This window comes from Streptomyces sp. NPDC020299 (genome assembly GCF_044387825.1).
In the GTDB taxonomy this organism is placed as follows: Bacteria; Actinomycetota; Actinomycetes; order Streptomycetales; family Streptomycetaceae; genus Streptomyces.
In genome coordinates this window covers 282,293-337,750 of record NZ_JBIRWL010000005.1, presented here as the reverse complement: position 1 = coordinate 337,750, position 55,458 = coordinate 282,293, and the positions used below count along the sequence as shown (strand labels likewise).

Sequence of the window (55,458 nt, the reverse complement as noted above, 5' to 3'; positions counted from 1 at the left end):
GCCCTCGAACCTGTCGGCCGAGGCAGCCGCCGCGGCCGCCTCCCTGACGGTGCTACTGGATGGCCTCAACGAGGCACATGACCTGCTCGGTTCCGGTCACACCGCATGGTGGCGACGGAGTCTCGACTGGGTCCACCGGACGGGCGTGACGCTGGTGTGCTCCACACGGCGCGATTCCTGGGACACGGTCAGCGATCTGCTGGGCAACGGCCCGATGCCTCCGAACGCTTCGACGACGGTCATCGACGTCGGTGACTTCGACCAGGAGGAGTTCGAGACGGCCTGCCGCGTCTACCAGCTTCCGCTGGACCGTCCCGCCACAGTGGCCGACGGCCTGGGGCCGTTGTCACGGCATCCGCTGATGCTGCGCCTCATGGCCTCTTCCGGGACCGGGCATGAGGCACGGCCGGCCCTGCCCTCTCTCCTCGACCGGTACGTAGGCGAGAGGTGCGCGGAAGCAGCCAGGGCGGTGGGCAGGTCGGTCGGCTTCGTCAGGAGCCAGTTGGAGACGGTGGTCGAAGCTGCCGCACGGGAACGGGAGGGAAACCTCACGTTCTCCTCCGCGGACTTCTACCGGGCCTTCGGCTCCCAGCCCGAGACGGCCGAACAGCTCGTGGCGGCCAACCTGTTCACCCCGACGTCCAACGGCTACGCCATGACCTTCGACCGGGTCGGCGAATACCTTCTCAGCAGGGCTGTCTCCCTGGCCGACACAGCGGAGCAACTTCTGGGTGCCTCCCAGCCACTGCTCAACGCCCAGCGGCTCCTCTTTCTCTCCGCGGAAGAAGCCGACGCCGGCCGAGCAGAGCAGGCGGAGTCCAGCGAACACACCGAACGCTGGCTGGACGCGGTGGAGTCAGCTGCCCTCTCCGGCGACGCCGGAAGCACCCGTCTCCTCTTCGCCGCCCTTGCCGAGGCACGGCGCCCAGGCGTCCTCCTGGAGCGCGTGTTGCGTGTGCTGCGGCACGGCTTCAACACCCGCACGACCATCGGGGAACTCTACGCCTTCGAGACGGAGATCTTCTTCGCGGGCCTGACCGACCCCGCAGTCACCCCGGAAGCCAGGCTGGAGGTGTTCCACGAATTTCTCCGGGGAGGAACGGATTACGGATGGCGGAGGAAGGATTGGGACGACCGCCGCGAAGGTCTTCCGCCGAAACACTGGATCGAGCCGCTCACTGCGACACTGCGGACCCAGCCCGAGTTGCTGATCCGACTGACGCGGTGGCTGGATGACGACCGAACTCTGCGGAGGCAGGACATCACGGGGCGACTCGAGCCCGGGGAGGCCACCGTCGCGGACGCCACGGGGGCGCTCCTCCTGGCTCATCTGGATCTGTCTCCCCAGCCCCTGGCCACAGAGCTGTTCGGGCGAGCCGATGACTCAGGGATCCCCCTGCTGCGGGTGTTCACCGAGCACCGGGCTGACCTCATGCTTCCGATCCTCCGGGCCTGGGCGGTTGAAGACACGACACACCAACGCGTGGTGTTGCAGTGCGTCCTCGCCGTGGCAGGCCGCCTCTCAGGAGAAGCGGGACTGGGGATGCTCCCTGTCCTCCGGTCACTGGAGCGGTCCCCGGACGACCAGGTGCGCGACATGGCGACCGTACTGCTGGCCGTGGCTGCCCCGGATTCCGCCCGGTGCGCCACCATGCTGCGGCGCCGGTCGGCGGAGCGTGGCCGGGATTTCGACCCCCGCGCGATCGCGTATTTCGACTCGCTGCCGGCATCCCTCGCGGTCGAGTGCCTCGACCGGGACTTTCCTCCTCGTTCCCTGTCCGCAGCCGTCTACGTATTGTTGAAGCACGTCCATGATCCCGCCTGGGCGCCACGCGTTCTGCGGTGTGTGGACCGATGCAGCAAGCAAGAAATCGCTGATCCGGCCGAGCGGCAATGGCGTCTCATCAGCCCCTTGCACGATGCGGTCGTTCGGACGTGGGACGCGGCGTCCGGCGACGACCGGCTTCCCCTGCCCCGGCTGGAATGGATCGACCTCTTGATGCGGGAAAGCAACACGTATTCCCGCAGCGAACCCATCGGGTACGTTCTCCGGACGGTTCCGGGCCATCCCGCGGCGCGCGAATTCCAGACGCGGCTACTGCGGCGTGTTGTGGCCGCAGATGACGCCGAACTGACGTTGGCTGTACTGAGCGGACTCATCGACTCGGGGCAGAGCGCATCACGGATGAGCGATGTGCTCGTACTGATCGACCTCCTGCCCCCTCGGGATCAGGAGCGTTGCACGCTGGCGCTGGCGTGGTACGACAGGCAGATCGCCCGGTTGCTGTGCCACGGGGCGGAGGAGGTGCGGACCTTGGCGAACCCGGAGGCCGGCCGTCTGCTACGCGGCGCCTACCCCCAGACGCACGACGTCGAGCTCGCCGTGGAGCTCGCCGTCCGAAGGTTCGTAGAGCAGTGCGTCGGCGCCCTCCCGGACCGCGCACCCGGCTCGGTGGATCACAGGTCTCGCCTCATCTCCTTGACGATGGACCAACTCCACCAGCACCGCACCGATTCCTTCCACAGGGTGCTCCAGCTACTCGATCTGGTCCCGTGACAAGCGGTTGCGCTTCCCGTCAGGCTTCACTCTTCAGGCAGCTCAGCGCCTGCATGGCGTCACGCTCCATGCGTGAAAGATCGCGGAGGATGCTGCCTGCCTGTACGAGGCACTGAGCATTGCCTGTTTCACCCGCCTTTGCGATCAGGGCTGCGACTTCCGTCCAGAGGGCGGCCGCCTCGGTGTACAGCCTGTGGCCGGTGTGCAGGTGGCCACTGTCGAGGTGTTGGGTGCATTCGGCGAGGAAGTCGCGGTAGAGGTTGCGGAACAGGGCGCCGCCGGTGCCGGCCTTCTCCATCAAGAGGGCGGCCTGTGGCAGGTCCCGTTGCGGATCGTCGGTCCGCTGGAGCCAGGTGCGCACCAGCTTGCCGGCTTTTTCGATGCCCCGATAGCCGAGGTTGGCGATGGGCGGGTCGAGGAAGGCCTCGGCGCAGGCGGTGATGGCGGGAATGATCTGGTCCTGTGGAATGGTCAGGTCGCCCGGCACGGCGAGGGTGAAGGACCGGTGCTTGGCGGTCATCGGGCCGCGCGCGGCTCTGGCCTGGGCGAGGCTGGTCAGGCTGGTGGATACCGCTCCGCCTTGCTGGTCGGTGTCCACCAGGTAGGCGTCGTGGTCGTCGTAGCCGTACATGGCGACGACGTGACCGCCGAAATGCGCCTTCGAGGTGAAGTAGTCCAGGTAGTGGCTGTCGAGCTGCAGTCCGACGGGGCGGCCGGCGCCGATGGAGCCCACCACGTTCTCCCAAGCCCGGCGGGGGGAAGTGGTCTCGTGGACCAGGAGTTCCAGTCCGAGTCCGGTGGCCAGATTCCTGGTGAGGTCGAAAGGCTTGACCCGTCCTCCGAGGAAGGGAAACCCCATGTTCTTGCTGTCCCAGTAGATGAAGGACAGACCTGAGCCGAGACCGAAGAGCATGGGCTCGGACAGATCGATTCCCTGGTGCCCCAGCAACACCCCCAGAACTGTCGTCTCGCAGTGCTGCATACCGCGGGCATCAATGTCTTTCACCGTAGTCATGTCATGCTTTCTGGACGGAGACGATCAGCATGGTCTCGGCGACGGGTCGGCCGGACAATACCTCGAGCGCGCCTTCCTCGGGCCATGTGCCTTGTCTCGGAGGAGTCGCGGCCGCCGCGTGTTCGCGGCAGGCGCGGGCTCCGGCACGCGGAATGCCTGGTCCTTCCGCATGCGCAGACTCCGCGGCGCGCGGCTCCACCAGTCACTCCCGTGCGAATCCGGTGTCGAGGAGCTCACCGAGGAAGGTCTGCATCGTCATGCGCCGGTAGGAGTTGGTGAGGCCGCTTTCCCCGAAGCGGGTTTCGACGCGGTCCTGGCTGGCTCTGCGGGCGGGGCCTTTGCCATGATCGGTCGGTGACGGATTATCAGCGGATACACCCTTCCAAGGTGGCCGACGACCGGATGTCGCTCACCTCGTTCCTCGACTACCAGCGCGCCACTTTGGCCATGAAGTGCCAGGGGCTGAACGCTGACCAGCTGAAGCAGCGAGCCGTGCCCACCTCGGGTCTCACCCTCCTCGGCCTCATCCGGCACGCGGCCGAGGTGGAGACCAGTTGGTTCCGTTCCGTACTGAACCAAGAACAGCTCAAACCCCGATGGCCTGCGGTCGACGGCGTCTGGGGCGATTTCCTGGTGGCCGACGCAGATGCGGACGAAGCATTCACACTCTGGCGAGAGGCATGTGAGGGCTCCCGCGCCGTCACGGACTCCTTCAAGTCCCTTGACGACACGGTGGACTTCCGGGGCGAGACCATCTCGCTGCGCTACGTCCTTACACACATGATCGAGGAGTACGCGCGTCACAACGGCCATGCCGACCTGCTGCGCGAAGCGATCGACGGAACGGTCGGTGAGTAGGGCACCGGGGACCGAATGCACCGCGGCCGTGGGAATGGCGGCAGGTCCGCGTGGTTGACCGTGAACTCGCCGTCCATGACCGGGGCGAACGGTGCCGGCGCCATGCAGGTGCCCACTCGTCCCTCGATGGTCTCGCCCTTTTCATTGGTGTCGGTGTTGACCACGCCCCAGGAGAATCCGAGCCGGTCGCGGCCGTGGCCACCGGGGCCCGTCTTGCTGCCGTCGTAGACGCTGAAGCCCAGCCGCTGCCCGATCTGATCGGCGACCTCCGGGTCGGCCTTGGTGACGATGGCGGTGGACGTCGCGGTCCTGTCTCCCGTCACCAGGCAGTCCGCGTCGGCCTCCGTACCAACGCCGAGATCGCCGCCGAGCTCTCCATCTCGCCGGGCACCGCCAAGACCCATCTCGCCAACATCCAGGCCGAGTCAGGGGTCGGCAACCGGGTCGGCATCGCCGCCTGGGCCTGGGAGAGGGTGCCCGTCCGGGCGGGGAGCCGACGCCCCCCGCACTGCCCGCTCCCCGCCCGGACGGGCACCCTGGCCCGGCTGCGTCCCAGCGATGGCCTGGCCCACATCGCTGTCCTGCGCTCGCCGAAAGGCCTCGCCCGCCGCATGGGAGCCACTGGCGTACGCGCGGCCCCCAGCGTGGCCATCCGCCCGGCTCTTCCCGCAGGCGGTGTCGGAGTGAACTGACGCCATACAGAGGGCAGGACCTTTCCGAACGGCCGCAACCGGGTATGGACCGACCGGAGATGGTGACGAGGGAGAGACGAGGGGCGGGCGTGACCAGGACTCTGCTGAGTGGTGGCCAGGTGTTCGACGGGACGGGAGCCGAGGTCGCGGAGGGCGACATCCTCGTCGAGGAAGGCCGGATCCTCGACGTCGGCACCGGCCTGGACGGCGACGAGCGGATCGATGTCACCGGCCTCACCGTGCTGCCCGGCTTCATCGACTGCCACGTCCACATGATGTTCTCCGGATGGATCGGCGATCGTGCCGCCCACCAACCCTTCTCCTACGGCTACTTCGAAGCGGTACGCAACCTCGCCGCCACCCTGGACTGCGGCATCACGACCGTGCGCGACGCGGGCGGTGCCGACCTCGGCGTCCGCCAGGCCGTGGAGGACGGGCTGATCGAGGGCCCCCGGCTGCGCATCGCGATCACGATCCTCAGTCAGACCGGCGGGCACAACGACGGCTGGCTGCCCTCCGGTACCTGCGTCCCGCTCTTCGCCGCCCACCCGGGCCGACCGCACGGGGTCGTGGACGGCCCGGAGGAGATGCGCAAACGTGCCCGCGAGATCATCCGCGCCGGGGCCGACGTGCTCAAGGTCTGCACCTCCGGAGGGGTTCTCTCGCCCCGCGACAACCCACGCCACGCGCACTTCCGCCCCGATGAACTGGACGTGCTGGTCACCGAGGCGACCGCGGCCGGACTGCCGGTGATGGCCCACGCCCAGGCCACCGACGGCATCAAGAACGCGGTCCGGGCCGGGATGCGCTCCGTCGAGCACGGCGTCTTCCTCGACGACGAGGCGATCGGGATGATGCTCGATGCCGGCACCTGGCTGGTTCCCACTCTGACCGCTCCGGCGGCGGCACTTCAGGCCGCGGAGACGGGCGCCGGACTGCCGGGCAGCGTGGTCGCCAAGGCACGCGAGGTGATCGACGTTCACCGGGAGTCCTTCGCCCGGGCGGTGGAGGCGGGCGTACGGATCGCGATGGGAACGGACTCGGGCGTCGGTCCGCACGGCCGCAACCTGGAAGAGCTGGCGCTGATGGCGGCAGGAGGCATGAAACCCGCCGCCGTGCTCGCGGCCGCCACCTCCTCCGCGGCCGAGCTTCTGGGCCTCGCCGACACCACGGGAACCATCGCCCCCGGCAAGCGGGCCGACCTGGTGGTCGTGGACGGTGACCCGTACGACTTCACCAGCCTGAAGGACCGCGTCCGGGCGGTCTTCCAGAACGGACGGCGCGTGCGCGGCGCCATCTGACGGAGGCGCCACTGAGATCATTTGTGACCGATCCATCGGCTCGAAATCAGCCGCGATTCCGCCGGGACGCCAACGCGGTCCGAGCCAGATCGCGTAGCCGGACATGGCGAGACCGTCGTCGAGGGCGATCGCGTACGGCGTCGGGGGCATCGTGCGCCCTGTGCGCACCAGGATCTGGCCCACCGCCGCCAAGGCCCTGACCACCCTGCGCCTGGAGGGATTTGGCGACGCCGCATTCGGACCAGTGGATGGCCAGACCTCACCGCCTGCTGAGGACACGTTCCGCCCCGATTGGTCAAGATTTACTTTTCCGGAATCGGTCTGCATAGTGACGCCTCGAAATAGTGGCGGGCTGAACGGGGAGGGCCTTTTCTTGTCGCAGATCAACGATGGTGCCGCGCGCGAGGTGGAGCTCGAGCGAATTCAGGTGTCCGTCATAGGCGACCTGTTGGACGAGCGGCTGGCCGGGGCGCGGGCGCAGCTGGCGCGCGTGCTCGCGGCGCCGGCCGGTGGTGCGGGCGAGGCGTACGAGCGGGAGGTGGCGGCCGGGCGGCTGGCGAGGGAGGTTCGCCGGATGGAGGGGGCCGAGGACGGGTTGGTGTTCGGGCGGATCGACCTGGCGGACGGGACCGTCCTGCGTATCGGGAGGCTGGGGCTGCACAGGGACTCGGAGGAGCTGCCGCTGCTGGTGGACTGGCGGGCCGAGGCCGCGCGGCCTTTCTACGAGGCGACGCCGGTTCATCCCATGGGGCTGCGGCGGCGCCGCCATCTGCGCCTGGCGGGCCGCACGGTGGTGGGGGTGAGCGATGAGCTGCTTGACGGCTCCGCGCCCACCGGCCAGGACGTGGTCGGCGACGGCCCGTTGACGGCGGCGCTCGAGGGAAGGCGCACGGGGCGGATGGGTGCGGCGGTTGCCACCCTCCAGGCCGAGCAGGACGCGATCGTCCGGTCGCCGCACCGTGGGGTGACGGTGGTGCAGGGTGGTCCGGGCACCGGGAAGACGGTTGTGGCGCTGCACCGCGCCGCGTATGTGCTGTATGCGTTCCCGAAGGCATCGGAGCGCGGCGTGCTCGTACTGGGTCCGAACGCGCGGTTCCTCGACTACATCTGCCAGGTCCTGCCCTCGCTCGGCGAGAACGACGTCGTCCTGGCGACGTGCGAGGAACTGGCGGGCGCCGCGCCGGGCGCCGTGGACCCCATCGAGGTGGCCCGCCTGAAGGGGAGTGCCGCGCTGGCCGACGGGCTGGCCGCTGTGGTCCGCTCACGGCAGGCGCCGGCCGGCGACTTCGGCGTCCGGGTCGGGCAGGAGTGGATTCGTCTGCAGGACAGGGATGTCGCACAAGCGCGGGAGTCGGCACAGGCCAGTGGTCTCGCGCACAACCGGGCGCGTCAGCTGTTCAAGGAGCTGCTGGTAGACGCCGTCGTCCGTGAACTTGCCCGCAGTGGCGCCGAGACGCTTGAACGTATCGACGCCGAGGTCGCGCAACTGACCGGCCTCGACCTGGACCGGGTTGCCGCAGCGGACCTGCGCCGCCTCGGTGTTGACGACGCGCCCGCCACAGGTGCCGACGAGTTCGACGCCGATGCCATGCGCGCCGAACTCCTGGACGATGCCTTGCTCGACAGGGCCGTCGAGGATCTGTGGCCGCGGCTCGCGCCCGGCGACGTGGTCCGCGCCCTGCTGACGGACGCTGACGCGCCGGCCGCGTACCTGCGGCAGTTCACCGACGACCAGCGGGCCTCGCTGTGGCGAACGCCCGGTGCGCCCTGGACGGAGGCTGATGTGCCACTTCTCGACGAGGCGGCGAGCCTGGTCGACGGGCCGCCTGAGCACGTCTTCGGGCACGTCGTCGTCGACGAGGCACAAGAACTCACCGTCATGCAGTGGCGGATGATCGTGCGCCGTTGCCCGGGCCGGTCGATGACGCTGGTCGGGGATTTCGCCCAGGCAGGTGCGACGACGGTGGCCCGGGACTGGAAGGAGGCACTCGGCCCGGACCTCGGACGGCGCTTCGACCTGCGAACCCTGACCGTCAGCTACCGAACCACGCAGGAGATCCTCGCCGCCACGGGGGACTTGCTCGCCCGGATCGCCCCGGGCCGGCCGGCGATCCGGTCGATCCGGCGCGGCGAGGTGCCTCGAACGCTCGCCGCGGCCCCGGAGTCGCTCGTCACCGCCCTCATGCGGGAGCTGCGGGAGCAGGGCGCCGCGTACCCGGGCGAGTTGGTCGGGGTGATCTGCGCCGATGGCAGGACGGAGCAGCTCACGGCTGCGGGGATCGAGCCGCATGCCCGACTGGTGCCGGTCTCACAGGCACGCGGCTTGGAGTTCGACGCCGCCGTCGTGGTCGATCCGGACGGGATCACCGCCGCCCGCCCCGGGGGCGAGCGCGACCTGTACGTCGCCCTGACCCGGGCCACCAAGCGACTGTGCACCATCACCTTGGACCGTCGGGAGTGAGTCCGGTCCCCGGGAACCCCGCGCGCCCCGCTTGGCGTCTGGGTCGCTGTCGCCATTGAGTCGCAAGGAGGTCGGGCCAGGTCATGGCACACGACGGAAACCAACCGACCAGCCGGGTGGCCGACGGTATCGGTGACGACAACCCCGCCGAGCGGCCGGGCGGCGGCGTCGGCGGGGCACTCGGCGGCCTCAGGCGCCACCGCCGTGCGCTGTACGGCTTCACCCTCCTCGTGTCCGCCCTGACGGCCGTGCTCGGCTGCGTGATCGTGGCCGGGGGGTTCGCGGCGACATGGGACACATTCGAGGGTGTCCGGGACTACGCGGACACCAACATCGCCAACGAGGACTCCTATGTGGCCTATGCCGACGGCGGCATGCCCCCGTTGGTACGGGTCGGTGCCGTGGTGTCGCTGCTGCTGGTCGTCCTGGCCCTCCTCGCCGTCTCCGTCCTGCACACCGCGTACGCCGTCGGCGACTCCCACGCCGGACGCGACGGCGGACCGCTGGCCACCCGCGAGCTGTGGCGGCGCACCCGTCGGCGCTTTCCCGCCGCCCTGGCGGTCAACGCGCTGACCGGGGTGGCTGTGGGGGCTGTGGAGGTGACGGGTCTGGTGTGGTGGGGTCTCGTCCAGAGCAGCGAGGTGCCCGGTGTCGAGCCCCCGTATCTGCATGAGACCGCGACCCCGCAGTACACGCTGGTGGGATGGGTGCTGCCGATCGCCGTCGGGTGTCTCGGCCCGCTGCTGTACTTCCGCCTCTCGGTGGCCACCGCCGAGTCGGTGCTGGAGCGCCGTTCCCCGTTCGTGGCGTTGTACCGCTCCTGGGTGCTGACCCGCCGCGCACGGTGGCGCACGGTCGGCGTGGGCATGCTGGTCACCGCGGGCGCCGTGCTCGTCTTCGGGCCGGCCCGGTACGCGGCGGCTCCCCTGGCGCACTTCGCCGGGCTCGGCATGCTCTGGCTCAGCGATGGCAACGTGTGGATCACCGGCGTGCTGGTGATGATTCTGCCGACCGCCGTGGCCCTGCTTCTGCTGCCCCCGGTGGTCATGCCGCTGGTGTGCGCGGTGTTCGCCCGTCTCCATGGGGACCTGCGGGCACGCGAGGAGGCGGCCGAGCGGGCTGCCGCGTCCACTGTGCCCTGACAGCCACGTCTCTGTTCTCACGGCGTCGGACCGGTCCCTGGTCCGGTGGTGCGGGCGGCGCGGGCGCAGCGGGCGGCGAGGTCTGCGAATGCCGTGGCCAGTCGGGGTGGGCCGATGACTTCGATATCGGTGTCGAAACGGCCGATGGCGGCGGCGAGTCCGGTCCATGTCCAGGAGCCGAGGGTGAGTCGGCAGTGGTGGGGGCCGAGTTCCTCGACGATTCCGTCCTGGGCGAAGGGTGCGACGTCGGCGGCCGGGAGGTGGAGGACGACTTCGCCTTGGCAGGGCCAGTCGGTGGTGGTGCCGTCGTTGCCGCGGAATCGGCTGGTGATGAAGGTGGAGACGTGGCCGCCGGGGAGTTCGCGCGGGGCGAAGCGGGGGCCGGTGGGTGTGCGGGGCCGGATGCGGTCGACGCGGAAGGTGCGCCAGTCCTCGCGGTCGAGGTCCCAGGCCACGAGGTACCAGCGGTTGCGCCAGGTGGCCAGGTGGTGGGGTTGTACGCGGCGGAGGGTATCGGCTGCGTTGCCCGGGCCTGGGGCGTGGTCGAAGCGCAGTTCCTCGTGGGCGTGGATGGCGCGGCTCAGGTCCACCAGGACCTGAGTGTCGACCTGGGGGGTGTCACGGGCCGTGGGCGGTTGGACGGCGGTGATGCGCAGCAGGTCGATGCGGTGGCGTAGGCGGGGTGGCATGACCTGGCGGAGGGTGGCCAGGGCGCGGGCGGCGTCTTCGGCGACGGTGTCGCCGGTGGCCGCGGTCTGCAGCGCGACGGCCAGGGCGACGGCCTGACCGTCGTCGAACAGCATGGGTGGCATGTGAGAGCCGGCCTCCAGGCGGTAGCCGCCGGCCGGTCCTCTGACGGTCGTGATCAGGTAGCCGAGTTCGCGCAGTCTGTCGATGTCACGGCGCACGGTGCGCGAGGTGATGTCCAGACGCTCGGCGAGATCCTCGCCGGACCAGTCACGGTGCGTTTGAAGCAGCGAGAGCAGCGCGAGCAGCCGGGCGGATGTCTTGTGCATGAGATCCATCTTGACCGCAGTACAGGACACAGCCTGTCCTCTACCTCCGCCATGGTGGCGTACGAGCCGTTCGGGAGGTCCCACGGCGTAATCGTCACATCGAAGCAAGGAGCAGGTCATGTCGGTCACGGCCACCACTCACCTGAATTTCCGGGGCGTTGCACGTGAGGCGCTGGACTTCTACCAGTCCGTCTTCGGCGGACGTACTGTCGCGGTCACCTACAAGGACGCCGGCGCCGTGCAGAACGAGAGCGAGGCGGACTGGGTCATGTGGGGTGAGGTGGCCGGCGACGACGGCTTCCACGTCATGGCCTACGACGTGCCCTCGCAGTTGCCCTGGAACCAGGGCGAGAACCCGTTCTTCGTCTCCGTACGCGGTGACGACGCCGAGGAGATCAGCGTCCTGTGGGGCAAGCTCGCCGCGGGCTCGACCATCGTGCGTCCGCTGGAGCCTGCGCAGTGGGCGCCGCTGTACGGCATGCTCACCGACCGCTTCGGCGTCACCTGGGTCCTGGACGTCACCGCCCCGTACAACGGCTGAACCAGCGGACCCGGCATGCCTGCGCCGTCCGGGCCGCCGCGGCCACCGGGCGGCGCGGGCACCGAACACGTCGCGGAATCGGAGCGGCCGTCGTGCGCCAACTCCTGGACGCGGGCGCCGAGGTGCTCGGCGGCACCGAAGAGCTGGGGGCTATCGAACGTTTGAACGGGCCGCTTGGGACTCGAAGGTGCCTGGGCGGGCGGATATGCCTTCGCTGGGGGAAGCTGAAGGAGTGAGCATCAGTAGCGAGCGCCCGGTAAGTGCTGAGCAGATCTACGCAGCGCTGGCCGCTCTGGCGGCTGAGCCGGTGGCAGATCCGGAGAAGCGGCCCGAGGGGCCGCAGGAAGAGGACCGCCTGCACCTGCTGGGCAGTCTGCTGGCGAAGACGGAGCTCGAGATCACCGCCGCGACCCGGCTGACCGAGGAAGAGGAGATCGAGGACGTCCTGGAGACGTTGCTCGGCTGGGGGGAACAGTTGGGAGCGGATCCCGGCCTCGCCGTCAACGTCCTGACGAACAGGCTGCAGCGCACCGCGCTGCAGGTCTCCGAACCGGAGGCGGAAGAACTGCCACCCGGCCGGGAGGCCGCCTTCGCCGCCGCCATGACAGCGGTGTACGCGCTCAGCGCCCAGTTGCACGCGGATCGCGGCGATACGAAGGGGACCCGACGCGCGCTGAGCGGTGCGGAAGAGGCCCTCATCGACATCCTGCAAGGCATGCATGACCTGCGCGTCACCATCGGCGACGCGGCCGGGCCGGAGGACGAGCCGGAGGCCGAAGCCGAGAGCTGACCCGCTCGGCACCTCCCCTGCAAGAGCCTCCAGGGACGGGAGCCGCTGCGCTGTTGCCCGGTCCGCGCGCACGCCTGACGCGGTGACGCACGGCTGCCGCCGCCTGACTCGTACTGCCGCAGCCTCGTCCTCCGTTTGGCCGCAGTCGGCTCGCGCGCGTCACCGAGCCGCGGTGCCGTTGACACGGATGGGTGCCGACGTCCAACGCAGAAGGGCGTCGTGCACTCAGCCGTGGAAGGACAAGCCATGCACATATCTGGACCGACAGCGGGCCGCCGGGGTCGTGCCGCGGTCATCGCCGCGTCGGTGATCTGCTCGACCGTTCTGACCAGGCAGGATTTCGCCGCGGCCGGCGGAGCCGGAGGTATGCCCACGCCCTCGGTGTCGGCCCCGGCGCTGGTCTGGAGACCCTGCGTGCACGGCAGCCCGTTCGACTGTGCGACCGCGAAGGTGCCGCTGGACTACAGCAGCGCAGGGGGGCGCACCATCGAACTGGCAGTCATCAAACGGAAGGCCGCCGACCCCGGTCGGCGCATCGGCACCCTGTTCTTCAACCCCGGCGGACCCGGCGGGCCAGGAACGGTCCAAATGCCGCAGAACTACGAGTTCTTCCCGCGCGAGGTGCGGGAGAGGTTCGACATCGTCAGCTGGGACCCGCGGGGGGTCGGCAGCAGTACTGCCGTGAACTGCTTCGCGAGCCGCAAAGCAGCCGCCGACTGGACTGCGAGCAAAGCGGCGGGCTTCCCGGTGGGCGAAAAGGAGCGAGCGGCCTGGAACGCCGCGTACAAGGACCTGGCCCGGCGCTGTGAGCGGCGGGACCCCGAGCTCCTGCGACATGTGTCGACCGCCGACACCGCTCGCGACCTCGACCTGCTCCGCCAGGCGACGGGAGAGTCACAACTCACCTACGTGGGAATCTCCTACGGCACGTTCCTGGGCGCCACCTACGCCAACCTCTTCCCGGGCAAGGTGCGCGCGATGGTCCTCGACAGCAACTGGGACCCCCAGGCCTGGACGAACCACGCCTCCGACGACGCCCGGCTACCGACATTCCTGCGCTTGGGCTCGGACCGCGGTGCGGCAGCGGTCGTGGACAAGTTCCTCGCCCTGTGCGGGTCCACGACCACCGCCCGCTGCGCCTTCTCCGCCGGCAGCCCGAAAGCGACCCGGGACAAGTTCGACCAGCTGATGCAGCGGCTGCGGAAGCATCCCGTGGGCAGGTCGACCTATGCCGGCACGGTCGCTGACGTAGTGACCGGCCTCTACGTCGTTCGCCCTGGGTGGACGGACCTCGCCGGCAGGCTGCAGGACCTGTGGCAGGGCCGCGTCCCGCCACCCTCCCCGCTCCCGCCCGCACCCCCGGTCCCGAATCCGAATCCCTACGTGGGCGAGGAACAGGCCTCCGCGGTGTTCTGCGGCGACAGCCCCAATCCACGTGACCCCGGTGTCTATCCTGCTCTGGAGGAGGCCGGCGCCGGCCGTGCGGGGGACGCCGGGCGCTTTTGGACGTGGGCCGGCGAGGGATGCGCCACCTGGCCGGCGGTCGCCGCCAACCGCTACCGCGGCCCGTGGAACAAGCCCACGGCGCACCCCGTCCTGGTGGTCGGCACCCTCTACGACCCCGCCACCCCCTACTCGGGCTCGCAGGCCATGGCCAGAGAGCTGGCCGACGCCCGCCTGCTCACCAACGCCGGATACGGGCACACGGCACTGATCAACCCCAGCAGCTGCGTCAAGGCCCACGAAAGCCGCTACCTCATCGACGGCACCCTCCCGCCGGTCGGAACGACGTGCCGACAGGACACGCCTCCCTTCGCCGCGCCCAAGCCGAGCGGTGGCGTCGCCGCCGGCGGCGGGGGGACGGCCGGCACCGTCTCCTGAGTCACCCACAAGCGCCGGCTCCCCGCTCAGGCCCCGGCGGTCACTGGGACGGCGGCCTCCCAGAAAAAGTCGTCCGGGTCGCTGAACGGGCCGGCAGCGCCGGTGAGCACGAGGCAATGCGATCCGGTGCCCTCGGCGGGGACACCCGCGTCCTTGGCGAGAGCGCGGCGCTTGTACAGAGCGAGCTTGACCTGGCCCGAGTCCGTGGCGAACTCGACGTACTTGCCGCCGAAGCTTTTGCCCACCCTCAGGCCCCGGTCGGCGTAGAACTGCTTGCTGGCCTTGACGTCCTCGACGCCGAGCAGGAGCACGAGGTCCTCGAAGTCCCGGGTGACAGGGCCGGTGTCCTTCTTCGCCGAAGTCGCGATCTTCACGATCGTGCCGTCGGGGGCCTGGACCACCCCGCCGTAGCCCCACAGCGACTTCGAGGCGGTCTTGAGGCTGGTGGCGCCGGCTTGGAGGGCGGCCTCGATGAGGGCATCGACGTTGCCCGGCTGGGACACCACCAGCGACAGCGTGAACCCGCGGAAGCCGGTCGTGGGGTTCCCGGATGCACGCAGACGCACGCGGGAGGAGTCCGGCCCGAGGACGGTGGAGTAGAAACGGGTGGCAGCCGTGAGGTCGGCCACCTCCAGGATGACGGCATCGATGGAGTTCATGTCTTCGACGATAGGGACGGCCGGGTGATCGGCGCTTCTCGAAAACTGACCGGCTTCAGCAGTTGGCTGGGCAGGGGCAGTTGCTGCTCGACGCGTGCGCACCGCATCGCATCCCATCGCATGTGACAGTGCTGTACGGAACATGTCACAGGGCTCGTACCGCCAGGTGCCGCCGCTTCCCCAAAAGCCCCGTGGGGTGGGATGTTTGCCGACCGGAGCGGCCCGCAGCCGGCCGCAGGGGGACAGGGGTGGACATCGTGACGTGGCAGCAAGAGCGAACCGGCAGCGACCGAACCGCCGGAGGGGCTCGGAGATCCGGCGGGACCGGCGCAGACGGCATGCCGCAGCGCCGCTGGGCGGCGGTGACCGCCGTGGCGCTCGCCGTGGCCGTACCACTGGCTCTCGGCACTGCGGGTGACGCGGGGGCGGCGGGGGACCATCCGATCGTCTTCGCCCGCTACACCGCGGCGGCGCCCGTAGAAGACCTTTACGCGATCTCTTCCACTGGTGGCACGCCCGTCAAGCTCACCCACACCTCCACCGTCAGCGACGTGATGCCCAGTTGGTCGCCGGACGGCAAGCGGGTGGCCTTCGTACGCTATGGGTCCGCTGGCGCCATCGACGGCATCTGGACGATGAAGACCACGGGCGGCGACCTGAAGTCCGTCCCCGGCACCAAGGGCGCCTCGGACCCGGCGTGGTCTCCGGACGGCAAGCGGATCGCCTACGCCAAGCCGGTCGGCAGCCGGCGCGAGATCTATGTGGCCGACATCGACGGCACCCCTGCCACCCGGCTCACCCACACCGCGGCGGACGACCTCCATCCGACGTGGTCGCCGGACGGCAAGTACCTGGCGTTCAACCGCGCGGACGCGGGTGGACACAGCAGAGTGATGCGGATCCGGCTGTCCACCCTGGCCCAGACCGCGGTCACCGGGTCCGGCTCCCGGGACTGGACGCCCGACTGGTCGCACGGCGACCGGATCGCCTTCAGCCGCGTGGACTCCTCTGGCTTCGCCCGGCTCTACCTCGTCCGCCCCGACGGCACCGGACTGCACCGCATCACCGCGGCCCGTCTCAACGACAAGTACCCCTCGTGGTCCCCGGACGGCAACCGCCTGGTCTTCACCAGAGGTGGTGCCGACGACGCGGACCCCGAACACCTCTACCTGGTACGGGCCGACGGCACCGGCCTGACCCAGCTCACCAAGACCGACTCCCATGACCTGGAGGCTGACTGGCGGCCGTGACGCAGACGTCCCGCACCGTTTCCTACACTCACCGCATGAACAACCACACGTGCACCCACTGCGGCACCGTCGGTCTGGTGGAGGGTTTCATCGAGGACGCCGGCGAGCACTCGCGCGGCTACGCGCGCTGGATCGAGGGCGCGTTGGAGCGGGGGATCTTCGGGGGTGCCAAGCGGATGGGCCGCCCCCGGCGACAGATAGAGGCGTACCGCTGCCCCAAGTGCGGCCACCTCGAACTGTTCGCCACCGGCGAGGCGTAGTCACCGCGAAACTCTGCGAAGATCGTCTTGAAGGCGGCCACCGAGCAACGGGGCCGACCGACGAGAGGACATCGCATGACGCTCACGACGGGCAGACCCACCGTGGCCATCCTGGGTGCCGGGGGCACCGGGGGTCTGCTGGCCGCCCTGCTGTCACGATCCGGTCACCGTGTCATCTGCCTGGCCCGCGAAGCCACGGCAGGCCCCCTGCGCGGCAGTGGGATCGAGGTCCGCAGCCGCCAGTTCGGCGACTTCACGGCCACCGTGGAGGCGGACACCGAGCTCCGCGAGCAAGTTGACGCCTGCCTGATCACCGTCAAGCACACCACTTTGGACGCCGCACTCACCCGCGTTCCGCCCGCGGTCCTCGGCGACGCCCTCGTGATACCGCTCCTGAACGGCGTCGAACACCCCGCGACCCTGCGCGCCCGCTACCGGCCCGACCGCGTGGCCGCGGGAGTGATCCGAGTGGAGTCCACCCGCCTCGGACCCGGTGGCACAGGGCCCGTCGTGATCGAGCAGGGCAGCCCGTTCGTCGAGGTCGACCTGGCCGCCGACATGGTCCCCCGCCCCCGCCTGGAAGCCTTGGCCACGGTCCTGTCCGACGCGGGGGTGGCGGCACGTGTGGCGGAGCACGAGACCGGGATCCTGTGGGCGAAGATGGCCTTCCTCGCCCCCTTTGCCCTGCTCACCACCCGGTACGGGCTCCCTCTCGGCGAGGCCCGCACCCGGCACCGCGAGGAGTTGGAAAGCCTGGTCGCCGAGACCGCCGCGGTGAGCCGCGCCTGCGGTGGCCCCGCCGACCCCGCCCGGGCCCTGGCGCGGTACGACGCCTTCCCGCCCGAAGCGAAGTCCTCCATGCAGCGCGACGCGGAGGCGGGCAGGCCACTGGAACTCGACGCCATCGGAGGGGCGTTGCTGCGGGCGGCCGGACGCCACGGCGTGCCGGTGCCGGTGACGGCCCGCTTGGTACGGGAGATACGCGCCGCCGGCGACTAGGGGGTGTTTCGAAAGTCCTGTGCGGTGCCCGCGGTGTCCGGTGCGTGCTCTGGGGGTCCCCCCGGCCGAAGGCTGGGGGAGTGCCGGACGAAAGCCCTCGTACTGGACGTACTTGGGTTTTTGGCCGGTGCGGCGAGTGGGGGTGCCCCCTCTGGGGGAGCGTGCCGGGCGCCGTGGGTGCTGTGCGGGACTTTCGAAACACCCCCTAGGTCGCGTGGGCCCGGCGGGTGACTGCCCGCCGGGCCCTCGTGGGCCAGGGCGGCCCGCGCTCCGGTGGAGCGAGGTCTTCTGGACCACGACGGCGAGGCGTGCCATGTTGCTCTCATGACGGCAGGGGGGACTGATCACGAGGCGCTGGCATTGGCTCTTGACCACGCCTGGCGCTGGTTCGAAAACCGCCGAGGCCGGGCGTACCAGGTACTCAACGCTCTCTTGGTTCTGGTCGCGGTCGCGGCCACGGCGTATGCGGCAGCCCTGAACGCGCACATGCACGGCGTAGCGGGAACGATCAGCCTGCTGACGGGCGTGATCATCGCCGCGGCGTATTCGGAGAGCACGAGGCTGCAGGCGCAGTCGCTGCTGGCCGAAGACGCGATCAAAGAGCTTCAAGAGCGTCTGGCAACGACCCTCGACATCGATGCACTGCGCATGGTGGAGCGCGAACGAGCTCTTCATCAGCCGCCGAGGCCGTCTTGGATACACCCTGCGTCCAGGCCACTGGTGCTGGTCGGCATCCTCGCGTCACTCGGCGGAGCCGTCTACACCTGGCTGGCGAGACCCTGACGGTGCCGCCCTCCACCTGAGCCGAGAGCTCCGACGAGTGCGTCACTGCTCGCGCATTCCCCAGGGCGAGCCGTATGCGGTCAAAAGGTCGAGGAACGGGCGTGCCGGGAACGCTTCCGGGCCGAGGACGCCCGAGCCTGTCCAGGCACCGGTGGCCAGGAGCTCCAGGGCGACGACCGGATTGACCGCCGTCTGCCACACCACCGCCTGGCAGCCGTACTCGTCCATGGACCACCGGTTGTCCACCACGTGGTACAGGTACACCTCGCGTCGCGCGCCGTCCCTGGTGCCGCGCACCCAGGTTCCCGCGCAGGTCTTGCCGTGCATGCGCTCGCCCAGCGTCGCCGGATCGGGCAGGCACGCGCCGACGACATCACGCGGCGACACCGCGACGGGGCCCTCGGGGCCGGGCACGGTCACCGGGGCGGTGCCGTCCAGACCCAGCTTGTGCAGTGTCTTGAGCGTCTCGATGAACTCCGTTCCCAGCCCGTACTTGAAGGTGACGCGCCGCGCGTCGACCCAGCGGGGGATCAGGAGCACCTCCTCGTGCTCCACGTTCACGCACTCGACCGGTCCGATGCCGTCGGGGAAGTCGAACACCTCCGGTTCGCTGAACGGTGCGGTGGTGAACCAGCCGCGGCCGGCCTCGTACACGACCGGCGGGTTCAGGCACTCCTCGATGGTGGTCCAGATACTGAAGGACGGAGCGAAGTCGTAGCCGTCGACAGTGAGGTTCGCGCCGTCGCGGACGCCGATCTCCGTGATCTCGTCGAAGAGTTCGTCGGCGGCGTACCGGGCGAAGACGTCGGACAGACCGGGCTCCACACCCATGCCGACGAGGGCCAGCGTGCCCGTCTTCTCCCAGTCGGCCGCCAGTGCGAACTGCTCGTCGCCCAGCTTGATCCCGCACTCGTCGTAAGGGCGCTCGGGATGCGGCCGCGACAGCGACATCGCCATGTCGAGGTACCCGGCGCCGGCCGTGTGCGCGGCTCGGAACAGAGGCATGACGAAGCGCGGGTCGGTGGCGTTGAGCAGGACGTCGCAGCGGTGGCGCGTCAGCAGGGCGGCCACCGCCGCCTCGTCGCCCGCGTCCACCCGCTCGGCACGGAAACGGGCGCCGGCGGCACCGAGGGACGCGACCGCCGCCTCGGCACGGCCGGGGTCGTAGTCGGCGACCACCATCAGGTCGAAGAACGGCCGTCTGGCCGCGATCCGGGTGATGGCGGTGCCCACACCACCGGCTCCCACGAGCAGTACACGCATGGCGGAATCTCCTTCTCGGTCGAAGTCGAACTGGGACGAGGTCGAGGACGGGCGCGCCTTGACCGCCGATACAACGGTGCGGGCCCGTGTAAGGTCAATCGCGTTGGCATAAGGTCGGTGCCGAGGGAGGAGGCGGCCGTGCCCAAGCAGGTGGTGCCGGAGGAGAAGCGGCGGCGGCGCCGCCCGACCAGGAGCGGTACCGTGCTCTCCGAGCGACTGATCGTCGAAGCCGCCCTGCGCATGCTGCACGAGCACGGCGGTGCCGGGCTCACCGCGCGCCGCCTCGGGCTGGCCCTGGACTGCGACGCGAGCACGCTGTACCGGTACTTCCGCGGTATGGACGACCTGACGCTGGCCATCGGCGACGCGCTCATCGGGCAGGCCCTGCGGGGCTGGGAGCCGACGGGGAACTGGCGGGCCGACCTGCGGGCCATCGGTCTGCGCATCCATGCCGCGTACGTGGCTCACCCGCAGGCGGCCCTGCTGACCGCCAACCGCGTCACCGGTCGCCCGCACGAGCTGGCCGCCGACGAGGCCGTCCTGGACGTGCTGCGCGGCGCCGGCTTCCCGCTGCCGGAGACCGTGCGCGTCTACCACGCCTTCATCGACCAGACGCTGGCCTTCGCCGCCCTCGACTCCGCGTCCCTCGCCCTTCCGAGCGCCTCCCAGCGCGCCGACGACGACAAATGGAGCTCGACCTACGGCCGCCTGCCCCGCACGACCCACCCCCGCATCGCCGAGGCGGCTCCCCTGCTGACCACCCGCATGCTCACCAGCGCCTACCCGACGGCCCTGGAGATGCTCCTGGACGGTGCGGCCGGGAGGCTGGAGGCGGTCATGAGGGCAGAGACCGCCGTCGGCTGAAGGAGCACCGCCCGGGGTGGCCCCTGCGGTGCCCGAACGCCCGGAGCGGGTTGACTGGCCTAAACCCTTGACTGGTACAGACCAAAGCGATTGAGTGTGCCTCCACACCCCCCACCACGGCCGTGCCCACGCCGTGGCCGGTCCGACCGGCACGTGCGCACAAGGCCCGGTTTCGCGTTGCCCTTGTCCGGGTGCGGCCGTGCTCCGCAAAGGAGTTGAACCTGTGTCGAGGCGCCGCGTCTCCGCCGTGGTCACCGCACTCGCCCTCGGAACCACCGTGCCGGTCCTGCTGCCGGCCGCGAACGCGTCCGCCGCCGCGTGTTCGAGCTACCCGAGCTGGGTCGTCGGAAGGCCGTACGCCACCGGCGACATCGTGCGTTACACCGACGGCAAGACCTACATCGCCGAACACGACAACCCGGGCTACGACCCGACCATCAGCACCTGGTACTGGGATCCCTATGCCTGCGACGGCGGCTCCGGGACCCCCGTCGGCACCTTCGTGGTGAGCGAGACCCAGTTCAACCAGATGTTCCCGAACCGGAATTCCTTCTACACGTACAGCGGTCTCACCGCCGCTCTCAGCGCCTACCCCGCCTTCGCGAACACCGGCAGCGACACGGTCAGGAAGCAGGAGGCCGCGGCCTTCCTCGCCAACGTCAGCCACGAGACCGGCGGTCTGGTGTACGTGGTCGAGCAGAACACGGCCAACTACCCGCACTACTGCGACGGGAACCAGCCGTACGGCTGCCCGGCCGGCCAGGCGGCCTACTACGGGCGCGGCCCGATCCAGCTCAGCTGGAACTTCAACTACAAGGCCGCGGGCGACGCGCTCGGCATCGACCTCCTCAACAACCCCTGGCTGGTGCAGAACGACGCCGCCGTGGCCTGGAAGACGGCCCTTTGGTACTGGAACACCCAGACCGGGCCCGGCACCATGACGCCCCACAACGCCATGGTCAACAGCGCCGGCTTCGGCCAGACGATCCGCAGCATCAACGGCTCCCTCGAGTGCGACGGCAGGAACCCGGCACAGGTGCAGAGCCGCGTGGACGCCTACCAGCGGTTCACGCAGGTCCTCGGGACGGCGCCGGGCGGCAGTCTCTACTGCTGACGGCGACGCGGTGCCGGGCGGGTGTCCGCCGTCCCGGCGGGCTGAGCTGTCACGCCCCGGCCAGAGAGTCGACGAGGGCCAGGGCGTCGTCGACGGAACCCGCTGGGTCGTCGAGCGGGTACAGCACTCCGCGCACCGTGCGGGAGGAGTCGAGGACGAGGGTGAGTCGTTTGAGCCGGTCCACGCCCGCCGCGCGGAAGGTGGGCAGTCGTAGTGCCGCGGCCAGCCGCAGGTCGGCGTCGGACAGGAGCGGGAACGCGATCCGCTCGTGCTCGGCGAAGGCGGCGAGCTGGTCGGGGCGCTGCGTGCTGACTCCGTGCACCCTCGCGCCGCGCTCCGCGAAGGCCGCCATCCGGTCGCGATAGGTGCACGACTCGAGCGTGCAGCCGCGAGCGCCCGGAATCCGGCCCCAGCCCGGCGGGTAGTCGTGCCCACCGGGTGCGTAGGCCCCGGGGAAGCAGTACAGGACCGTCCACGCCCGGTCCGTGCAGACCGGGTCGACCGGCACGCCCTCCGGTCCGGCGAGTTCGAGCTCGGGGAGCCGACGACCCAGCAGGGCGTGCACGCGTCGGGTCTCGGCGGAGCCGGTCGCGCTGGTGGCCGACAGGACGCCGTCGCCCATGACATGGCGGGCGCCCCAGTCCTGGAGGGCGACGAGGACCGGCAGCAGGCCGCGGCCGGCCGGCGTCAGGTGGTACTCGTACCGGGGAGGGTTCGGGGTGTAGAGACGCTTCTCCAGCACCCCGTCCGCGACAAGGGTCTTGAGACGCTCCGTCAGCACCTTGCGGCTGATGCCGAGTCCGTCCCGGAGCGCGTCGAACTGGTGCGTCCCGCCCGCGACGTCGCGGATGAGCAGCAGCGTCCATGGATCACCGACCACCGCCAGCGCCTGCGCGATCGCGCAGTCCGGGTCGCCGAGCTCTGTGTACCGCATGATCCATGAGTATAGTCAGTTCCCTAAGGGAACTCACTCGACGGTCGCGCAGGGGGCAGGCATGACGACGGCGGTGCAGGGGCGGGGAGAGAAGGGGAAGCAGCCGGACGGCGCGTCGCGCGCGGCGGCGTTCTGGCGGTACTGGGGTGCGTCCACGGTGAGCGGGCTCGGCGACGCCGTGACGGCGGTGGCCCTGCCGTTGCTCGCGGTACTGGTGCTGCACGCCTCGGCGTTCGAGGTCAGCCTGATCACGGCCGCCTCCTACGCTTCGTGGCTGCTGGTCGGCCTCCCGGCCGGCGTTCTCGTGCACCGTCTGCCGTTGCGCGGGGCGCAGGTGGCCATGGACCTGGTCCGGGCCGCCGCGGTGGCCTCGGTTCCGGTGGCTGCCGCGCTCGGCGTCCTGCGCCTGCCGCAGCTGATCGTCGTGGCGCTGGTGGTCGGGCTGGCGTCCGTCGTCTTCGATGTCGGCAACTCGACCTTCCTGCCCTCCATCGTCAGCAAGGAGGAGCTCACCGCCCGGAACAGCCTCACCTCGGGGACCCGTGCGGCGACCCAACTCGGTGGCCCGTCCGTCGGCGGCGTGCTGGTCCAACTGCTCGGCGCGGCGACGTCGATCGTGGTCGACGCGGTGAGCTACGTCGTCTCGGCCGCGCTCATGGGCAGCCTGCCGCGGGTTGCGCACCCAGCGCAGGAGGGCCCGCGCCGTGGCATGGGCGAGATGATCCGCGAGGGCTGGCGGTACGTCACCCGCCACCCTGTCATCGGCCCCTGCACGGCGGACGCGACCGCCGTCAACTTCGTCTGCGGCGGTCTCATGGCGCTCACCCCGGTCTTCCTGGTCCGCACCCTCGACGTACCGCCCGCCCTGGCCGGGATACTCATCGCGACCGATGGCCTCGGCACCCTGGTCGGCGCGGCGCTGACGCCCCGGATCGTCGCACGCCTGGGCAGCGGCCGGGCGCTGCGCTGGGCCGCGGTGGTCTCCCCGTGCTTCGCGGCACTGATGCCGCTGGCCGGCCACTCCCTGACGCTCGGCCTGTTCGCCCTGGGGAACGGTGGTTTCGCCGGGGCCGTGGTGGTGACGAGCATCGTGACCCGCACCTACCGGCAGACCGCCACACCCCCGGAACTGCTGCCGCGCGTGATGGCGACGGTCCGCTTCATCTCCTGGGGCGCGGTCCCCTTCGGCGCGCTGGCCGCGGGAGGCGCCGCCGCCCTGTGGGGTACCCGCGCCTCCTTCGCGCTCATGGCCGTGTTCTCCACGGTCAGCCCGGCGATCCTCCTCGCGAGCCCGATCCGCCGGATGCGCGAGCTAGCGTGAACGGGGTACCGCGGGACTGCTCGCCTCACTGTCCTGACGCCGGGGCCGAGCGATCGCCCCCTCCAAGAGGGTCTCAAGGGCGTGGGCTGGTGGGCACGAGTCCGGGCGGCGTCCTCTTCTGGGGGTGGTGCCGGGGCACCACGTCCTGGGGGAAGGTCAGCTGCTGGCCCATCCACTTCAGGGTGGCGGGCATCTCCCGTACCCAGGTGGGGAAGTTGTGACTCCCCTGGTCGGGCTGGATCGACGTGACGCGCATGCGTGACTTGGCGGCATTGATGAAGGCCAGTGTCTGCGGGTAGCCCCGCTCGCCGTGTTTGCTCTCGGCGACCAGGACCGAGACCTGTGGTGCCGGCAGGTGCTTCAGCCGCCACATCAGATCGTGCTCGTTGGCCCGGTCGATGCGACCCGGCCCGCTGCCGAAGAGGTTGCCGGTCGTGGGGTCGTCCTTGACCTTGTAGTCGGGGGACAGGGCGCCGGCGGTGGTGTACGCACCAGGGTTGCGCATCGTCAGCTGCAGGGCGCAACTGCCGCCGGAGGAGTAGCCCATGACGCCCCAGGCACTGGCGTCGTGGCCCACCCGGTACGCGGACTTCAGGGCGTCCGGGAGGTCCTTGGCCAGGAAGGTCTCGGCCTGCGGTCCGCCCGGCACGTCCACGCACTCGGTGTCGCGCGGCGGTGCGATCGTGGGCCGGATCATCACCATGATCGTCGGCTGCATCTGACCGCTCTTCTGCAGCTGTCCCGCGGTCTGCGACACCCGCAGGTGCTCGGCGAGATTGAAGATGCTGCCGGGATATCCGCTGAGCGTCACGATCACCGGGAAGCGCTGCCTGGCGTACGCCTTCTGGAAGTACTGCGGCGGCAGGTAGACGAACGCGGGGTCGACCACGCCCGTGCGACGGCCGATGACCTTCACGGACTCCACCCGGCCGTTCACCGCGGCAGGACCGGTGGGCAGTCCGCTGACCCGGTTCAACTGCTCGTCGGTGCCGGGCTGAACCAACGCCCCCTTCACCGAGAAACCGCCCGCGCCGTTGCCGATGGACGCCTGCGTCACACCGACGGGAGTGGTTTCGGTGTCGCCGAAGAGCTCGCCCCAGGATCCGAAGAACTGGTACGACGAGTTCAGCCAGCACGCGAAGGCCGCGATGATCGCCACCTGAGTCACTCCGATGGCCGCCAGCCGTCCGAGCACCTGCCACAACCCCTGCCTGGCAAGCCGTGGCCACAGCCAGACCAGCAGAGCCACACAGACGGCGGACAAGGCCGCCATGACGTACACGGTCGCTTCGCTGGTCAAACCCATGCCACTCGATCCCCGGTTTTCTTGCCTGTGCTGATTCCTTCATACAGAAAGAGGGCTGCAGACACGTCCACGTTCCTCAACGAGGGCAAAGCCCTGCGGTTCCACGCGGAAGGCCCGATCGCCGGTCATCGGCCTGCCGGAGTGGATACGACGCGACCGCGTCCCGAACCGCGGGACAGGCTGGTGTCGCATCGGTCGATGAGATGGTTCTCCCGTCACCCACCGAGCATTGTCCGCCGGCCAAAGGACCTGCGCCGTGCCTGAACTGCCGGACGTCGAGGGTTTCCGCGAGGTGCTCGTCTCCTGCGCGGAGGGCAGGCGCATCCGGAGCGTCGACGTACGGGACGAGGGTGTACTGCACGGGGTGAGCGTACGGCGGCTGCGCGAGACCCTGGTGGGCCGGCGATTCACCGGGCCGGAGCGGCACGGCAAGTGGCTGCTCGCCCACACCGACGGACCCACGCTCCTGCTGCACTTCGGCATGACCGGCCGACTGCTGTGCGCCCGTCCCGACGACGCGGTCGAGACCCATGACCGCGTCCTGTTCACCTTGAGCGGCGACCGCCAGCTCCGCTACCGCGACCAGCGCAAACTCAAGGGCCTCTGGCTGGCCGACGACGACCACGCCGTTGCCCGGCTGCTGGACCGTCAGGGTCCCGACGCGCTGGCAGTGGACCGCGAGGGCTTCGAGGACGCACTCTCCTCGCGCCGCGGCCGCGTCAAAACCGCGCTGACCGACCAGTCCGTCCTGGCCGGTCTCGGCAACCTGCTCGCCGACGAGATCCTGTGGCGCGCCGGGCTGCGCCCCAGCACCCCGGCCAACGCTCTGACGGAGGCCGAACGCCGACGCCTGTACACCCACATGCGACGCACGCTGCGCTCCGCGGTCACCGCCGGCTGCGTCCCACCGCGCGACTCATGGCTCACCGGCCACCGCGACGGCCCCGACCCGGTCTGCCCCCGCTGCGGAACCCACCTGCGCCGCTCGCGTCTGGCGGGCCGCGGCACGGTGTGGTGCCCGCGATGCCAGCGGGACGAGACCTGAGGCGAGGTCGTGGCTTTCCGCTACATCGCCACGCGGTAGAGAGCCGCGAGCGCGTCGTCGATGGGATGGGGCTGCGGCCTGCCCGAGGAGTCGAGCCTGTGCCACCTCTGCAGATTCACCCCGACGGCCAGCCGCCGCTTGCCGTCGGCACGGGTCATGGCCAGCGCTCCAGCACCCCAGACCGTGCCGCCGTGGCCCCAGAAGCTGCCCTGACCGGGAGCCTCCATCGGGTGCAGGCCGAGACCGTAGTCGATCGTCTTTCCCTCCTGGGAGACGACCGGGACGGTGCGTTGCATCTGCGCCAGCGACGACGGGCTGACGATCTCGCCGGTCAGCAGCATGCCGTAGAAGCGGTTGAGGTCCGTGACGGTCGATATCAGCGAGCCCGCCGGCCCCACCCATGACATGTCGAAGACGCTGTAGTCCCGCGGCGGGTCGATCATGCCGAACCACGCCTCGTACATCTGCGAGTGCGGCCCGCTGACGTACGGTCCGGCGGGGAGTTCGGTGTGCCGGAGCCCGGCGCGCTCGATGACGTTCCGGGTGATGTACCGCTCGGCCGTGGTGCCGGTCACCTGGGCCAGGAGTTCACCGAGGAGCAGGTAGTTGGTGTTGGAGTACACCCCCGGGGTGCCGCCCGGAGCGCCGACGGCGGGTGCGGTGACCCCCATCTCGATCAGTTCGGTGGGGTGGAACCGCGTGAACCGGTTGTCCTCCAGGCTCTGGGGCCCGGTGTCCGCGAGGGCTGGGAGCGCCTTGAGGGAGGGGTAGGCGTAAGGGAGGTACTCGGCGAGGCCGCTGGTGTGGTTGATCAGCATCCGGACGGTGATCGCGTCACCCCGTTCTCCGGGAACCAGCCTCGGAAGGTACCGGCCGATCGGCAGGTCGAGACCGATCTGACCGCTCTCGACCTGCTGCAGAACCGCGGCGGCGGTGAAGGTCTTGGTGATGCTGCCGACGCGGTGCCGCATGTCGGCGGTGGCAGGGCGGCCGGTGGCGACATCGGCGACCCCGGCGGCGCCGCGCCAGACCTGGTCGCCGTCACGCACCTCGGCGAACAGGCCCGGCATCCCGGCGCGGTGGACGTTCTCGACGGCGGCGTCGAGCTTCGCGGGATCCAGTGGGTTCCTCACCACATGCGTCCTTTCGCATTCCCCGGGGTGAGCTCCACGGCACACCCATGTCCTCATTATGCACGCAGTGCGTGCAACACCAAGTGCATAAGTTAGGCTGAGACCGGCGAGAGGAGCGGGATGGCAGACCGAAGGCGCTGGGCGACCGAGGAGATCCTGGATGCGGCGGCGGAGCTGCTGCGCACGAGCGACGCCGAGTCGTTCAGCGTGCGCAAGCTCGCCGCGACCCTCGGGACCGATTCCTCCAGCCTCTACCGGCATTTCCGCAGCAAGACAGAGCTGCTGCGGGCGGTCGCCGACCGGATCCTCGTGGCCGCCATGGACGGCTACCGGCCCGAGGGCGACTGGAAGCAGCGCATCACCGCCCTGGCCCTGCGCGTGAGAGAGGCCTTCGGTCAGCAGCCCCAGCTCGCCGCGGTCTGGGGACGCTATGCGTCAAGCGGCACCGGCTCCCGGCTCATCATGGAAGAGACGCTGCAGGCCCTGCGGGCGTCGGGACTGCCCGACGAGGAGATCCCGGTGCGCTACCACCGGATCGCGGTCCTCATCGCCGCATTGGTCGCCTCCGAGGCCGGCGTCAGCACCATCACCCCCAAGGAGTACGAACAGGGCATGGAGCTGTTCCGCGTCGCGGTACTGGGCGCCGACCCCGAACACTTCCCCGCCCTGGCCCACTTCGCCCGTGGCGTCCGCCCCCTCGGGGCGGACCGCCGCGCCGCGTTCGAGGAGATCCTCGCCGTCCAACTCGCCCACATCGAGGCCGCTGTCTGACCGAGCCGGCCGGCCCGCCCGAGTTCACAGCCGGGGCCGCGGGGAGCCGACGCAGGCATAGCCGAAGCCCTCGCCCGTGCGTGGCGCCCGGGTCCAGGACCGGGTGGTGAAGGTGCACAGCCTGCCCTGGGTCAACGCGAAGCGGGGCAGCGAGAGCCCGAGTCCGGTGTGCAGGGCCTGCAACACGCGCAGTTCGCTGCCCAGTTCGGTGTCCTCCGAGTGGAACAGCCGTGCGGGGTCCAGGGCCTCGGGTATCGCGCCGGAGCGCTGGGTCTCCGTACCCCGCACGGTGAACGCGTAGAGCTCCTGGCCCTGTTCGGCCACCGGCAGGTGGAACGCGGCCGGGTGGTCACCCGGCGACGAGCGTCTCGGGTCGCGCCACACCACCACCGCGCGGCCGGACGAGGAGGCGGCCGAAGCGGGCGAGAGGAGCAGCTTGCTCAGCCCGTCGCTCACGGCCAGGAACTCCCGGTACGAGGACGGCAGCCGCCGCCCCAGCCGCTCCTCGGCCGCGGCGATCGCCGCCTCGTCCGCCCCCGGCCTGCCCAGGGGGGCAATGGTCCGCCCGCCGCCCTCGTCGCCGCCCTCGCCCTCGCGTGGAACCCACTCTTCCCGCCAACGCCCCAGGAACTCATGCCAGTTGAAAGAACCGCCACTCATGGCCGGATGGTGTCATCCGGCACTGACAACGGCGCCTCCCGGCTGAAGCCGTGACGATCGCCGCTGCGTAGCCGGGCCGGTCAACCGGCTTCGGTCGCGAAGGGACCGCCGTCGCCGAACGCGTGCCGCGCGAAGTTCTCGCCGATGCGGCGGTGTCCTTCGGGGCCGGGATGGACCTCGTCCGGCAGCGGGTGTTCGGCGTAGTCCGTCTCTCCGTACAGGTCACGGCCGTCGAGGTAGTGCAGGTTCGGGTCGTCGGCGGCCCGCAGTTCGACGATCCGGGCGAGTGCGTCGCGGATGACGTTGAGCGTCAGGCGTCCCATGGCGCGGTCAGCCGGATCGCCCGTCGCCTTGAATCGCAGCCCGCCCCCGTCGAAGTCGGGTGCGAGGGGGCCGGGGGTGTCCTCCTGCACTGGGCACAGGAGGGGAGACACGACCAGCAGTGGCGTGGCCGGATGCCCCTCGCGGATGGTGTCGAGGAAGCCGTGGACCGCGGGGGTGAAGGCGCGCAGGCGCATGACGTCGGCGTTGACGACGTTGATGCCGATCTTGAGGCTGATCAGATCCGCGGGGGCGTCCCGCATGGCACGGGCGGTGAACGGGTCGAGCAGCGCGCTGCCGCCGAAGCCCAGGTTGACCAGCTCCACGCCGCCCTGGGCGGCTGCCAGGGCCGGCCAGATGGCGGTCGGGTGGGCGGCGTTGGAGCCATGGCTGATGGAACTGCCGTGGTGCAGCCACACCCTGCGCCCGCGGTCCGGTGCCGGCTCGACGGGGGCATCGGTGCGCAGGGCGATCAGCTCGGTGATCTCCGTGTGCGGAAGCCAGATCTCCACGTCCTTGTCACGCGTCGGCAGACCGGTGAAGCGGGCGGTGCCCGCGGGCCCTTCGCGTAGTTCTGAGGTCTGGGTGACCATGTCGGTGATCGTGCGGACGTTGCCGCCGGCCACCGTGGCCTGGGCCGTGAGACGGCCGTCGACCAGCAGGTCGTAGGTGCCGTCCGCAGGGGCCGGGAAGCCGCGGTAGACGCGCTTGGTGGGCAGCGTGTCGAGTTCGATGGTGGTGGCCCTGGTGCGGAAGGCCAGCCGTACGCCGGACGGCTGGGCCTCCGCCATGGCCAGTTGTTCGTCGGGGATCTGCCGGCGCGCCGGAGCGGGCAGCCGGTGCGGGAGCAGGCCGTGCGCGGTCGGTTCCAGGTCGAGGAAACCGCGCAGGATGTCGGCGGTGACGGGTGTGGTGGTCCAGTGGTGCTCGGTGTTCATCGTCCCAGCCTGTTGATCAAGATTGACGGGTCGTCCGGAGCCGCCGGTGGAGCGGCCCCTTGCTGGTCAGGGTCTGGTCCAGTTCCGCAGCAGGGCGTCGAGGGAGTCCAGGGTCCAGAGCCAGGACGCCTGCGAGTCGACGGCGGTGTGGCTGAAGCCTCCGGCCGCCTCCAGGCTGACGTAGCCGTGGAAGACGCTGCCCAGCATCCGGACCGCGTGCGTCTGCTCCGGCTCCGTCAGGTCGTAGCCGCGCAGGATGGCGCGCGTCATCTGTGCGTGCCGGACGCCGGCGCTGGCGGCCGCCGTCTCGGGGTCGAGTCTGAGCCGGGCGGCGGCGTAGCGACCGGGGTGCTCCCGGGCGTAGTCGCGGTAGGCGTCCGCGAAGGCGACCAGGGCGTCCTTGCCCGCGCGCCCGGCGAGGGCGGCGGCGACCCGGTCGGCGAGTTCCTCCAGAGCGAACAGGGCGATCCTGGTCTTGAGGTCCTGCGAGCTCTTCACGTGCGAGTACAGACTCGCGACCTTGACGTCGAACCGCCGGGCGAGCGCCGAGACGGTCACCTGGTCGAAGCCGACTTCATCGGCGAGTTCCGCTCCCGCCCGGGTCAGGCGCTCCGGGGTCAGTCCTACTCGGACCATAACCTTCCTCCCGTCCGGCGATAGCCATCATGAACTTACCTAATACCTTTAGGCAAGGCCCCTGGGTGGGCGGTGAGTGCGGCGCGGTGTGCGTGACTCCGCCGACGCGATCGGAACGGAGTACATCGTCTGGGGTGCGTCCCACTCCACGAAGGTGCTGATCATTCGCATGCCGATAGCCTCGAGTAGGCGGCGTGACCGGGCGTTGGCCTCCTGGGTCACCGCGATGACGGACGGATCGTCCGACGGGACGTGGTCCAAGCACCAGCCGACTGCGGCCGTCACGGCCTCACGGGCGTATCCCTGTCCCCAGTGTTCCGGCAGGAACGAGTAGGACACCTCCCGCCGACCGTCGAACCGGGAGTTCGGATCGATCGAGACGGAGCCCAGAACGGTTGCCTCCTGCCGCGTGACCACGGTGAACACATGGGGTCTGCCAGCGAAATGCTGCTGATAGGTGGTCAGTTGATCCTCAGCGACCGGGCCGCCGAGGAAGCGTCGGACATCGGGATCGGTCCACAACCGGGTGAACTCGGAGACGTCACCGGATTCGGCCGGACGCAGGATCAGCCTGGGAGTCCTGAGGACACACGGCCAGGACTCCGCAGCAGGCAGCAACGACATGAGATCATCGTCTCAGATGACCGATGTGTCACCTCGCCGCTGAACAGCGTTCGTGGACCACACGACCGCCGAACACCGTGAGATCCACCTCCATCCGCGTGATGTCGTGCGGGTCGAGGCCGAGGAGCGGGCGGTCGAGGACGCACAGGTCGGCGACCTTGCCGGGTTCGATGGTGCCCTTCCAGTCGTCGGCGAAGTCCTGCCAGGCCGCGTTGACCGTGTAGGCCCGCAGGGCGTCGGCGAGGGGCACGCACTGGTCGGGGCCGCTGGTCCGGCCGCCGGCCCTGGACTCGCGCAGCATCATCGAGGCGACTCCCTGCCGCCAGTCGGGTTCGGTGATCGGGGCGTCGGAACTGGAGCAGACGGTGACCCCGGCCTCGATCGCCGAGCGGACCGGCCACTGGTAGGCCGAGCGGCGCGGGCCCACCACCTCGTCCATGAGGTCGGAGATGGTCCACTTGATGGCGGGGTTCATGTTGACGCCGTATCCGTGTGCGGCCAGCTTGGCCAGGCTTTCGGGACCGATGAAGTCGCCGTGGATGACGTAGTGCCGGGCGTCGGGGCGGGGTGCTGCCTCATCGGCGGCGACGAAGGCGTCCACGACGGTGTCGATGGCCCGGTCACCGGTGACGTGCACGCCGAGTTGGAAGCCGGCCACATGGGCGATGCGGATCATCTCGCGGAGTTCCTCGACCTGGAGGGCGGGGGTCTCGCCGTGGACACAGAGGGCGCCGTGGCCGCCGTCGGTGTAGGGCTCGTTCATCCAGGCGGTGCGGTTCGGCGGCACGCCGTCCGCGAAGATCTTGACGCCGATGGCGTTCAGCAGCCGCGGGTCGGCGGAGGCGGGGCGGCGCAGCTCGGCCAGACCCGTGCGCAGGTCGTCGGCGGAGCCCCCCATCGGTGCCGGCAGCAACAGCACACTGACCCTGGCCTGAAGGGCCTGCTCGGCGGCGAGTTCGGTGTACGCGGTCCAGTTGTCGGTGCTGAGACCGCCGAAGAAGGTGTCGCCGCCGCCAGGTCCGAGGCCGGGCTCGGTGTAGCTGGTGATGCCGCGGGAGTGGAGTTCGCGGACCACGGCCTGGATGGCCTGGCGGCGCTGAGCGGTCGTGGGCCAGGGCAGCTCGCCCTGGATCAGCCGCGCGGCGGCTTCCCGCAGGATGCCCGTGGGCTCGCCGTCGGGGCCGGTGTCGATCACGCCGCCCGCCGGCGGCGCCGTATCCGCGTCGATGCCGCAGCGGCGCAGGGCCGCGGTGTTGGCCCACACCATGTGCTGGGAGAAGTCGGTCAGGCAGACCGGGTTGTCCGGGGCCACCACGTCGAGGTCCCGGCGGTGCGGGAAGCGGCCCGGGTCGGCGAGACACTCCGCCAGGTAGCCGGCGTCCCAGCCGAGTCCGACGATCCACTCCCCCGGCGCGACGGCGCGCACCGCCCCGCCCACGAGCGCCGCGATGTCGGCGATCGAGCCCACCGCGGGATGGCCGGCGTTCAGGGCGAACGGCGGTTTCGTCATCCCGTAGGCGGCCCCGTGCAGATGCGAGTCGTTGATGCCGGGCAGGACGGTCCGCCCGCCGAGTTCGACGATCCGGGTGCCGGGCCCGGCCAGGGCGCGGATCTCGGTGTCGGTTCCGACCGCGACGATGTCCCGGCCGCGCACCGCCACACCTTCGGCGACGGTGAACTCGGGGTCGACGGTGAGCACCTGGCCACCGGTCAGGATGAGGGTCGGAGCGGTTTCACTCACGGGAGACCTCTTTCAAGGCTTCATGGCTTCATGGCTTCATGGCTTCATGGCTTCAAGGGGAAGGGAGTCAGCGCCCTGGCCTTGGGGCGAAGTACGCCAGCGCGGCGCCCGCGACCAGGGCGGCGCCCTGTGCCATCTGCTGCCAGAACGTCGGCACGTTCAGCAGGGTGAGGCCGTTCTGCAGGCCGCCGAGGAACAACACGCCGAGCAGGACGCCGAGGATGGAGCCGGAGCCCCCGGTCAGGGCGATGCCGCCCAGCAGTACGGCGGTCAGCGCCGTCAGTTCGAACCCTGCGCCGGAGGTGCCGGCGACCACACTGTCCAGCACCGACGCCTTGATGGCACCCGCCAGAGCGGCGGCCACCCCGGTCGCCACGAACAGCGCGAGGGGCGTACGGCGGATGCTGATGCCGGAGAGGTGGGCGGCCTCGCGGTTGACCCCGTTGGCGAAGACGTGCCGGCCGGCCGGGGTCAGCGCCAGGAACGCCGCGCCCACGGCGAGTACGACCGCGGCGATCACGACCGGCTCGGCGAGCCCGGCGATCCGAGCCCCGCCGAGCCAGGCGTAGCCGTCACCGAAGCCGCTCAGTGGCAGCGGGAACAGCTGCTGCGCGAGGCCCCGGACAGCGGTGAGCATGCCGAGGGTGACGATGAACGGCGACAGGCCGAGGTAGCAGCACAGCACACCGTTCAGCGCGCCGACCGCAGCACCGGCGGCCAGCGCGCCCACGACGGCGATGACCGGCGACTGCCCGCTGCTCGCCAGCCTGCCCGCGACCAGCCCGCCGAGGGCGAGTGTGGAGCCGACCGACAGGTCGAGGTAGCCGCTGATGACGAGCAGGGCCAGCGGGACGCAGACGATGGCCAGGGTGGCGGCGTCGGTGGCGATGCCGCTGAGGTTGGCCGGCGCCAGGAAGCTGCCGGTGGACAGCTGGAAGACCAGCACCATCGCGGCGAGCACGGCGATCAGGGGGTGGCGTCGTACGGTGGTCAGGCCGCCCGTGGCCAGGACGCGGGGGCGGGTCAGGACGCGGTCGGCGGTGGTCATACTGCTCCTTCGGCGGGCGGGGTGACGGCCCCCTGGTCGGTGTCGTGGCCGGCGGACGGCTCCGTGTCGTGGCCGGCGGACGGCTCGGTGTCGTGGACGGCCGCCAGCAGGGCCTGTTCCGTGAGCGCGGCGCCGGACAGTTCTCCGACGATCCGGCCGCCTGCGACGATCAGGCAGCGGTCGGCGAGCGCGACGACCTCCTCGGGATCACTGGAGGCGAACAACACGGCCGTGCCCCGTTCGCCGGCCAGTTCGCAGACCACGCGGTAGATCTCCTGCCGGGCACCGACGTCGACGCCCTGGGTCGGCTCGTCCAGCAGCAGGACCTCCACGTGCCGGGCCTCGTTGATCCACCGGCCGAGGACGAGCTTCTGCTGGTTGCCGCCGGACAACGCGCCGCCGGGCAGGTCCGGTTGGACGGGACGCAGCCCGACGTTCCGGGCGAGCGAGTGGAAGACGCGCCGTTCGGCGCCCAGCGACCGCAGCCCTGAGCGGGCGAGGGGCCGGATCGAGGGCAGCAGTACGTTGTCCTGCGCGTCGAGGACGGGGAAGAGGGCCTGGGCCCGTCGGTCCGCCGGGACCAGGGCGATCCCGGCGGCAAGGGCCTGTGCGGGCCGGGCCGGGGCCACGGTGCGCTGCCCGATCCGGATCGTGCCGCCCGAGGCGCGGCGCCGGCCGAAGAGGGTCTCCAGCATCCGCGTGCGTCCGGAACCGATGAGTCCGAACAGTCCGACGCGCTCTCCTTCGCGGACCGTCAGGCTGGCGGGCCCGAAGCCGGGGCCGTGCAGGCCGTGGACGGTGAGGCGGGGTGGGCCCGGGGTGCGCCGGGGGGTGCGGGGGCGTTCGGTGGTGTCCGCGTGCGGGCGGCCGGCGATCACCGTGACCAGCTCGGACCGCGTGTGCCCGGCCGTGTCGGAGTGGTGGACGACCCGGCCGTCGCGCATCACGGTCACCGCGTCCGCCAGCCGCTCCACCTCCGACAGCAGGTGGGTGACGTAGACGATGGCCAGTCCCTGGGTGCGCAGGTCCTCGACCCGTTCGGCCAGGGCCTCGCTCTCGGCGCCGGACAGGGCGGCGGTCGGCTCGTCCAGGACCAGCACGGAGGCGCTGCGGCTGAGGGCCTTGGCGATCTCCACCAACTGGCGCTGTCCCATGGGCAGGTCGGCCACGCGGTCACGTGGGGAGCAGGTGGCGGCGAGCCGTTCGAGCAGCCCGGCCGCCACCTCGTCCTGGGCGCGGCGGTCGATGCGGCCGTGTCGTGTCCACTCCTGGCCGAGGAAGATGTTCTCCGCGACCGTGAGGGCGTCGACCACGCTCAGCGTCTGGTAGATGATCGCCACACCCGCGGCGATCGACTCCCGTGGGCTCAGCCGGGTGTAGGGCGTGCCGCCGATCTCGATCGTGCCGGAGTCGGGCGGGAAGGCTCCGCCCAGGCACTTGATGAGGGTGGACTTGCCGGCGCCGTTGTGGCCGAGCAGGGCGTGCACCTGTCCGGCGGGGACGGTGAGGTGCACGCCGCCCAGAGCCCGGACTCCGCCGAAGGACTTGGTCAGCCCGCGGATGCGGAGGTTGATGGTGGTCATGTCCGGCCCTACGCGTTCTGGGCGAGCAGTTCGTCGATCTTCTTGGTGTCGCCGTGCCGGACGAGGGTGATCGGCACCTGAGCGCTGGGGTCCGGCTTGCCGGCGGCGACCGCGAGCGGGACGTCGACGATGGCCGAGGCGATGTCGTTCGGCGCGAGCGCGGCCGAGGCGCGGTAGAAGGTGCCCTGCTTGACGGCGAGGAGGGACGGGGCGGCTCCGTCCTGTCCGCCGACGAAGGTCTTCGCGTCGTCCTTGGCGCGACCCGCCTGCTGGAACGCCTTGAACGCGCCGTACGCGGCGGCGTCCGTGACGCCGAGGACGAGGTTGAGATCGGGGTGCTTGGCGAGGATGGCCTTGGCCTTGGACAAGCCGGTGTCGGGGTCAATGGCCTGCTCCCGGGCGACGACGTCGACGCCCGGGGCGGCCTTGGTGAAGGCGTCGATCATGCCCTTGGTGCGTTCGCGGCCCAGTTCGATGGTGCTGTCGGTGAGGAACGCGATCTTCCCCTTGCCGCCGAGGTGCTCCGTGGCCCACTTCGCGGCAGCCTCGCCGAGCAGCGTTCCGCCCTTGCGGAAGCTGAACCGGATGTCGGCGCTCTGGTGCTCCAGGGAGCCGCCGTACGTCACCCAGATCAGGCCCGCGTCCAGGGCCTGCGCGGCGATCGGCTCGGCGGCCTCGAAGACCATCGGGAAGGACACGATCGCCGGGACCTTCTGGGTGACCCAGGTGTTGAGATTCGTGGCCTGGGTGTCGGCACCGGCGTTGTCGTTCGTGGTCAGCACGGACATGCCGTGCTTCTTCGCGCCGGCCGTGGAGAGCTTGACCAGCGTCGAGTACAGCGGGAGCTGGGTGAAGGGGTAGTCCAGCCCGATCTTCGCCGGTTTCCGACCGCTTGCGGCGGATGGCGAGGACTTGGCCGAGGCGGACGTGCTCGCCGGCGCCGAACAGCCGGTGGCGGTCAGCGCGGTGGCGGTGAAGGCGCCGGCGGAAAGGGCGAGGAACCGTCTGCGGGAGGCGGTCGGGCCGGTGACGTACTCGGGTGTGATCATGGCGGGGCTCTCCGAGGGGCGGGCCCGCGTGAGCCGCGGGCGACCGGTGCTGCCAAGGGGTGTGCCGGACAGGAAAGACCCGAGGGACACCATGCCGCCATCCGTAGAAGTACCGATCGGGTCCGGCGGCGCCGCGCCGCGGGTCCGGTCCGGTCCGGTCCGGTCACGGAGCCGTGGACATCTTGCCGGTGGGGCACGCTCCCCATATCGTTGGGACCCAAACGAGATTCGGTCGTCCCGTGCCCCGGAGGCTCGCATGCTCAGCCACCACCACATCGCGGCGGCCACCCGCATCGGCATGCTCACCCGCGAACGCGATGCCGCGTCGGCCTGCGGCGAGGCACTGCGCGAACTCGCCCGTGCGCTCCCGCTGGACGCCGCGACGCTGCTCACCCTCGACCCGCTCACCGGCGACCACGTCCAGGTGGCGGGCATCGGTTACACCGCCGAGGGCTCCCAGTCGCTGGCCGCCGAGTTCGTCGCGACCCCGTGGTACCGCAACGTCGTACGACAGGAGCTGCCGCCGTCGATCTCGGAGGACACCGACGACGATCTGGGCACCCGCTTCCGGCAGGGCTGGTTCTACGCCGAGCGGGTTCGGCCCGCGGGATTCCGGGACGGAGTGACCGGCGCGCTTCGGCATGGGGGCCGGCTCGTCGGCCTCGTCCACCTGTCCACGGAGGGCGCGGACGCCTACGACACGGACGCGCGCCGGCTGCTCGCGTCCGTCATGCCGGCCCTCGGCGCGCTCGCCGACCCGGTGCCGCACACCGGCGACCTCCTGGAGGGGCCGGGCGAGGGCAGCGCGGCGAGCCTGGTGACCGAGGGCGGAGTGATCGGCGTACCCGGGCGAGACCGTGTCCGGGTGCTGTGCGACGAGGGGTTCCGGCCGCTGCTGCGGGCCTTCGCCGCCACCGGCGGCCGGCGGCTGCGGGTGCTGTGGCCGGTGAGAGACAGGTGGTACCGCGTCAGCCTGCACCGGCGGCAGCCCTCACGGGGGTTCGCGGCGGATGCCGTGCTGGTGGTCGAGACCCCGGTCGCGCTGCCGTACGGGCTGAGCCCGCGCGAGCTGGAGGTGCTGACCCGGGTGGCCCTGGGACAGACCAACCAGGCCATCGCGGAGGCCCTGTTCCTGTCGCCGCGGACCGTGCACACGCATGTGGAGCACCTGCTGCGCAAGACCGGCACCGCCTCCCGCGCCGAGGCCACGGCCCTGGCGGTCCGCGACGGCCTGCTGCACCCGGCCCCGGCCGACCTGGCCCGCTTCGTCGAGCGGTGACCGGCCGGCACCGGTACCTCTACCGGTCGGTGACCGTGGAGTCAGGTGCGCGTAACACTGCCGAGCGCGGTGCGCAGGTCGTCCTCTCCGGGGCGCGACGGAGGCAGGGGGGTGGCGTTGGCGGGGTCGAGCGAGTCGAAGAGCAGGGCGATGAAGCGGGCGCGCAGCGCGGGTGCGGTGCCGGGGAGTGCCAGGCCCGCGACGGCCATGACGAGAAAGCGGGGGATGTCCTCGGCGGTGAGGTCGGAGCGGATCTCACCGGCCTGCTGCCCGCGCTCCAGAAGCGGGTGGAGTGAGTCGCTGAAGCGCTGGAGGACTTCCACCGCTACGTCGGCGAAGTTGCCGGCGAACGTGACCAGCCCCCGTTCCTCGGTGATCAGGTCGAGCAGGTGTGTGGCGATGCCCTGAAGCGCCTGGCGCGTGTGGTCGGCATCGGCGGCACGCTCGATGAGCGGGAGGAGGTCGGTCTCGAGGATGTCCTCGAGGACGGCCCGGACGATGGCCTCCCGGTTGGGGAAGTGGCGGTAGAGCGTGGCGATGCCCACACCGGCCTCCGCCGCGATCTGCTCCAGAGAGGCTTCGCCCCTGCCCAGCACGGTCCGTCCCGCGGCGACGATGCGCTCCACGCTCGAGCGGGCATCGACCCGGCGCCGGGAAGCGCCGCCCTTCGTGGTTGCCATCCGTGACTCTTCCCTGTCCTGCCTGTGCTGCCCGTCCTGCGACGAGGGCGGTCGCCCCTCCCCGTTCGATAGCACCCTACCGCATTGATAGTCTCCTATCGCTTTGATAGAACCCTCTCACTTCGCTGTGTGATCTCGGCTGTCAGGCCGATGGAGATGGGGAGAGATCTGTGTCCGTTCTGCTGTACCGGCTGGGAAGCTTCGCCTACGGCAAACCCTGGTACGTCATCGGAGGCTGGCTCGCTGTACTGGCGTCCGTCGTGGCGCTGCTGACGGTCAATCCCGTCAAGCTCAGCAACGCGGTGCGCATCGACGGCACCCCGGCCCAGAAGGTCATCGACGATCTCGCCACCTCCCTGCCGGAGGCGTCCGGCGGCCAGGGCATGCTGCTCTTCAAGGCCCCGGACGGCGCCCGGATCGACGGCGAGCGGAGTCGGCCCGCCCTGCTGGCAGCGGTGGATGCGGTCTACCGCCACGGTCATGTCATCGACGCGCGGGGGCTCCTGGCCCGGGAAGCGGCCAAGGGTGAGCGCAGCCCACTGCTGCGCGCCCAGACAGCGGTGGCACGTGCCGCAGGCCGGCCCGCCTCCGGCCGGCCGCCCGTCCCGTTGCGGGCGGGTGGTCAGCCGGTGCCGGGGGTGTTCGTCTCGGCCGACGGCTCGACGGCGTTGATGCAGTTCCAGTTCGACGAGCAGACCTTCGAGCTTCCCTCCGGGACGGTCGACAGCACCATCGGGGCCGCCGAGCGACGAGCCGCACGCGGTGGCCTGGAGGTCCTGCCGTCGGCGGCGATGATGGAGGTCCCCGAGATCATCGGCGTCGGAGAGATCGTCGGCGTAGCCGTCGCGGCCGTGGTCCTCCTGATCACTCTGGGGTCGGTCGTGGCGGCGGGTCTGCCGCTGGTCATCGCCCTGGCCGGCGTGACGGTCGGAGTCGGCGGTGCCTTCACCCTCTCCACCGTCTTCGAGATCCACTCGCTCGCCGCGGTACTGGCGCTGATGCTGGGACTGGCCGTCGGCATCGACTACGCCCTGTTCATCGTCAACCGGGAACGCCGGCTGATCCTGGACGACGGCCTGGACGCACACGAAGCGACCAGCCGCGCCATCGGCACCGCCGGCAGCGCGGTCTTCTTCGCCGGCAGCACCGTCATCATCGCCCTGGCGGGGCTCCTGGTCATCCAGATCACCCTGCTCTCCACCATGGCCCTCGTCGCGGCCGCCACGATCGCGATCTCCGTCCTGCTCGCCCTGACCCTGCTGCCGGCACTGCTGGGCCTGGTCAAGGAACGCGTCTGCCCCACCCGGACCTGGCACAGGGCACGGCAGCACCCGACGCCGGCCGGCCATGCACGGGCCACGCGGTGGGGAACGCGCCTGGTGGGCCACAGGTACGCCGCGCTCGCGGCCGCGGTCCTGGTCCCCGTGGTCCTGGCGGTGCCTGCCGCCGACATGAAACTGGGCCTGCCCTCCGGCGCCAGCTACAACCCCGACACCGGGCAGCGCCGCAACTACGAGCTGGTCAGCGACGCCTACGGGCCCGGCTACAACGGTCCTCTCCTGGTCGCCGTCCGCTCCACCACGAGCGGAGCACCCCTCTCCCCCGCCGCCCTCGCCGCAGTGACCTCGGATCTGCGGAACACCAAGGGCGCCACATCGGTCTCGCTGGCCGGGATGAACAGCGCCGGCACCACAGCCATCCTCAGCCTCGTCCCCGGCAGCGGCCCGAACGACGACGCGACCAAGGACCTCGTGACGGCGGTACGGAACAAGAGCGCGAAGATCTCCGAAGCCCACGGTGCCGTCATCGGCGTCACCGGCTTCACCGCCCTCGCCATCGACGTCTCCGACCGGCTCGCCGACGCCCTGCCCGTCTACCTGGCGACTGTCCTGGGACTCTCCCTGATCGTCCTGCTCCTGGTCTTCCGCTCCCTGATGGTCCCCGTGATGGCCACCCTCGGCTTCCTGCTGAGCATCGCCGCCACCTTCGGCCTCACCACGGCCGTGTTCCAATGGGGTTGGCTGCAGGGCCTGATCGGGCTCGACGCCACCGCACCGGTCGTGAGCCTGCTGCCCATCATCGTCACCGGCGTCCTGTACGGGCTCGCCATGGATTACCAGATGTTCCTGGTGACCTCCATACGCGAAGCGCATGTCCACGGCGCGACCGCGCGGAGTGCCACCGTCACCGGCTTCGCACGCGCGAGCTCCGTCGTCCTGGCGGCGGCCACCATCATGGTCTCCGTCTTCGCCGGGTTCATCTTCAACGCCCAGCCCATGATCAAGCAGGCGGGCTTCGCGCTGGCCGCAGGAATCCTCATCGACGCCTTCGTCGTCCGTATGACACTCATCCCGGCCACCATGGCGCTCGCTCAGGAAAGGGCCTGGTGGATGCCCGCCTGGCTGGACCGGCTGCTGCCCGACCTCGACGTCGAGGGCGACAAGCTCGCGCAGCGGATCCCCGGGCCCGATTCGATCGTCCAGTGAGCCAGTGAGCCAGTGAGCCAGTAAGGCGGCATGGGCGGCCCAGCCGGTTGCACCCCGCTCCGGGGGACATCGCAACCGGCCGAGCCGCCACCGCTGAACCACCGGGCCGGCCCGGGAAACCGGTGGCGGGACGGTGAACGAACTCAGGCCCAGATCACCGGCCGGCCGCCGTCGCCTGGCGGGTGGTTCGGGTCGCCTCATGACCGTCATGGGTGCCGAGCGCGCGCAGGATCTCCTCGACGCTCTGCTTGGCATCGCCGAACAACATGCTGCTGTTCTCACGGAAGAAGAGCGGGTTCTGCACGCCCGCGTAGCCGGAGGCCATGGAGCGCTTGAAGACGACGACCTGGTCCGCCTCCCAGACCCGCAGCACCGGCATGCCGGCGATCGGACTGGCCGGGTCATCGGTCGCGGCCGGGTTGACGGTGTCGTTCGCGCCGATGACCAGCACGACCGAGGTGTCGGCGAAATCGTCGTTGATCTCGTCCATCTCCAGGACGATGTCGTAGGGGACCTTCGCCTCGGCCAGCAGGACGTTCATGTGCCCGGGCAGGCGCCCGGCGACGGGGTGGACGCCGAAGCGGACCTCGACGCCCCGCTCGCGCAGCCGCCGCGTCAGCTCCGCCACGGGGTGCTGGGCCTGGGCGACGGCCATCCCGTAACCGGGAGTGATGATCACCGAGCGGGCCCGGGCGAGCATCTCGGCCGTCTCCGCGGCCCGCACTTCTCGATGCTCGCCCTGTTCCTCCTCGCGGCCGGAGGGCGCCTCGATGCCGAAACCGCCCGCGATGACGGAGAGGAAGGACCGGTTCATCGCCTTGCACATGATGTACGACAGGTAGGCACCGGAGGAGCCCACCAACGCCCCTGTGACGATGAGCAGGTTGTTGTCGAGCAGGAAGCCGGCCGCGGCCGCCGCCCAGCCCGAGTAGCTGTTCAGCATGGAGACGACCACGGGCATGTCGCCGCCGCCGATCGCGGCGACCAGGTGCCAGCCGAGCGCCAGCGCCAGCACGGTCACCGTGATCATCAGGGCCTGGTTCGGGCTGATCGTGAACCAGACGGTCAGTACCACGAAGGCACCGAGCGCGCCGAGGTTCAGCGCGTTCTTGCCCGGCAGTGTGAGCGGACGGGACTTGATGCGCGCCGAGAGCTTCAGGAACGCGACGATCGAGCCGGTGAAGGTGACCGCGCCGATGAAGACGCCGATGAAGACCTCGGCGTGGTGGATGCCCAGCAGGTCGGCGCCGATCCGGGTCTGCGCCGTGCCGTGCGCTTCCACTTCCAGGTAGCTGTTCCAGCCCACCAGCACCGCGGCGAGGCCGACGAAGCTGTGCAGCACCGCGATCAGCTCGGGCATCTGCGTCATCTCGACCCGGCGGGCCCGCCACAGACCGATCACCGCGCCGAGCGCCATCGCCAGCAGGATCAGGGCCACCGCTTCGGCGGTGATGTTCTGCGCCGCCGCCACGACCGTGGCGACCAGCGCGAGGACCATGCCGGCGATGCCGTAGACGACGCCGACGCGGGAGGTGCGGTGCTGGGACAGGCCGGCCAGGCTGAGGATGAACAACAGGGCGGCGACCAGGTCGGCAGCGTGGGAGGCCGTCAGTGAGGTCATCTCGGCTCAGCCTTTCGAGAACATGGACAGCATGCGGCGGGTGACGGCGAAACCTCCGAAGATGTTCACGCTCGTCAGCAGGATCGCCACGAAGGACAGCGCGGTGACGATCCGGCTCTCGTGCCCGATCTGCAGCAGGGCACCGATCACGACGATCCCGGAGATCGCGTTGGTCACCGACATCAGAGGCGTGTGCAGCGCGTGGTGCACCTTGCCGATGACGTAGTAGCCGATCACGACCGCCAGGGCGAACACGGTGAAGTTTCCGGCGAGTTGAGCGGGTGCGAAGGCCACCAGCAGAAACATGGCGAGCATGCCGATCGCGATCAGGCCGTAGCGCCGCGCGGGCGTCAGTTTCGGTTGCCTCGGGTCGGGTTCGGGCGAGGCGGGCACGGTCTCCGGCGGCTCGGTGGGCGCGGCCGACACCGCCACCGGTGGCGGCGGCCAGGTGACGTCGCCGTTCCGCACCACGGTCACGGCCCGCTGCACGGCGTCGTCGAAGTCGATCGTCAGCTGCCCGTCCTTGCCGGGTGTGAGCAGTTTCAGAAGGTTCGCCAGGTTGGTGCCGAAGAGCTGCGAGGCCTGGGCGGGCAGCCGGGCGGCGAGGTCGGTGTAGCCGATGATGGTGACCCCGTTGTCCGTGACCACCGCGCGCCCCGGCACCGTTCCCTCGACGTTGCCGCCCTGGGCCGCGGCCATGTCGACGATGACACTGCCCGGCTGCATGACGGCCACGTCCTCGGCGGACAGCAGGCGCGGCGCCGGGCGGCCCGGGATCAGCGCGGTGGTGATCACGATGTCCACGTCCTCGGCCTGCCGGTGGTAGAGCTCGGCGGCGGCACGGTCATAGTCGGCGGAGGTCGCCTTGGCGTAGCCGTCGGTGCTCCGCTCCTGGGCGACGTCCACCGGGAGGTACTCGCCGCCCAGCGACTTCACCTGGTCCGCGACCTCGGGCCGCGGGTCGGTGGCCCGCACGATCGCACCGAGGCTGGAGGCGGCACCGATCGCCGCCAGCCCGGCCACGCCCACACCGGCGACCAGCACCTTCGCCGGGGGCACCTTGCCCGCCGCGGTGACCTGGCCGGTGAAGAACCGGCCGAAGGCGTGCGCGGCCTCGACGACCGCCCGGTACCCGGCGATGTTCGCCATCGACGACAGCACGTCCATCGACTGGGCCCGCGAGATACGTGGCACCGCGTCCAGCGCCAGCGCGGTCGCCCCGGCAGCCGCCAGCGCCTGCAGCAGCTCGGGCTTTTGCGCCGGGGCCAGCAGGGCGACCACGGTCGCGCCTTCCCGCAGCCGGGTGATCTCCGTGTCGGAGGGAGGGTTCACTTTCAGGACGACATCCGCGTTCCAGGCCTGGCCGATCTCGGCACCGGTATCGAGGTAGGCCTGGTCGCTGAAGCCGGAGGCCGCGCCGGCCCCGGACTCCACCACCACCTCGTAACCCAGGGCGAGCAGTTGACGCACCGTTGTCGGCGTCGCCGCGACACGGGTCTCTGCGGAAACGGACTCGACCACGACGCCGATGCGCTGGGGTGGGTGTTGCGCAGATTCTTGTGCAGACATATCTCGTGTTCTCTCCCGGTAGGAGGGGTGACGGGTATCCGCGTTCAAAGAGCGCCCACGTTCGAAGAGCGCCCACAGAAATCGTTCCCATGGACGCGAGCCGCAGGAAACCTACCCGTCAGAGTCGCCCGACCCGACACATACGGCCCCGATGAATTTCACTCGGGGTCTTCGGCGAGCAGTGGCCGGAGGGCGCCGAGCAGTGCGCCGATGCAGGTGTCGCGGAGCTGGGTGCGGGTGCAGGTCTCCTGGGTGAGCCAGTCGACGCAGAGGACCTGGACGAAGACCAGCCAGCTTTTCAGGACGGAGGACACGGCCTCGCGGGTGCTTTCGCCCGCGAGTGGGAGTACGGCCAGCAGCCGGATACGGAGTGCGTCCAGTTCGTTGGTCATGATCGACTGAATCACCGGGTCGCCCGCGAGAACCCGGTTCGCGGCGAGGACGGCGTTGCGGTTGGCCATGAAGTAGTCGAGATGGACGTCCATGCCCTGGATGAGCTGCTCCACCAGGGAGTCGGCGGGGTCGAGCCGGGTTTCGGCGAGCAGTTGGTCCGCCGCCTGCTGGTAGACGGCTGCGAAGAGGGCGTGCTTGCTGGGGAAGTGACGGTAGAGCAGGGCGCGGGAGACGCCGGCCTCTTTGGCGACCTCCTCCATCAGCACGTCGTCGTACGGGCGAGCGGCGAAGAGCCGCGCCCCGACGGCCAGGAGTTGGGCGCGGCGATCGGTGGGGCTGAGTCGCTGGCGGGGAGGCATGGACGCAGATTACTTGACATGTGTCTACTGGCGCGCCCAGTCTAGTAGACACACGTCAACTAAATCTCCGTCGAGGCGGACTGGGAGGGATCGTGGCAAGGGCTCTTCGAGTACTCGCACAGCTGATGGGCTGGTCCTGCGTGGCGATCGGTGTGTTTCATGTGGTGCTCGGCAACGCGGCGATCCCCGGCGCGGGTTCCGCCGGTGCGACGGTCGACAGCTGGGGCCGGTTCATGGGGGCCAGTTTCACCGGCTACGGGCTGGCCTGGCTCTGGGCCGCTCGGCAGCGCCCCGTCCCGGCCACGGCGGTGCGGTGGCTGGCCGGCGTCTTTCTGCTGGGTGGCGTGGGCCGGCTGATCTCGCTCGCCGTTCACGGCTGGCCCCAGTGGTTCCAGATCGCACTGGCGGTGATCGAGCTCGGCCTGCCGCCGGTCTTCTTCTGGCTGGCCGACGCGGGGGAACGTGCTTGGCAAAGCGACGCGGAGACCGTGCCCGCCGGGCGTTGAACGCGCCACGACCGGAGGGGACATCGTCCCGGCCGCGGGGCCGCCGCTCGCCGAGGTGCAGCAACTGGTGGCCCACGAGAGAGAGCCCGGTGACGCGGACCCGCCTCCTCGGCGGTGGTCGGCAGCTGAGAAGGTGTGGTGCTGTGGAAGAACTGGCCGAGGAACTCGGGGTCAGCGCTCCCGTGCGTTTCCTGTTCAAGTTCCTCTGCCACGGCGCCATCAGCTCGTACTGGCTCGGCGTCCACGAAACGGTGATTCCGGCTCAGGTCACCGCGGGTCCGACCGAGGTGGCCTGGCACGCAGGGGTGACGGAGACCGAATTGCAGGCAGCTGTGCGGAGTCGGCGCTTCGTACCGGACGGCCAGGAGGCGCCACGGCTGGCATGAGGCGGCTGGACTGCGGACGGGAGCCCTCCCGTCAGATTCGTGTCGGCACCTGCTGCTTACGGGTCGGCATCCATCGTTATCTCGCCATGCGCACTCGTATGCTCTTGCGTCTGCTGCTGGCCGTGTGACTAGAGTGACGGCCTGCTCTCGGTGCAGTTGGGGAACTGCCTGCCCGTCTCGTCCGGGCGGGACGGGAGCGGGCGACCACTACACACCGAGCGCCACGGGGGACACGTATGCGTAAGCCGGTATCCCTACCGCCCCTCGTCCTGCTGCTCGTTGCCGGAGCGATGACCGCTGCGTGCGGGCACGAACAGGCGGGCAACGACGCGGCTGCGGCGGCGGTCCCGTCCCCGCCGCCTGCTTCCGCGACCTCGCCGACCGTCGCCACCGCAGCGCCTGACAGGACGGAAGTCGCCCGGCGGAAGGCGGAGGAGGAGCGCAGGCGAGCCGCAGCACCGCCCGGGGTGGCCATCACTCCGTCCCCGGCCGGTACCGGCATCGCCGAGGGCAGCGAGAGGTTCGGAACTCCCATCGCCCGGCGAGGAGATGTGACCGTCTATACACCGAGACGGGCCAAGGAAGTCCTGACGGTCCCCGTCAAGGTGGTCAACAGCGGTAGAGAGCGCGCCTTCTACCGATTCCGTATCCGTGTCACGGGGGCGGGTGGTTTCGACGCGACGGCAAGCGCTTCGGCGGAGGTCGTAGGCCTGTATCCCGGCACCTCGTGGCCGACCGAGTTGACCGTGAGGGACTCCGGCCGCACGCCTCCCGCTAGCCCGCGCATCACGATCGTGAGCGTCGAGCGGGATGTGTATCGGGCCGGATAGGCGAGTCAGGGTGCATGGTGTCTCTGTTCACGTTGTTCGGCCCGCCCGCGATCACCTTGCTCCTCCTTGCCGTTGGGGCGTTCCCGTACGCGTGGTGGGTGACCAGGAGGAAGCCCTCACAGCCGGCCCGCTGGGCTGTGATCGGGATCGCGGCGGCAATCGCCGCCTATGGGGCCGGAACCGTCTACGGGCTCGCCTTCACGAACCCGCTCGACGTATGCGGGGACAAGACCGGCGAGGGCGTGTACCTGGATGCCGGCCGGGACTACAGCCTGACATCGGTGAACGTGGACAGCTTCCCTCCGTCCATCACCTGCAACTGGACCAGCGGCCACAGCACCGAAGAGGTGTGGTTCTGGGCCCCGCCTCTGCTGTACGCGGGGCTGGCCTGCTCCGTCGTCTGCTCCGCGCTGCTTCTCGTCAACCGCTCCAAGTACGGAAGAACCTCTCGGGACAACGAGCTTGACGTATAGGCGGGGACGGGCCCGCTATGGCTCCGGGAGCGGCGCCCCACCTTGCCACGGGGCAACGTGATTGGCCAGCTCGTCGACACACCCTGATCGTGCCGTTTCAACGTCGCCCCTACGGGTGTCGTCGCCCCCTACTGATCAACGGCTGACAGACGCTCGCCCCGCCGAGCGCGTCCGGATCTCGGCGCGCTCACCAGGGCACGGGCGTTCCGTCCCAGGAGAAGAAGCCTCCGGTGGGACCGTCGTCCGGCAGCAGTGCGAGACGGACGGCTCCCTGGGCGGCCTCGGCCGGGTCACCGCCGGCAGCGGCGGCCCGGGGGTTGAGATCGGTGGCCCGCAGGCCGGGGGCGAGCGCGTTGACCTTGAAGCCGTCCTCGGCCAGCGTCTGGGCATAGAGGACGGTGAGGGCGTTGAGGGCGGCCTTGGACGACCGGTAGGCGGCGGCGCCACCGCTTCCGGGAGCGAACTGGGGGTTGGGACTTGTGCTCCAGGTCAGCGACGCGGTGCCACTGGAGATGTTGACGATGCGCGGGTGGGGGGACCGGCGCAGGGCGGGCAGGAAGGCATTGGTCAACGCCACCACCCCGAACACGTTGGTCTCGTACGTGCGCCGGTATTCCTCGACGCGGGTGTCGGCCGGCGGGGCGAGTGACGGTGCGATGCCGGCGTTGTTGACCAGCACGTCCAGGCGGTCCACCTGAGCCGCGGCTTGTGCGATGCCGTCGGGATCCGTCACGTCGAGGACCAGCAGCCGGGCGCCGGCATGGAGCTCCTCGACGACCCGCTGTCCGCGCCCGGGGTCGCGGGAGCCCACGTACACGGTGAAGCCCTCGGCCGCCAGCAGCCGGGCGATGTGTTTGCCGATGCCCTTGTTGGCACCGGTGACCAAAGCTGTGCGATCGTTCATGGCAACTACGGTCCCCCGGCAGTGGGTGCCCTGCCAGGGACAGTCTGTACCAGGCAAGCGGCCGGAGGTGGCATGGCGCGGCAGGAACTGGCCCGCTTTCTGCGGGACCGTCGGGCGGGCCTGCGTCCGCACGAGGCGGGGTTGACGACGTGGGGCGCCGCCCGCCGTACGCCGGGCCTGCGCCGCGAGGAGGTGGCGGAGCTCGCCCACATGTCGGTCGACTACTACACGCGGCTGGAGCAGGCCCGGGGACCGCGGCCATCGGCCCGGATCCTGGACGCGCTGGCCCAGGCGCTGCGGCTCACACCGGCCGAGCGCGGCCACCTGTACCGCCTGGCGGGATCGAACGCGCCGCCCGGCACCAACGCGGTGCGCCGGGTACGCCCGCACGTCGCCCGGATGCTGGAGCGGCTGCCGGAGACCGGCGCGATCGTCACTGACGCGGCATACGGCGTCGTCGCCTGGAACCCCCTGGCCCAGGCACTGTTCGGCGGCGACCTCGCTCGCGGGACGACGAACCTGGCCCGGCGCCGCTTCCTGGGCCAGGGGCGGATGTACGAGAACTCCGGTGCCGAGGAGTTCGGGCACATCGTGGTGGCGCGGCTGCGCCGGGCCGCCGACCGCTACCCGCACGACCCCCGGCTGACCGCCCTCCTGGCCGAACTGCACTCCGGCAGCGAGGAGTTCGGGCAGATCTGGCAGACACATCCGGTCCACGCTCCCGGGCACCGCACCAAGACCCTCCACCACCCGGAAGCCGGCACGCTGCGGTTGAACTGCGACGTCCTGCTCGTACCCGAGGATGACCAGGAAGTCGTCCTGATCACGGCCGACCCCGGATCATCCGCCGCCCGGACCCTGCAGAGGCTGGGCAGGCAGGCGGCCTGAAACGGCTCGTGCGATGAGGTCGTGGATCAGGAATTCCCCGGGGTCACGGTTCTCTTTGAGGCGGTCGAGGTTGTCGGGGCTGAACCAGCCGAAGGCCGAGTGCTTGGACCATTCCAGATCGGGATGGTCGAGGTCGCCTTCGACGTCCACGAGATAGTCCGCCTCGTGACGGAGTCCGCCGCCGTCGTCTCCGTGCCATGTGGTGGTGCCCAGGAACAGCCGCACATGGCGGAGGCGCCAGCCGGTCTCTTCTTCGACCTCTCGCGCGAGAGCCTCAAGGAGGGTCTCCCCTGACTCGACGTGCCCACCGACGATGTCCCAAGTATCAGGGAAAAGGCGTCGGTTCGGGCTTCGCTTCTGGGCGAAGGCTTCACCGTCGTGGTTGAGGATGACAGCACCGACGGTCCAGAGCTCGCCAGGAACGGGAACGGGCAGCTCGACGTTGTGGTCCACGCTGAAAGACTGGTTGTGTGCGGGCATGGCCCACAGCGTAGGCCGGGCGTCGCAGCCGGGCGGCACAGAATCGCTCCGGTCGTACCGTGTGTGATGCTGGCGGCATGTCTGATCAACCTGAGGTTGTCATCGCCCGCTGGACAGGTCAGGGCACTTCCGATCAGGGCGGGCTGGCCGCACTGCTGGCGGCTTACCATCTGCGGACGCAGGCTGAGAAGGGCGAGGCCGTCGCTGATGCGGACGGGTTGCCGACCCGCTACCGGGCGGAGGTCCTGGACCCGCGAACCGCGTTCGCCGACGATGTCGTGCTGGTGGCGTTGAGCGGGGACACCGCCGTGGGCTGCCTGGTGGTGACCGCGTCCATCGGCGGGCGGTGCGAGGTCAAGAGGCTCTGGACGGCTCCGGCGTTCCGCGGCCAGGGCATCGCGTCCGGCCTGGTCAGCGCCGCGCTCGCGCATGCCGCGGACAGCGGCGCCAGGGTGGTACGGCTGTCGGTGTGGCAGTGGCGGGCAGGCGCTGTCGCCCTGTACGAGCGGCTCGGCTTCACCGTCACCGAGTCGTGGGACGAGCGGAGTCAACTGGTGTGTATGGAGCGCGCGGTGTAGGTGGTCGCACTGGCCTTCCGAGCTCGATTCGAGCGTCGAGCAGGTCACATGTCTCCGTGGGGGAGAAGCCGGCCCCCTGGGCCACGTACCTCGAAACGCCACGGGGCCCAGCGCCGCCAGTCAGGACGGACAGACCCGGCCATGTCCTCGTACCCTGTTCCCCGTGTCGTCCTCCCGCCTGCGTCGCGTCGCCGTCCTGGTGCTCGAGGGTGCGAAGCCGCTTGATGTCGGCATTCCCGCACAGGTGTTCACGACCCGGGCGAGCATGCCGTACGAGGTACGGGTGTGCGGCGCGGCGCCCGGGCTCGTGACCGGCGGCGACGGCCTGGCGTACCACGTCGCCCACGGCCTCGACACACTTGAGTGGGCCGACGTCGTCTTCGTCCCCGGCTATCGGTTCCCGGACCGCGACGACCCGCCACAGGCCGTCGTCGAAGCGCTGATCACCGCACATGACCGAGGGGCACGGCTTGCCGCCATCTCGACGGGCGCCTTCGCGCTCGCCTGCACGGGCCTGCTCGACGGCAAGCGCGCCACGACGCACTGGCATTACACACGGGCCCTCGCACAGAAGCATCCGCTCGTACAGGTCGACGAGAACGTCCTGTTCGTCGACGAGGGCAGTGTGCTGACGTCGGCCGGCGCCGCCTCGGGCATCGACCTGTGCCTGCACATCCTGCGCGGCGACCTCGGGGTGGCCGCGTCGAACCACGCGGCCCGCCGCCTGGTCGCGGCCCCGTACCGCAGTGGCGGCCAGGCGCAGTACGTGCCGCGCAGCGTGCCCGAGCCGCTGGGTGAACGGTTCGCCGCCACGCGCGAATGGGCCCTGAGCCGGCTCGGCGAACCTCTCAGCCTCGAAGCCCTCGCCCAGCACGCGGCGGTCTCAGCGCGCACGTTCTCGCGGCGCTTCGTCGAGGACACCGGGTACACGCCGATGCAGTGGGTCATGCGTGCCCGTATCGACCTGGCCCGCGAGCTGCTCGAGCGTTCGGAGCGCGGCGTCGAGCAGATCGCGAACGATGTCGGTCTCGGCACCGGTGCGAATCTGCGGATGCACTTCCAGCGCATCCTCGGCACCACTCCCAGCGAGTACCGGCGCACCTTCACCCGGGGCGAGTAGCCCGCCGCCGGGCGCCTGGCGGGATCCTTTCGAACCATGGCGCTCACGCCAGGGCCGCGGTCTCATCCCGCACGCGAGGCTGGTGACGAACCGAAAGGACGCCCCACATGACTCGCATCGCCATCAACGGATTCGGCCGAATCGGACGCAACGTGCTGCGCGCACTGCTCGAACGCGGCAGCGACTTCGAGATCGTCGCCGTCAATGACCTCACCGAGCCCGCCACCCTCGCCCGGCTGCTCGCCTACGACACGACAGCCGGACGGCTCGGCCGTCCGGTGACCGTCGACGGGGACGCCCTCGTCGTCGACGGCCGTCGCATCACGGTGCTCGCCGAGCGGGAGCCGGCACGGCTGCCGTGGGCCGAGCTCGGCGTCGACATCGTGCTGGAGGCGACAGGGCGCTTCACCTCGGCCAAGGCCGCCCGCGCCCACCTGGACGCGGGAGCGGCCAAGGTCCTCGTGAGTGCGCCGTCCGACGGTGCCGACGTCACGCTCGCGTACGGGGTCAACACCGGGGCGTACGACCCGGCCGTGCACACGATCGTCTCGAACGCCTCGTGCACGACCAACGCGCTGGCCCCGCTGGCCGCGGTGCTCGACGAACTCGCCGGCATCGAGCACGGCTTCATGACCACGGTGCACGCCTACACACAGGAGCAGAATCTGCAGGACGGTCCGCACCGCGACGCCCGCCGCGCCCGTGCCGCCGCTGTCAACATCGTGCCGACCACGACGGGCGCCGCCAAGGCCATCGGTCTCGTGCTGCCGGGCCTCGACGGCAAGCTGTCGGGCGACTCGATCCGCGTGCCGGTGCCGGTCGGCTCGATCGTCGAGCTCAACACCACCGTCGCCCGCGATGTGACCCGCGACGACGTGCTGGCCGCGTACCGCGGTGCCGCGCAGGGCCGGCTCGCCGGCGTCCTCGAGTACTCCGAGGACCCCCTCGTGTCGTCCGACATCATCGGCAACCCCGCCTCGTCGATCTTCGACGCGGCCCTCACCCGTGTCGACGGCCGCCACGTCAAGGTGGTCGCCTGGTACGACAACGAGTGGGGCTTCTCCAACCGCGTGATCGACACGCTGGAACTCCTCGCCACACGCTGACCGGCCCGTTCCACGAGGTGCGGACGCGCCGTCGACGCGGTGGGCTGCGGCGGTGGGCGACTGGTCGAAGGCTGACCGCCCCGGTTGGCGATCTGCTACTGACCGGACGGGGTGACGGCGTACCACTCCTTGTCTTTGCCCTGGCCGTTCGTCTGGCCGGCCTCTGTGTCGCCCACGTACCGGTACAGCGGCCAGCCGGCGAGGGTGAGCTGCTTCTCGCCGTTGCGGTGAACCGTGCCGAGAAGGCCCTTCTCAACGCCCGAGGTCTGTACGGAGTCTCCCACTATGACGGGCACCCAGGTCCGTGTGCACGCACCGGAACACGTCCACTTGGAGGGAGTTGCCTGGTCTTTGCCGTAGCGGTAGAGGGTCATCCCCTTGTCGTCGGTGACCACGCTGCCCGTGCCCTTGATCGCCTTGGCCATCACCATGGTGGTCGTGGCCGTGTGTCCGCTCCCGGAGTTGCCGCCGGCGGCCGGTGTGGTGGCAGCCGGTGAAGGGCTGACCGGTGCGGAGGTCGCGGGATCCGACGCGGCCGTGGCGACCGGCGCAGCGCTGCCGGCGCTCGTGCCGGACGCGTTGTCGTTCGAGGAGCCGCACGCCCCCAGCAGAAGCACGGACGCCAGCCCTGCGGCCGAGGCGAGGACGATGCGTTGCGGGATCAAGGAGTTACCCTTCGTCGGGAGTCGCATCTGCTTACTCCCTTGGTACGTCGGGTGACTCACCGGGCTCTCAGCGGCCGCTGCCACATGACGCAGTCTTGACCTTCCGTACGGTTCCTCGCCGCAGCCACTTCCTCAACCCGGATTCCTCGGCAACGGCGCTCCGTGGTGGTACGGCTTCCACGCCGTGCCGGGCTTCGGGGACACCGTGCTGGAGGGCAATGAGACCGCCTACATCGACTGGCTCCTCGATGCGGGCACCCTTTGCTCTGGCTTGCCTGCGCAGGCCGATACCCACGCGCCCGGCGCCGCACCGCCGCTTCCCGCGCCTCGCGGGATGTGTTGCTGCGCGTACTCGACCCCGAGGTGAAGCTGACCGTCGAGACCCCCGGCGGTGTGGTGGTCACCCTCGGCGCCACCGAGGTCGCCGCCGGCGCGCGACTGTCCGCCGGCGCAGCCGCCCGGGGACGGGCGGTGCTCGTCAACGGCCTTCCCGGCGTCTTGTCCTGGCGAGAGGACGGCACCCCGCTCTCGGTCATCGCCTTCACCGTCGTCGATGGCCGGATCGCCGGCATCTCGGTCGTTGTCGACCCGGCCAGACTCGCATCGCTGGACCTGCCGCATCCGTCCCATCGATGAGGGCCGTGCGGAGGCCGTCGCCGCATTCACCCGCTGGAGCGGCGGTGCACCTCAATGTCCAGCTCCGGCCAGATCACGGCCAGCCGCTTCAACTGGCCCTCCATCGGCACCCCCAGCGAACGCAGCGGGTCGATCGGTCTGAAGTGGACGAGTGTCCCGGTGGTGCCGTCGGCCTCGGCGGGCTCGAGGCCGGTAACCGGGATGCCGCGCTCATAGCGTTGGGTCCAGGCTCCCTTGAGACGACGGTTGGTGTGGACGAGCCATTCGCTGAGCGCTGCTACCACGGACATGCCCCGGCGTGGATGGCCGTCGGGAAGCAGTTCCGCGTCCGGAAAGTCGAAGAAGCGGAGATCCTTTGTCGCCATGACGGGCTTCTTGACGATCTGGCCGCGCTCGTCCGTACGGGTATCGGTGCCCCGCCCGTCATCCGCCACGGACAAGGAGCCATCCGGATGGAGAGTGACGAGGCAGCGCCCACCACCCCTGCTGGATGCTTCGTCAGCGGCGTACGCGAGCACCTCAAGGAGAAGATGCCACGGGCCACTTGGCGCGAACTCCTCCGGAGCGAGCCGGACGGAAGCCAGATGGTCCAGATCTACGACGCTGGACCAATCGTGCGTGGTGTTGACCCAGGAACCCCTTGAGATCTCCATCAGGCAAGTATCCGGTCAGCTCGTGCGCAGCCGCTGCCGGGGGCCGTCTACAGCCGGCGGAACACAGAGCTCAGCGTTTCGATCTCCTGAGCGGAGAGCTTGTCGGTGAAGTGTCGGCGGACCGCGGCGTCCAGGCCTGGGCCGACGGCGGTGATCGCCTGGCGTCCGCTGTCGGTGAGGGTGACGGTGACGCCACCGGCGCGTTCACGGGTGACGAGCCCGCGCTTGGCCATGCGAGTGAGCTGGTGGGAGATACGTGTGCGGTCCCAGCCGAGCGACGCGGCGAGCTCGCTCTGACGGAGGGCGCCCCCGGCCTTGTTGAGGTTGACGAGGATCGTCAGGTCCGGCTCGGACAGCCCCGCCGCCTCGGCGGTGTCCGCGATCACGCGGGCTCGGACGATCTCGTGGGCGCGCTTGAAGGCGGACCAGAAGTCGACGGGCTCGTCCGATTCGGCTGCTCCACCCACTGGTGTTGACATGTCAACGCGCCTCTTCCTAGTGTTGAGATATCAACGCTAACAGCTCCGACAGGTGGCTGCGCCTCAGACAGCCGCCCCTGTCGGCCGCGCCCGTCTCTCCCACCCCCCGAAGGATCATGCAGACCCGACTCCTAGGAACCAGCGGCCCGCAGGTCGCCCCTCTCGCACTGGGCTGCGCCGGAATGTCCGACCACTCCGCGCCCACCGACGAGGCGGACGCCATCGCCACCATCCGCACGGCCCTCGACGCCGGCGTCACCCTCCTCGACACCGCCGACTTCTACGGCATGGGCCACAACGAAGACCTCATCCGCCGCGCCCTGCGCGACGGCGGGCGTGAAAAGGCGCTCCTGAGCGTCAAGTTCGGCGGTCTGCGCGGCCCCGACGGAGCCTTCGTCGGCATCGAGGGCCGCCCCGCTCACGTCAAGAACGCGCTCGCCCACTCGCTGCGCCGCCTCGGCACCGACCACGTCGACATCTACCGCCCCGCGCGCCTCGACCCCGACACCCCGATCGAGGACACGGTCGGCGCCGTCGCCGAGCTGGTCCAGGCCGGGTACGTGCGCCACATCGGGCTCTCCGAAGTGGGGCCGGATACCATCCGCCGCGCCCATGCCGTGCATCCGATCTGTGATGTACAGATCGAATACTCGCTGTTCAGCCGGGGTCCCGAGACCAACGGCATCCTGGACACCTGCCGCGAGCTGGGGATCGGCGTCACCGCGTACGGGGTGCTCGCACACGGCCTGCTCACCGGCACGTACCGGCAACCCGCCGAAGGTGACCCGCGCGCCCACTGGCTGCCCCGCTT

General features: G+C 70.3%; 52 protein-coding genes and 4 pseudogenes (2 of these 56 only partly in view). 31 read left to right on the top strand and 25 right to left on the bottom strand.

Annotated features, from left to right (window positions below):
- Positions 1-2,557: the 3' portion of a trypsin-like peptidase domain-containing protein gene (locus ACH45E_RS15890; protein ID WP_361438564.1), read on the top strand. Its footprint begins 941 nt before the window's first position; only the last 2,557 of its 3,498 coding nucleotides appear in the window; its start codon lies beyond the left edge, outside the window; its stop codon occupies positions 2,555-2,557.
- A gap of 19 nt (positions 2,558-2,576) precedes the next feature.
- On the opposite strand, the gene ACH45E_RS15885 is transcribed toward ACH45E_RS15890, so the two are convergent.
- Complete coding sequence (locus tag ACH45E_RS15885) at positions 2,577-3,572, bottom strand: BtrH N-terminal domain-containing protein (RefSeq protein WP_361438567.1); 996 nt, start codon at positions 3,570-3,572, stop codon at positions 2,577-2,579.
- Between the two features lie 387 nt (positions 3,573-3,959).
- Between ACH45E_RS15885 and ACH45E_RS15880 the strand changes: the two genes are divergently transcribed.
- Positions 3,960-4,430, top strand: coding sequence for a DinB family protein (locus ACH45E_RS15880; RefSeq protein ID WP_361438569.1), 471 nt, complete (start codon positions 3,960-3,962; stop codon positions 4,428-4,430).
- Here ACH45E_RS15880 and ACH45E_RS15875 read toward each other — a convergent pair.
- Positions 4,373-4,834 (bottom strand): hypothetical protein, encoded by a 462-nt coding sequence (locus ACH45E_RS15875; protein ID WP_361439171.1) that lies wholly within the window; start codon positions 4,832-4,834, stop codon positions 4,373-4,375. The two genes, ACH45E_RS15880 and ACH45E_RS15875, sit on opposite strands and share 58 nt — an antisense overlap.
- On the opposite strand from ACH45E_RS15875, the pseudogene ACH45E_RS15870 reads away from it, so the two are divergent.
- The 4 genes and pseudogenes from ACH45E_RS15870 to ACH45E_RS15855 all read left to right on the top strand — a co-directional run.
- Positions 4,778-4,900: pseudogene (locus ACH45E_RS15870) on the top strand (response regulator transcription factor); the annotation flags it as partial. The gene ACH45E_RS15875 and the pseudogene ACH45E_RS15870 sit on opposite strands and share 57 nt — an antisense overlap.
- Positions 4,901-5,211: 311 nt before the next feature.
- Positions 5,212-6,423, top strand: coding sequence for an amidohydrolase family protein (locus ACH45E_RS15865; RefSeq protein ID WP_361438571.1), 1,212 nt, complete (start codon positions 5,212-5,214; stop codon positions 6,421-6,423).
- A 373-nt stretch (positions 6,424-6,796) separates the two neighbouring features.
- The gene (locus tag ACH45E_RS15860; RefSeq protein WP_361439141.1) at positions 6,797-8,884 is read left to right on the top strand and encodes an ATP-binding domain-containing protein; all 2,088 of its coding nucleotides are present in this window, start codon (positions 6,797-6,799) and stop codon (positions 8,882-8,884) included.
- An 83-nt stretch (positions 8,885-8,967) separates the two neighbouring features.
- Complete coding sequence (locus tag ACH45E_RS15855; RefSeq protein ID WP_361438573.1) at positions 8,968-10,026, top strand: hypothetical protein; 1,059 nt, start codon at positions 8,968-8,970, stop codon at positions 10,024-10,026.
- Positions 10,027-10,043: 17 nt separating this feature from the next.
- Here ACH45E_RS15855 and ACH45E_RS15850 read toward each other — a convergent pair whose 3' ends face one another.
- Positions 10,044-11,042, bottom strand: coding sequence for a WYL domain-containing protein (locus tag ACH45E_RS15850; RefSeq protein ID WP_361438575.1), 999 nt, complete (start codon positions 11,040-11,042; stop codon positions 10,044-10,046).
- Positions 11,043-11,160: 118 nt separating this feature from the next.
- Here ACH45E_RS15850 and ACH45E_RS15845 point away from each other — a divergent pair, with 118 nt between their 5' ends.
- The 3 genes from ACH45E_RS15845 (at position 11,161) to ACH45E_RS15835 (ending at position 14,254) form a co-directional block, all read left to right on the top strand.
- Positions 11,161-11,583, top strand: a complete 423-nt coding sequence (locus ACH45E_RS15845) for a VOC family protein (RefSeq protein WP_361438577.1) — start codon at positions 11,161-11,163, stop codon at positions 11,581-11,583.
- A 232-nt stretch (positions 11,584-11,815) separates the two neighbouring features.
- Positions 11,816-12,373, top strand: coding sequence for a hypothetical protein (locus ACH45E_RS15840; RefSeq protein WP_361438579.1), 558 nt, complete (start codon positions 11,816-11,818; stop codon positions 12,371-12,373).
- A 366-nt stretch (positions 12,374-12,739) separates the two neighbouring features.
- A complete protein-coding gene (locus ACH45E_RS15835; RefSeq protein ID WP_361438581.1) occupies positions 12,740-14,254 on the top strand; it encodes an alpha/beta hydrolase in 1,515 nt (504 codons plus the stop codon).
- Between the two features lie 26 nt (positions 14,255-14,280).
- Here ACH45E_RS15835 and ACH45E_RS15830 read toward each other — a convergent pair whose 3' ends face one another.
- On the bottom strand, positions 14,281-14,913 hold the full coding sequence (locus ACH45E_RS15830; RefSeq protein WP_361438583.1) for a glyoxalase: 633 nt from the start codon (positions 14,911-14,913) through the stop codon (positions 14,281-14,283).
- A gap of 338 nt (positions 14,914-15,251) precedes the next feature.
- Between ACH45E_RS15830 and ACH45E_RS15825 the strand changes: the two genes are divergently transcribed.
- The 4 genes from ACH45E_RS15825 (at position 15,252) to ACH45E_RS15810 (ending at position 18,205) form a co-directional block, all read left to right on the top strand.
- Positions 15,252-16,163, top strand: a complete 912-nt coding sequence (locus tag ACH45E_RS15825) for a hypothetical protein (RefSeq protein ID WP_361438585.1) — start codon at positions 15,252-15,254, stop codon at positions 16,161-16,163.
- Between the two features lie 35 nt (positions 16,164-16,198).
- Positions 16,199-16,423, top strand: coding sequence for a hypothetical protein (locus ACH45E_RS15820; RefSeq protein ID WP_361438587.1), 225 nt, complete (start codon positions 16,199-16,201; stop codon positions 16,421-16,423).
- Between the two features lie 75 nt (positions 16,424-16,498).
- Complete coding sequence (locus ACH45E_RS15815) at positions 16,499-17,422, top strand: 2-dehydropantoate 2-reductase (protein ID WP_361438589.1); 924 nt, start codon at positions 16,499-16,501, stop codon at positions 17,420-17,422.
- Between the two features lie 324 nt (positions 17,423-17,746).
- Positions 17,747-18,205 (top strand): hypothetical protein, encoded by a 459-nt coding sequence (locus tag ACH45E_RS15810; protein WP_361438591.1) that lies wholly within the window; start codon positions 17,747-17,749, stop codon positions 18,203-18,205.
- A gap of 42 nt (positions 18,206-18,247) precedes the next feature.
- Here ACH45E_RS15810 and ACH45E_RS15805 read toward each other — a convergent pair whose 3' ends face one another.
- Positions 18,248-19,468, bottom strand: a complete 1,221-nt coding sequence (locus tag ACH45E_RS15805; protein ID WP_361438593.1) for a saccharopine dehydrogenase C-terminal domain-containing protein — start codon at positions 19,466-19,468, stop codon at positions 18,248-18,250.
- 138 nt (positions 19,469-19,606) lie between these two features.
- Here ACH45E_RS15805 and ACH45E_RS15800 point away from each other — a divergent pair, with 138 nt between their 5' ends.
- Positions 19,607-20,332 carry a TetR/AcrR family transcriptional regulator gene (locus ACH45E_RS15800; RefSeq protein WP_361438595.1) on the top strand — a complete coding sequence of 242 codons (726 nt, stop codon included), beginning with the start codon at positions 19,607-19,609 and terminating at the stop codon, positions 20,330-20,332.
- 223 nt (positions 20,333-20,555) lie between these two features.
- On the top strand, positions 20,556-21,446 hold the full coding sequence (locus ACH45E_RS15795) for a glycoside hydrolase family 19 protein (protein ID WP_361438597.1): 891 nt from the start codon (positions 20,556-20,558) through the stop codon (positions 21,444-21,446).
- Between the two features lie 49 nt (positions 21,447-21,495).
- Here the strand turns inward: ACH45E_RS15795 and ACH45E_RS15790 are convergent, their stop codons facing one another.
- The gene (locus ACH45E_RS15790) at positions 21,496-22,380 is read right to left on the bottom strand and encodes a winged helix-turn-helix transcriptional regulator (protein ID WP_361438599.1); all 885 of its coding nucleotides are present in this window, start codon (positions 22,378-22,380) and stop codon (positions 21,496-21,498) included.
- A 61-nt stretch (positions 22,381-22,441) separates the two neighbouring features.
- Between ACH45E_RS15790 and ACH45E_RS15785 the strand changes: the two genes are divergently transcribed.
- The gene (locus tag ACH45E_RS15785) at positions 22,442-23,701 is read left to right on the top strand and encodes an MFS transporter (protein ID WP_361438601.1); all 1,260 of its coding nucleotides are present in this window, start codon (positions 22,442-22,444) and stop codon (positions 23,699-23,701) included.
- Positions 23,702-23,774: 73 nt separating this feature from the next.
- Here the strand turns inward: ACH45E_RS15785 and ACH45E_RS15780 are convergent, their stop codons facing one another.
- Positions 23,775-25,007, bottom strand: a complete 1,233-nt coding sequence (locus ACH45E_RS15780; RefSeq protein WP_361438603.1) for an alpha/beta hydrolase-fold protein — start codon at positions 25,005-25,007, stop codon at positions 23,775-23,777.
- A 256-nt stretch (positions 25,008-25,263) separates the two neighbouring features.
- On the opposite strand from ACH45E_RS15780, the gene ACH45E_RS15775 reads away from it, so the two are divergent.
- Positions 25,264-26,052: a DNA-formamidopyrimidine glycosylase family protein gene (locus ACH45E_RS15775; protein ID WP_361438605.1), complete on the top strand. Its 789-nt coding sequence runs from the start codon at positions 25,264-25,266 to the stop codon at positions 26,050-26,052.
- Positions 26,053-26,072: 20 nt separating this feature from the next.
- Here the strand turns inward: ACH45E_RS15775 and ACH45E_RS15770 are convergent, their stop codons facing one another.
- Positions 26,073-27,185, bottom strand: coding sequence for a serine hydrolase domain-containing protein (locus tag ACH45E_RS15770; protein WP_361438607.1), 1,113 nt, complete (start codon positions 27,183-27,185; stop codon positions 26,073-26,075).
- Positions 27,186-27,305: 120 nt separating this feature from the next.
- On the opposite strand from ACH45E_RS15770, the gene ACH45E_RS15765 reads away from it, so the two are divergent.
- The gene (locus ACH45E_RS15765) at positions 27,306-27,956 is read left to right on the top strand and encodes a TetR/AcrR family transcriptional regulator (RefSeq protein WP_361438609.1); all 651 of its coding nucleotides are present in this window, start codon (positions 27,306-27,308) and stop codon (positions 27,954-27,956) included.
- Between the two features lie 24 nt (positions 27,957-27,980).
- Here ACH45E_RS15765 and ACH45E_RS15760 read toward each other — a convergent pair.
- The 8 genes and pseudogenes from ACH45E_RS15760 to ACH45E_RS15725 form a co-directional block, all read right to left on the bottom strand.
- Positions 27,981-28,556, bottom strand: a pseudogene (locus tag ACH45E_RS15760) (SMI1/KNR4 family protein); the annotation flags it as partial.
- A 140-nt stretch (positions 28,557-28,696) separates the two neighbouring features.
- The gene (locus ACH45E_RS15755; protein ID WP_361438611.1) at positions 28,697-29,875 is read right to left on the bottom strand and encodes a GDSL-type esterase/lipase family protein; all 1,179 of its coding nucleotides are present in this window, start codon (positions 29,873-29,875) and stop codon (positions 28,697-28,699) included.
- Between the two features lie 66 nt (positions 29,876-29,941).
- Positions 29,942-30,511 (bottom strand): TetR/AcrR family transcriptional regulator, encoded by a 570-nt coding sequence (locus ACH45E_RS15750; protein ID WP_361438613.1) that lies wholly within the window; start codon positions 30,509-30,511, stop codon positions 29,942-29,944.
- Between the two features lie 48 nt (positions 30,512-30,559).
- Positions 30,560-31,135, bottom strand: a complete 576-nt coding sequence (locus ACH45E_RS15745; protein WP_361438615.1) for a GNAT family N-acetyltransferase — start codon at positions 31,133-31,135, stop codon at positions 30,560-30,562.
- A gap of 28 nt (positions 31,136-31,163) precedes the next feature.
- On the bottom strand, positions 31,164-32,876 hold the full coding sequence (locus ACH45E_RS15740; protein WP_361438617.1) for an amidohydrolase: 1,713 nt from the start codon (positions 32,874-32,876) through the stop codon (positions 31,164-31,166).
- A 67-nt stretch (positions 32,877-32,943) separates the two neighbouring features.
- Positions 32,944-33,924, bottom strand: coding sequence for an ABC transporter permease (locus ACH45E_RS15735; RefSeq protein WP_361438619.1), 981 nt, complete (start codon positions 33,922-33,924; stop codon positions 32,944-32,946).
- Complete coding sequence (locus ACH45E_RS15730) at positions 33,921-35,507, bottom strand: sugar ABC transporter ATP-binding protein (protein ID WP_361438622.1); 1,587 nt, start codon at positions 35,505-35,507, stop codon at positions 33,921-33,923. The genes ACH45E_RS15735 and ACH45E_RS15730 overlap by 4 nt, the downstream gene beginning before the upstream one ends.
- An 8-nt stretch (positions 35,508-35,515) precedes the next feature.
- The gene (locus ACH45E_RS15725) at positions 35,516-36,556 is read right to left on the bottom strand and encodes a sugar ABC transporter substrate-binding protein (protein WP_361438625.1); all 1,041 of its coding nucleotides are present in this window, start codon (positions 36,554-36,556) and stop codon (positions 35,516-35,518) included.
- A gap of 256 nt (positions 36,557-36,812) precedes the next feature.
- Here ACH45E_RS15725 and ACH45E_RS15720 point away from each other — a divergent pair, with 256 nt between their 5' ends.
- Positions 36,813-37,835 (top strand): LuxR C-terminal-related transcriptional regulator, encoded by a 1,023-nt coding sequence (locus ACH45E_RS15720; protein ID WP_361438627.1) that lies wholly within the window; start codon positions 36,813-36,815, stop codon positions 37,833-37,835.
- A 41-nt stretch (positions 37,836-37,876) separates the two neighbouring features.
- Here ACH45E_RS15720 and ACH45E_RS15715 read toward each other — a convergent pair whose 3' ends face one another.
- A complete protein-coding gene (locus tag ACH45E_RS15715) occupies positions 37,877-38,515 on the bottom strand; it encodes a TetR/AcrR family transcriptional regulator (protein ID WP_361438629.1) in 639 nt (212 codons plus the stop codon).
- A gap of 170 nt (positions 38,516-38,685) precedes the next feature.
- On the opposite strand from ACH45E_RS15715, the gene ACH45E_RS15710 reads away from it, so the two are divergent.
- Positions 38,686-41,001 carry an MMPL family transporter gene (locus ACH45E_RS15710; protein ID WP_361438631.1) on the top strand — a complete coding sequence of 772 codons (2,316 nt, stop codon included), beginning with the start codon at positions 38,686-38,688 and terminating at the stop codon, positions 40,999-41,001.
- Positions 41,002-41,155: 154 nt separating this feature from the next.
- On the opposite strand, the gene pntB is transcribed toward ACH45E_RS15710, so the two are convergent.
- From pntB to ACH45E_RS15695, 3 genes are all read right to left on the bottom strand, one after another.
- The gene (gene pntB, locus ACH45E_RS15705) at positions 41,156-42,622 is read right to left on the bottom strand and encodes a Re/Si-specific NAD(P)(+) transhydrogenase subunit beta (protein WP_361438633.1); all 1,467 of its coding nucleotides are present in this window, start codon (positions 42,620-42,622) and stop codon (positions 41,156-41,158) included.
- A gap of 6 nt (positions 42,623-42,628) precedes the next feature.
- On the bottom strand, positions 42,629-44,191 hold the full coding sequence (locus ACH45E_RS15700; RefSeq protein WP_361438635.1) for a Re/Si-specific NAD(P)(+) transhydrogenase subunit alpha: 1,563 nt from the start codon (positions 44,189-44,191) through the stop codon (positions 42,629-42,631).
- 158 nt (positions 44,192-44,349) lie between these two features.
- Positions 44,350-44,943, bottom strand: coding sequence for a helix-turn-helix domain-containing protein (locus ACH45E_RS15695; RefSeq protein WP_361438637.1), 594 nt, complete (start codon positions 44,941-44,943; stop codon positions 44,350-44,352).
- A 92-nt stretch (positions 44,944-45,035) separates the two neighbouring features.
- On the opposite strand from ACH45E_RS15695, the gene ACH45E_RS15690 reads away from it, so the two are divergent.
- The 4 genes from ACH45E_RS15690 (at position 45,036) to ACH45E_RS15675 (ending at position 47,138) form a co-directional block, all read left to right on the top strand.
- Entirely contained in the window at positions 45,036-45,449 is a 414-nt protein-coding gene (locus ACH45E_RS15690; RefSeq protein WP_361438639.1) for a DUF4345 domain-containing protein, read from the top strand.
- A 143-nt stretch (positions 45,450-45,592) separates the two neighbouring features.
- Positions 45,593-45,835 (top strand): hypothetical protein, encoded by a 243-nt coding sequence (locus tag ACH45E_RS15685; RefSeq protein WP_361438641.1) that lies wholly within the window; start codon positions 45,593-45,595, stop codon positions 45,833-45,835.
- Positions 45,836-46,071: 236 nt separating this feature from the next.
- Positions 46,072-46,665, top strand: a complete 594-nt coding sequence (locus tag ACH45E_RS15680) for a hypothetical protein (RefSeq protein ID WP_361438643.1) — start codon at positions 46,072-46,074, stop codon at positions 46,663-46,665.
- A 98-nt stretch (positions 46,666-46,763) separates the two neighbouring features.
- On the top strand, positions 46,764-47,138 hold the full coding sequence (locus ACH45E_RS15675) for a hypothetical protein (protein WP_361438645.1): 375 nt from the start codon (positions 46,764-46,766) through the stop codon (positions 47,136-47,138).
- Positions 47,139-47,325: 187 nt separating this feature from the next.
- Here ACH45E_RS15675 and ACH45E_RS15670 read toward each other — a convergent pair whose 3' ends face one another.
- Positions 47,326-48,042, bottom strand: coding sequence for an SDR family oxidoreductase (locus tag ACH45E_RS15670; protein ID WP_361438647.1), 717 nt, complete (start codon positions 48,040-48,042; stop codon positions 47,326-47,328).
- 72 nt (positions 48,043-48,114) lie between these two features.
- Between ACH45E_RS15670 and ACH45E_RS15665 the strand changes: the two genes are divergently transcribed.
- Positions 48,115-48,930 carry a helix-turn-helix transcriptional regulator gene (locus ACH45E_RS15665; protein ID WP_361438649.1) on the top strand — a complete coding sequence of 272 codons (816 nt, stop codon included), beginning with the start codon at positions 48,115-48,117 and terminating at the stop codon, positions 48,928-48,930.
- Here ACH45E_RS15665 and ACH45E_RS15660 read toward each other — a convergent pair.
- A complete protein-coding gene (locus tag ACH45E_RS15660) occupies positions 48,883-49,410 on the bottom strand; it encodes an NUDIX domain-containing protein (RefSeq protein ID WP_361438651.1) in 528 nt (175 codons plus the stop codon). The genes ACH45E_RS15665 and ACH45E_RS15660 overlap by 48 nt on opposite strands.
- Positions 49,411-49,487: 77 nt before the next feature.
- On the opposite strand from ACH45E_RS15660, the gene ACH45E_RS15655 reads away from it, so the two are divergent.
- From ACH45E_RS15655 to gap, 3 genes are all read left to right on the top strand, one after another.
- Positions 49,488-49,988 (top strand): GNAT family N-acetyltransferase, encoded by a 501-nt coding sequence (locus ACH45E_RS15655; RefSeq protein WP_361438653.1) that lies wholly within the window; start codon positions 49,488-49,490, stop codon positions 49,986-49,988.
- A 163-nt stretch (positions 49,989-50,151) separates the two neighbouring features.
- Positions 50,152-51,108 (top strand): helix-turn-helix domain-containing protein, encoded by a 957-nt coding sequence (locus ACH45E_RS15650; protein WP_361438655.1) that lies wholly within the window; start codon positions 50,152-50,154, stop codon positions 51,106-51,108.
- A 107-nt stretch (positions 51,109-51,215) separates the two neighbouring features.
- Entirely contained in the window at positions 51,216-52,214 is a 999-nt protein-coding gene (gene gap / locus ACH45E_RS15645) for a type I glyceraldehyde-3-phosphate dehydrogenase (RefSeq protein WP_361438657.1), read from the top strand.
- Between the two features lie 95 nt (positions 52,215-52,309).
- Here gap and ACH45E_RS15640 read toward each other — a convergent pair whose 3' ends face one another.
- Positions 52,310-52,906 carry a hypothetical protein gene (locus ACH45E_RS15640; RefSeq protein ID WP_361438659.1) on the bottom strand — a complete coding sequence of 199 codons (597 nt, stop codon included), beginning with the start codon at positions 52,904-52,906 and terminating at the stop codon, positions 52,310-52,312.
- 115 nt (positions 52,907-53,021) lie between these two features.
- Here ACH45E_RS15640 and ACH45E_RS15635 point away from each other — a divergent pair.
- Both ACH45E_RS15635 and ACH45E_RS15630 read left to right on the top strand, forming a co-directional pair.
- Positions 53,022-53,165: pseudogene (locus ACH45E_RS15635) on the top strand (alpha/beta hydrolase); the annotation flags it as partial.
- A gap of 26 nt (positions 53,166-53,191) precedes the next feature.
- Positions 53,192-53,515 (top strand): annotated as a pseudogene (locus tag ACH45E_RS15630) (RNA polymerase subunit sigma-70); the annotation flags it as partial.
- 26 nt (positions 53,516-53,541) lie between these two features.
- Here the strand turns inward: ACH45E_RS15630 and ACH45E_RS15625 are convergent.
- A complete protein-coding gene (locus ACH45E_RS15625; RefSeq protein WP_361438661.1) occupies positions 53,542-54,168 on the bottom strand; it encodes an ATP-binding protein in 627 nt (208 codons plus the stop codon).
- A gap of 47 nt (positions 54,169-54,215) precedes the next feature.
- The gene (locus ACH45E_RS15620; protein WP_361438663.1) at positions 54,216-54,647 is read right to left on the bottom strand and encodes a MarR family winged helix-turn-helix transcriptional regulator; all 432 of its coding nucleotides are present in this window, start codon (positions 54,645-54,647) and stop codon (positions 54,216-54,218) included.
- A 116-nt stretch (positions 54,648-54,763) separates the two neighbouring features.
- Between ACH45E_RS15620 and ACH45E_RS15615 the strand changes: the two genes are divergently transcribed.
- On the top strand, positions 54,764-55,458 hold the 5' portion of the coding sequence (locus ACH45E_RS15615; RefSeq protein WP_361438665.1) for an aldo/keto reductase. 334 nt of this gene lie beyond the right edge of the window; only the first 695 of its 1,029 coding nucleotides appear in the window; the start codon lies at positions 54,764-54,766; its stop codon lies beyond the right edge, outside the window.

Excerpts from the sequence above, each read along its gene's own strand:
- ACH45E_RS15885 (WP_361438567.1), bottom strand. The coding sequence starts at position 3,572 with ATGACTACGGTGAAAGACATTGATGCCCGCGGTATGCAGCACTGCGAG.
- ACH45E_RS15875 (WP_361439171.1), bottom strand. The coding sequence starts at position 4,834 with ATGGGTCTTGGCGGTGCCCGGCGAGATGGAGAGCTCGGCGGCGATCTC.
- ACH45E_RS15855 (WP_361438573.1), top strand. The coding sequence starts at position 8,968 with ATGGCACACGACGGAAACCAACCGACCAGCCGGGTGGCCGACGGTATC.
- ACH45E_RS15850 (WP_361438575.1), bottom strand. The coding sequence starts at position 11,042 with ATGCACAAGACATCCGCCCGGCTGCTCGCGCTGCTCTCGCTGCTTCAA.
- ACH45E_RS15845 (WP_361438577.1), top strand. The coding sequence starts at position 11,161 with ATGTCGGTCACGGCCACCACTCACCTGAATTTCCGGGGCGTTGCACGT.
- ACH45E_RS15835 (WP_361438581.1), top strand. The coding sequence starts at position 12,740 with ATGCCCACGCCCTCGGTGTCGGCCCCGGCGCTGGTCTGGAGACCCTGC.
- ACH45E_RS15830 (WP_361438583.1), bottom strand. The coding sequence starts at position 14,913 with ATGAACTCCATCGATGCCGTCATCCTGGAGGTGGCCGACCTCACGGCT.
- ACH45E_RS15825 (WP_361438585.1), top strand. The coding sequence starts at position 15,252 with ATGCCGCAGCGCCGCTGGGCGGCGGTGACCGCCGTGGCGCTCGCCGTG.
- ACH45E_RS15820 (WP_361438587.1), top strand. The coding sequence starts at position 16,199 with ATGAACAACCACACGTGCACCCACTGCGGCACCGTCGGTCTGGTGGAG.
- ACH45E_RS15815 (WP_361438589.1), top strand. The coding sequence starts at position 16,499 with ATGACGCTCACGACGGGCAGACCCACCGTGGCCATCCTGGGTGCCGGG.
- ACH45E_RS15810 (WP_361438591.1), top strand. The coding sequence starts at position 17,747 with ATGACGGCAGGGGGGACTGATCACGAGGCGCTGGCATTGGCTCTTGAC.
- ACH45E_RS15805 (WP_361438593.1), bottom strand. The coding sequence starts at position 19,468 with ATGCGTGTACTGCTCGTGGGAGCCGGTGGTGTGGGCACCGCCATCACC.
- ACH45E_RS15790 (WP_361438599.1), bottom strand. The coding sequence starts at position 22,380 with ATGCGGTACACAGAGCTCGGCGACCCGGACTGCGCGATCGCGCAGGCG.
- ACH45E_RS15785 (WP_361438601.1), top strand. The coding sequence starts at position 22,442 with ATGACGACGGCGGTGCAGGGGCGGGGAGAGAAGGGGAAGCAGCCGGAC.
- ACH45E_RS15780 (WP_361438603.1), bottom strand. The coding sequence starts at position 25,007 with ATGGGTTTGACCAGCGAAGCGACCGTGTACGTCATGGCGGCCTTGTCC.
- ACH45E_RS15765 (WP_361438609.1), top strand. The coding sequence starts at position 27,306 with ATGGCAGACCGAAGGCGCTGGGCGACCGAGGAGATCCTGGATGCGGCG.
- ACH45E_RS15755 (WP_361438611.1), bottom strand. The coding sequence starts at position 29,875 with ATGAACACCGAGCACCACTGGACCACCACACCCGTCACCGCCGACATC.
- ACH45E_RS15750 (WP_361438613.1), bottom strand. The coding sequence starts at position 30,511 with ATGGTCCGAGTAGGACTGACCCCGGAGCGCCTGACCCGGGCGGGAGCG.
- ACH45E_RS15745 (WP_361438615.1), bottom strand. The coding sequence starts at position 31,135 with ATGTCGTTGCTGCCTGCTGCGGAGTCCTGGCCGTGTGTCCTCAGGACT.
- ACH45E_RS15735 (WP_361438619.1), bottom strand. The coding sequence starts at position 33,924 with ATGACCACCGCCGACCGCGTCCTGACCCGCCCCCGCGTCCTGGCCACG.
- ACH45E_RS15730 (WP_361438622.1), bottom strand. The coding sequence starts at position 35,507 with ATGACCACCATCAACCTCCGCATCCGCGGGCTGACCAAGTCCTTCGGC.
- ACH45E_RS15725 (WP_361438625.1), bottom strand. The coding sequence starts at position 36,556 with ATGATCACACCCGAGTACGTCACCGGCCCGACCGCCTCCCGCAGACGG.
- ACH45E_RS15720 (WP_361438627.1), top strand. The coding sequence starts at position 36,813 with ATGCTCAGCCACCACCACATCGCGGCGGCCACCCGCATCGGCATGCTC.
- ACH45E_RS15715 (WP_361438629.1), bottom strand. The coding sequence starts at position 38,515 with ATGGCAACCACGAAGGGCGGCGCTTCCCGGCGCCGGGTCGATGCCCGC.
- pntB (WP_361438633.1), bottom strand. The coding sequence starts at position 42,622 with ATGACCTCACTGACGGCCTCCCACGCTGCCGACCTGGTCGCCGCCCTG.
- ACH45E_RS15700 (WP_361438635.1), bottom strand. The coding sequence starts at position 44,191 with ATGTCTGCACAAGAATCTGCGCAACACCCACCCCAGCGCATCGGCGTC.
- ACH45E_RS15695 (WP_361438637.1), bottom strand. The coding sequence starts at position 44,943 with ATGCCTCCCCGCCAGCGACTCAGCCCCACCGATCGCCGCGCCCAACTC.
- ACH45E_RS15680 (WP_361438643.1), top strand. The coding sequence starts at position 46,072 with ATGCGTAAGCCGGTATCCCTACCGCCCCTCGTCCTGCTGCTCGTTGCC.
- ACH45E_RS15670 (WP_361438647.1), bottom strand. The coding sequence starts at position 48,042 with ATGAACGATCGCACAGCTTTGGTCACCGGTGCCAACAAGGGCATCGGC.
- ACH45E_RS15665 (WP_361438649.1), top strand. The coding sequence starts at position 48,115 with ATGGCGCGGCAGGAACTGGCCCGCTTTCTGCGGGACCGTCGGGCGGGC.
- ACH45E_RS15660 (WP_361438651.1), bottom strand. The coding sequence starts at position 49,410 with ATGCCCGCACACAACCAGTCTTTCAGCGTGGACCACAACGTCGAGCTG.
- ACH45E_RS15655 (WP_361438653.1), top strand. The coding sequence starts at position 49,488 with ATGTCTGATCAACCTGAGGTTGTCATCGCCCGCTGGACAGGTCAGGGC.
- gap (WP_361438657.1), top strand. The coding sequence starts at position 51,216 with ATGACTCGCATCGCCATCAACGGATTCGGCCGAATCGGACGCAACGTG.
- ACH45E_RS15640 (WP_361438659.1), bottom strand. The coding sequence starts at position 52,906 with ATGCGACTCCCGACGAAGGGTAACTCCTTGATCCCGCAACGCATCGTC.
- ACH45E_RS15625 (WP_361438661.1), bottom strand. The coding sequence starts at position 54,168 with ATGGAGATCTCAAGGGGTTCCTGGGTCAACACCACGCACGATTGGTCC.
- ACH45E_RS15620 (WP_361438663.1), bottom strand. The coding sequence starts at position 54,647 with ATGTCAACACCAGTGGGTGGAGCAGCCGAATCGGACGAGCCCGTCGAC.